Origin of the sequence: Mycobacterium sp. RTGN5 (assembly GCF_033804465.1) — a bacterium.
In the GTDB taxonomy this organism is placed as follows: Bacteria; Actinomycetota; Actinomycetes; order Mycobacteriales; family Mycobacteriaceae; genus Mycobacterium.
Window position 1 is genome coordinate 2,152,387 of sequence record NZ_JAPZLA010000001.1, and the last position, 55,056, is coordinate 2,207,442.

Sequence of the window (55,056 nt, forward strand, 5' to 3'; positions counted from 1 at the left end):
CACCGCGCCCGACGCCGCCGACTCCGACGCCGCCGGCCCCGGTGACCCCGTCGTCGTCGCGGCCGCCGGCCTGGCCGAAGCGCAGACCAAGCATTTCGACGTCGTCATCGTCGACACCGCCGGCCGCCTCGGTATCGACGACGTGCTGATGGCTCAGGCCGCCGCGATCCGCGACGCCGTGCATCCCGACGAAACCCTGTTCGTCCTCGACGCGATGATCGGCCAGGACGCGGTGGCCACCGCCGAGGCCTTCGGTGCCGGTGTCGGGTTCACCGGTGTCGTGCTGACCAAGCTCGACGGCGACGCCCGCGGTGGTGCGGCGCTGTCGGTCCGCGAGGTCACCGGCGTGCCGATCCTGTTCGCGTCGACCGGTGAGAAGCTCGAGGACTTCGACGTCTTCCACCCCGACCGGATGGCCAGCCGCATCCTCGGCATGGGCGACGTGCTCAGCCTGATCGAGCAGGCCGAGCAGGTCTTCGACCAGGAGAAGGCCGAGGAAGCCGCGGCCAAGATCGGCTCGGGCGAGCTGACGCTGGAGGACTTCCTCGAGCAGATGCTGATGATTCGCAAGATGGGCCCGATCGGCAACCTGCTGGGCATGCTGCCCGGTGCCGGCCAGATGAAGGACGCGCTGGCCACCGTCGATGACAAGCAGCTCGACCGGCTGCAGGCGATCATCCGCGGGATGACCCCCCAGGAGCGGGCCGACCCGAAGATCATCAACGCCTCGCGGCGGCTGCGCATCGCCAACGGCTCGGGTGTCGCGGTCTCGGAGGTCAACCAGCTCGTCGACCGTTTCTTCGAAGCACGCAAGATGATGTCGCAGATGGCCGGTGCGATGGGCATGCCGTTCGGGCGGCGGTCGTCGAAGAAGAACGCCAAGAACTCGAAGAACTCGAAGAAGGGCAAGAAGAGCGGGCGGGGGCCGACGCCGCCGAAGCGCAATCCACTGTTGGCCGGCGGCATGCCCGGTGGTTTCCCCGACCTGTCCGGAATGCCCGAGGGGCTCAACGAGCTGCCGCCGGGGTTGGCCGACTTCGATTTGTCCAAGCTGAAGTTCCCGGGCAAGAACTAAGCCGTTGGGCGCCTTGCACGTTCGCGGCCGCGGCTTGCCGGACGGCGAGTTCGTCGAGTGGTGGATCGTCGACGGCGTCCTGCGCGCCGACCCCGTCGCCGGTGCCGATACGGTCTTTGACGGCGGCTGGATCCTGCCCGGTCTTGTCGACGCGCACTGCCATGTCGGGCTCGGGGAGCGCGGCGAGATCCCGCTGGATGATGCAATCGCCCAGGCCGAGGTGGAGCGTGGGGTCGGCGCACTACTGCTGCGGGACTGCGGCTCGCCGACTGACATCCGCAGCCTCGACAATCACCACGATCTTCCCCAAATCATCAGGGCGGGAAAGCATTTGGCCCGCCCCAAGCGTTACTCGCACGGCTTCGCCATCGAACTCGAGGACGAGTGGCAGCTACCCGAGGCGCTGGCCGCGCAGGCCCGGATCGGCGACGGCTGGGTCAAACTCGTCGGCGACTGGATCGACCGGTCGGTGGGGGACCTGGCGCCACTGTGGTCCGATGACGTCCTGCGGGCCGCGATCGCGGCCGTGCACGACGAAGGCGCCCGCGTCACGGCCCACGTGTTCAGTGAGGATGCGTTACCCGGGCTCATTTCAGCCGGCATCGACTGCATCGAGCACGGCACCGGCCTGACCGACGACACGATCGCGATGATGGTCGAGCACGGCACCGCCCTGGTGCCCACCCTGATCAACATCGAGAACTTTCCCGGATTCGCCGATGCCGCAGGCAAATACCCGACCTACGCCGCTCACATGCGCGCCCTCTATGCCACTTGCTATCCACGGATGGCCGCCGCCCGCGAGGCTGGTGTGCCGATCTATGCCGGCAGCGACGCCGGCAGCACGATCGCGCACGGCCGTATCGCCGACGAAGTCGACGCCCTCACGCGCATCGGGATGAGCCCGACCGACGCGCTCGGGGCGGCGTGCTGGGATGCGCGACGGTGGCTGGGCCGGCCCGTCCTCGACGACGGCGCCCCGGCGGATCTGGTGTGTTTCACCGAAGACCCGCGCGGCGGCGCCGACGTGCTGTCCAACCCCGACCTGGTGATCCTGCGCGGCCGGGCGTACTAGGCCTGGCGAGATTAATCGCGCAGACCTGGTTTTTTAGCGCGCGCTGGCGGGTAGGCCGCAGTAACGTTCTCCGAAACCCCCCGGGAGATGTTGGCACTGATCAGCTAGGGAGAGACCGTGAAGATCGCGAAACTGGCCGGAGTGGCCGCCACTGTTGTCACACTCGGCCTTGCTGGCGTCAACGCCGCACCGGCGTGGGCGACCGACAGCGTGAGGGTGTTCGGCCAGCAGGAAACGTTGAACGGGCCCAACGGCCTGCCCTACATCGGCTACGCCGTCGGCAAGCTCGCGCCCAGTTCGGACCCGGTGCCACACAATGGCACGTTGTACGCGGCCAAGCTGGTGGTCGACGGGTTCGGTGGCGGTTACCCAGCATCGATCGAGCGATTCGGTGCCCGGGCTGAGTCTGGCTCTTTCTACCCATCCATCTGGGGCGCGTCGAACGCCGGAAAGCTCTACTTCGACGTTGTTGGTGACATCCCGAACAGCGTCGTCTACACCGACGGCGGCCGCGACATCCTGGCCTGGGTACCGGGCGATCCCGGTACCGCAGCGCCGGTCGTCGTGCCGCCGGATTCCGACGCGAATTTCCAGGTGCTGCCGGACACCCAGGCCGCCGGCGGTGCCTCGACGCCGCCGGGCAGCGACTCGTCTATCGTGGCCACCCCGAACGACCTGGCCCCCGCGCCCTATCAAATCACTGAGGGTGACGCTGCGCAGCCGGGGTTCAATTCGGGCGGCGGCGGCGGGCACCGCTAACTGCGGTTTCAACGAAGTCGGGTCATTGGCTGTAGTGGCTGAATCCCCAGTCGAGTAACTGCGCCGCCTGGCCCCACAGATCGTCGCTGCCGTACATCTGCACCACGATCAACCGTCGGCCGTTGCGCTGGGCCATACCGACATACGTTTCCTGGGCGAGGTCGGTGTATCCGCTCTTGCCGCCGATGAAGCCGGGGTAGCTGCGCAACAGGTGGTCCTGATTCTTGATCTCCTTGTACCCCGAGCGGTCGGGGAACTGCGCCGACGGCTGGTGGACGATCTGTGCGAACAGCGGGTAGCGCAACGCCTCTCGGTAGATCACCGCCAGGTCATGCGGTGTCGTCACCGATTCCCAGCCCGGCCCGTCCAACCCCGACGGTGATCCGGCCTTGGTGCTGCGGGCGGCGAGTTGATAGGCCTTGGTGTTCATCTTCTGCACCGCAACCTGCGGGCCGCCGAGCATGTCGGCCAGCAGGTTGGCGGCGTCGTTGCCCGACACCATCAGCAGGCCGTCGAGCAGTTGTCGCACGGTATAGACCTGGCCCGGAACCAAACCGACGCACGAGCATTCGACTTGGGTGTGCGCCGCGGTCGCGCGGACTGCGGCGTTGGGCGCCAACTGGTCGAGCACGACCATCGCCAGCAACGGTTTGATGGTGCTCGCCGGAGCGTGGGCGCTATACGGTTCGCGTCCGCCGAGGATCTGGCCGGTGTCCAGGTCGGCGACCAGCCAGGCCTGCGCGGGACCGTCGGGCGGAGCCGTCACCGCCCCGGCCGGTTGGGGAGCGGGCTGCGCGGCGGCCGGCGCCACCAGGACCAGGGACATGACGATGCTCAGCAGCGCGATGAACGGGCGGGCCGGCATGGGTGCCGAGGCTAACCAGCGCGCACGTCGGCGACGACGCGATCGAATCTCGAAAGCGTTGCGATAGCGGACCGGCGGGCTGGGGGCACCCCCCGCCGAAGGCAAGGGGGAGAGCGAAGCGACTCGGGGAATGGCTCAGCAGGGTTTAGAGCGCCGCGATGCTCTCCGAGGGATTCTGGGCGAAGCCCCAGTCCAGTAGCGCCGCCGCCTGATCCCAGTAGGTGGGGCCGCCTTCGTGGATCAGCCCGTACATCATCGCGATCACCAACCGGCGGCCGTTGCGGTCGGCAGCGCCGACGAACGTCTTACGGGCGGCATCGGTGAACCCGGTCTTGCCGCCGATAGCCCCCGGGTAGCGCGCCAGCAGCTCATCCTGATTGACCAGCGGCTTGTCCCCGGCGTCGGTCGGAAACATGGCCGCCGGCTGCGCGGTGATCTGCGCGAACACCGGGTTGGCCATCGCGGCCCGGAAGATCGCGGCCAGGTCGTGCGGGGTGGTCCACCCCGACCCGCCGGGTCCGTCCAGTCCCGACGGTGTGGTCGCGTGCGTGTTGGCTGCGCCGATGGCGACTGCCTTGGCGTTCATCTTGTCAACCGCGGCGTCGACGCCGCCGAGCATGTCGGCCAGGGTGTTGGCGGCGTCGTTTCCCGACACCAGCAAGAGTCCGTCGAGCAACTGGCGTGCGGTGTAGACGCGACCGGGTCGTACACCCGCGCAGTTGCATTCGACGAGGGTGTCGTTGTTATTGGCGACCACGGTGGCATTCAGGTCGGGCAGCTCGTCGAGCACGGTCAGGGCGAGCAGCGTCTTGATGGTGCTGGCCGGCGGGTGGGCGGCGTACATGTCGCGGCCCGCCAGCACCTGGCCGGTGTCCATGTCGGCAACGATCCACGCCGGCGCGGGGCCGTCCGGGATCGGTACCGAGCCCGGCGGCTGGTCGGTGTCGGCGGTGGCGACACCTGCGGTCGAGGCCAGCAGGCTCAGCGCCGTGATCGCGCTCGCGAGAAGTCTGCGCATGGCCTCCGAGCCTAACCGCTGCGATTTCGGCGCGCTAACCGCCGCTGAGCGAACGAAAGCGCGCCGAAATCGCTCAGAACTCAGTAGACGTCGCGCAGGTACCGATGGGCCTTGATCAGTTCGTTGACGTAGCCGTGCGCGGCGGCCGCGTCCATGCCGCCGGCCTCGGCGACGATCTCGTGCAGAGTCCGGTCGACGTCCTTGGCCATCCGGTCGGCATCGCCGCACACATAGAGATAGGCACCGTCCTGAAGCCAGCCAAAGAGGTCGGCGGCGTTGTCTTTCATCTGGTGCTGGACGTAGGTCTTCGGCCCGTCGGCCTCGCGCGAGAACGCCAGGTCCAGCCGGGTCAGCGCGCCGGACTCGACGAATCCCGACAGCTCGTCACCGTAGAGGAAATCGGTGGCGCGGCGACGGTCGCCGAAGAACAGCCAGGCTCTGCCCGGGGCCGCGGTGGCCTGGCGCTCGTGCAGGAACGCGCGGAACGGTGCGATACCGGTCCCCGGCCCGATCATGATGATCGGCACATTGGGGGCGGGTAGACGGAAGTTGTGGTTGGGGCGCAGGTGGATTCGCACCGATTGGCCACTGGCGGCTTGGTCGGCGAGGAAGGTCGAGGCCACACCGCCACGGGCGCGCTCGCGGCAGTGGTAGCGCACGGTCGCGACCGTCAGATGCAGCTGACCGGGATGCACGAGCGGGCTGGAGGCGATCGAATAGTCGCGAAACTGTAAGGGCCGCAACGCTTCCAGCACCTCGTCGGCCGCCAGCTCGGCGAGGTCCAGCAGGTCAAGGACGTCGCGGCCGTACAACCATGACGACACCACTGCCGGGTCGGAGGAGTTCAGCGCGGCCGCGGTCTCGGCGTTATCGGTGCGGGCAGCGACCAGCGCCTGCAATGCCCGTGATGGGGCGCATATCTCGAGCTCGTTGGCGAGCAGTTCGACCAGTGGCACGTCCGCACCGGCGGCGACATAGGTGTCGTCGACGCCCAGCTTCGCCACTAAGGCTTCGACCAGTCCGGGGGCGTTGACGGGGTGGACGGCCACCGAATCGCCGGCGTCGTAGGTGATCCCGGAATCGCCGAGATCCAGTTCGATGTGGCGTACTTCCTTGTCGGATTCCGTCGCCGTCAACAGGCGGTTCACCACGGCCGTCGCCGCGTAGGGGTGCGCGTCCGTCCACACGGTGGCGTTGCGGGTCGTTGCCGGCCGCGGTGCCACCGGCGCCGCCGCGGTATGCCCAGGCGCGGCGGTGCTGGCTTCTTCGAGCAGCTTGGCGATGTCGGCAATCCAGTCGCGCGCGTCGCCCTCGCGGTAGCAATCGAATTCGACGCGGTCGGCCAGCGGGTGTGCGCCCAGCTCGGCCAACCGGGCGTCGAAGATCCGGCCGGCGTTGCAGTACAGCTCGTAGGAGGTGTCGCCAAGGGCCAGCACGGCATAGCGGAGATGGTCCAAACGGGCCCCGGATGCGGACAGTTCCTCCCAGAAGACCGTGCCGTTGTCGGGCACCTCGCCCTCACCGAACGTCGAGGCCACCACGATGAAGTGGCTCGCCGCCGCCACGTCGTCGAGCGGGATGTCGTTGAGTTCGGTCTCGGTGGCGTCGATTCCGACGGCTTTGACGGCGTCGGCCAGCTGCATGGCGATGTACTCGGCGGTGCCCATGTCACTGGCGTAGCCAATGATCAGCGAGAATTCGGGGCGCTCCGACACTCATCCTCCGCTCGATAGTCAATTTTGGTTAGGGTTACCTTAGTAGAGTTGTCCCGCTGGCGTGGACCTCCCCACCGGCGCCCGCCCGGACCGTGTTGAATCACACGAATGCTGAGTCTTGAAGAGATTTCGGATCGGTTGGAGATCCAGCAGCTGCTGGTGGACTACTCCACGGCAATCGACAGTCGCCGGTTCGACGACCTGGATCGCGTCTTCACTCCCGACGCCCACATCGACTACACCGAGCTGGGCGGAATCGCCGGCACCTTTCCCGACGTCAAAGCCTGGCTAGCCGAGGTATTGCCCAACTTTCCGGCGTACTTCCACATGGTCGGCAACTTCGACATCCGGATCGACGGCGACACCGCGAGCTCCCGAACCGTCCTGTTCAATCCGATGGAGCTCGGGGGCGACAAGGGACAGGTCATGTTCTGCGGGCTCTGGTACGACGACGAGTTCATCCGGACCGCCGACGGCTGGCGGATGACGAGGCGCGTCGAAGCCAAGTGCATCCAGAAGGTGGTCTGAGCAGCGCGGTGGCGGGTTTGCGCGATTAACACCTGACTGGCGCACTCTGGCACAATGGGCGGCTGTCCGGCCCGCGGCTTCCTTTCGGGGATGCGCCGGGGCCCGGTCACGCACGCGAGGCAAAACCGGATCCGGCAGTCGCCGGCATCGCTGAATTGCAGCGTGATTACCCGCAGGAGTTAGTTCATGGCTGTCAAGATCAAACTTTCCCGGTTCGGCAAGATCCGGAACCCCCAGTACCGCATCGCTGTCGCCGACGCGCGCAACCGTCGTGATGGGCGCGCGATCGAGGTCATCGGCCGCTACCACCCCAAGGAAGAGCCGAGCCTGATCGAGATCGACTCGGAGCGCGCGCAGTACTGGCTGTCCGTCGGGGCTCAGCCCACCGATCCCGTTCTCGCGCTGCTGAAGATCACCGGTGACTGGCAGAAGTTCAAGGGCCTGCCCGGTGCCGAGGGCACCCTGAAGGTCAAGGCGCCCAAGACCAGCAAGCTCGACCTGTTCAACGCCGCACTCGCTGAGGCCGATGGCGCGCCGTCCGGTGAAGCCGCTCAGCCGAAGAAGAAGAAGGCTCCGGCCAAGAAGGCCGAAGCTGCTGAAGCCGCACCGGCCGCTGAAGCCGCCGAGCCGGCCGCCGAAACCACTGAGGCTGCCGAGCCGGCCGCCGAAACCACTGAGGCCGCCGCAGAATGAGCTCGGTCGTCGTTGACGCCGTAGAGCATCTGGTCCGCGGGATCGTCGACAATCCCGACGACGTTCGCGTCGACATGGTCACCAACCGGCGGGGACGCACGGTTGAGGTCCATGTCCACCCCGAGGACCTCGGCAAGGTGATCGGCCGGGGCGGTCGCACCGCGACCGCGTTGCGCACCTTGGTCGCCGGTATCGGTGGCCGGGGGATCCGCGTCGACGTGGTGGACACCGACCAGTAAGCGACGGACTCGTGGAGCTCGTCGTCGGGCGCGTGGCCAAGGCGCACGGAATCACCGGCGAATTGGTGGTCGACGTCCGCACGGACGATCCCGACGAGCGCTTCACTCCCGGTAATCGGTTGCACCTCAAGCCCTCCCGCGGGGGCGCCGGTCAGGATGTCGTCCTCGAGACGGTACGTCCGCATGGCGCCCGCCTGCTGGTCCGGCTGCCTGGGGTCTCCGATCGCAACGCCGCCGACGCGTTGCGTGGCCACCTGTTCGTCGTCGACACCGCCGATCTGCCCGAGATCGAGGATCCCGACGAGTTCTACGACCATCAGCTCGAAGGGCTGGCCGTCCGCACCGTCGACGGCCAGGCCCTCGGCTCGATCACCGAAGTGCTGCACACCGCGGGCGGGGAGCTGCTGGCGGTCCGCAGTCCGGACGGCGCCGAACTGCTGGTGCCGTTCGTCGGCGCGATCGTGACCTCGGTGTCCCTGGCGGACGGAGTCGTCGAAATCGATCCTCCCGACGGGCTTTTGGATCTGGACGGCCTAGATTGAGATGCGCATTGACGTCGTCACGATCTTTCCCGACTATCTAGCCCCGCTGCGACAATCCTTGCCCGGCAAGGCCATCGAGTCGGGGATCCTCGATGTCGAGGTGCACGACTTGCGCCGCTGGACCCACGACGTGCACCACTCCGTCGATGACTCGCCCTATGGGGGTGGTCCCGGCATGGTGATGAAGGCCCCGGTCTGGGGTGAGGCGCTCGACGAGATCAGCACCCAGGCAACACTTCTGGTGATCCCGACGCCGGCGGGCCGGCTGTTCACCCAAAACGACGCCCAACGTTGGACAGGGGAGTCGCACCTGGTGTTCGCTTGCGGCCGTTACGAAGGCATCGACCAGCGCGTCGCCGAGGATGCACGCCGGCGGATGCGGGTCGAAGAGGTGTCCATCGGTGATTACGTGTTGGCTGGTGGTGAGGTGGCGGCGCTGGTGATGATCGAGGCGGTCGTTCGGCTGCTTCCCAACGTGATGGGCAATCCGCTGTCGCACCAGGACGATTCGCACTCGCCGGAGAAGGACGGCCTGTTAGAGGGCCCGAGTTACACCCGTCCGCCCAGCTGGCGTGAATTGGCAGTGCCTGAGGTTCTGCTCTCCGGTGACCACGGCAAGGTCGCGGCCTGGCGGCACGAGCAGGCTCTCGAGCGCACCCGGGAGCGCCGGCCGGACCTGTTGGAGGGCTGAGTGCCCGGCGCGCTGCGGGTTACCCGTCGCCGCTGAGGGGTATGAAGGGATGCGTGACTCGTCCAACCACCGGCGCTCCGCCAGAACCGGCGGCCCCCGCGCAGGTGACGGGCAGGCAACGCAATCTGGTCTTCCTGGCCGTCGTGCTTGGCATGCTGCTGGCGGCCCTGGATCAGACGATTGTCGCCACCGCATTGCCCACTGTCGTCGCCGATCTCGGCGGGGCCGGGCACCAATCCTGGGTCGTGACCAGTTATCTGCTGGCGTCGACGATCGTGACGGCGGTGGTCGGCAAGCTCGGTGACACCTTCGGCCGCAAGATCGTGTTTCAGGCGGCGATTCTGTTCTTCCTGGCCGGCTCGGTGCTGTGCGGGCTGGCCGAGTCAATGAGCATGCTGGTGGGTGCGCGGGCTCTGCAGGGCATCGGTGGTGGCGCGATCACGGTTACCGCCGTCGCAGTCATCGGCGAGGTGATTCCCCTGCGGGAACGCGGCCGCTACCAAGGAGCACTGGGCGCGGTCTTCGGCGTCACCACCGTGGTGGGGCCGCTGCTGGGTGGGCTGTTCACCGACCACCTCGGCTGGCGCTGGGCGTTCTGGATCAACGTGCCGGTCGCCCTGGTCGTGCTCGCGGTTGCGGCGTGGGCGATCCCGAAGCTGGGCCGCACCGCTCGGCCGGCCATCGACTATCCGGGCATCGTCTTGATCGGGCTCGGTGCGGCCGGGCTCACCCTGGCCACCAGCTGGGGTGGCACCACCTATCCGTGGGGCTCGGTGACCATCATCGGGCTCTTCGTCGGATCGGTCGCCGCACTCGTGGCTTTCGTCGTCGTCGAAACCCGGGCGGCCGAGCCGATCCTGCCGATCCGGCTATTCAAAGACCCGGTGTTCACGGTCTGCTGCGTGCTGTCGTTCGTCGTCGGATTCGCGATGCTCGGCGCGTTGACGTTCCTGCCGACCTATATGCAGTTCGTCGACGGGGTATCGGCGACGGTGTCCGGGCTGCACACGCTGCCAATGGTGGTGGGTCTGCTGGCGACGTCGTTGACCAGCGGTGTCATCGTGGGACGCACCGGGCGCTACAAGATTTTCCCGGTCGCGGGAACCGCGACCATGGCCGTCGGCTTCGTCCTGCTGTCAACGATGGATGCCCACACCTCGGTGCTGGTGCAGTCCCTGTACCTGCTGATCCTGGGTGCCGGTATCGGCCTGAGCATGCAGGTGCTGGTGCTGACCGTGCAGAACACCGTCGACTTCACCGACCTCGGCGTCGCCACCTCGGGCGTCACGTTCTTCCGCACGATTGGCAGCTCCTTCGGGGCGGCGATCTTCGGCTCGCTGTTCAGCAACTTCCTGGCCGACCGGCTGCCCGCCGCGCTGGCCGCCAGCGGCGCCTCGCCTGCGGTGGCGCAATCGCCGCAGGCGTTGCATCGCCTGTCCCACGAGGTCGCCGCGCCGATCGTCGACGCCTACGCCGACTCGTTGAGCAAGGTGTTTCTGTTCGCGGCGCCCGTCGCGGTCGTCGGCTTCGTCGTCGCGCTGTTCCTCAAGCAGGTTCCGCTGCGCGACGCCGCGGCCATGGGAAGCACCGACCTCGGTGAAGGTTTCGGCATGCCGACCACAGAGCCCTCCGAGAAGGTGCTGGAGGTGGCCGTCAGCCGGCTCATGCGGGAAACCCGCGGCATGCACCTGCCGGCACTGGCCCGGTCCGGGGGCAGTCATCTCGACACCCCGCGGATGTGGGCGCTGATGCAGATCTACCGGCATGCGCAGGTGTCCGGCCCGGTGGCGGTGGCTGACATCGCCGGGCATCACCGGGTGCCGGTGGAGATCCTGGAACCGACCTTCGACCGGCTGGTCGCATCGGGCTATGCCCAGCGCGGTGGCGATCAGCTGTGGCTGACCCCCTCGGGTGCCGCCGAAGTGAATTACGTTCGCAACCAGATCGCGAACTGGATCACCGACACACTCACCCGTTCACCGGCGTTCGAGGGACGACCGGACCGCATGCAGGTGCAGGGTGTGATGGAACGCATCGCCCGCAGTGTGCTGGCAGAAGAGGATGGCACTGAGCAGGCCACCCGGCCGTTGGTGTTGGGTCCGCGACGTGAGGCGGCCACGCCGACCGCGGCTACGACGCGATTGCACACCGGCGCGGCACTGGCCGCTCGCAATGAACCGGCGGCAGGCAATGAACCGACTCGGCCCTTCCGGCCCCGCGCCGAATTCCGTCAGCCGCCGCCAGGACCGCCGCGACGCTAGCGGGTCAGATCCGCCCGCCGGGGAACATCGTCTTCACGGCTTGGGTCATGGTCGCGCGCGCAGTGGTGTCGTCGACCGGTTGCAGTGAGGCCATGGCCATCACGAAGCGATGGTCGGCGCCGATCACCCCGGTGGTCATGTGCAGCCAGTTGCCGCCGTTCCAGCAGCACATCCAACCTTGTTTGACCGCAACGGGTTCGGCGAACAGAGCGTCGGGGATGCCGAACCGCTGCGGGTATCCGTCGACGCCGGTGGCCGTCGACTTCGACAGGTCGCCCAGGATGAGGGCGGCCTGATCGGCGGGAAGCCCGCCGGCGCCGTCGAGCAGCAGATCGTAGTAGCGCACCAGATCACCGGTGGTGCTCATGGTGTTCCACCAGTTGCCGTCGTAGGGCGCGCTGGTAGATCCCAATCCGTAGCGTGCGGTCACTCGGCTGATGATCGAGCTGCCGCCGCCCTCGCCCCAGAACACCTCGGCCGCGCTGTCGTCGGACGATCGCAGCATCACGTCGAAGGACTGTCGCTCGTCGGGGGTCATCTGGCGCTGGCCCTTGGCCACCTGCAGCAGCAGGTCGTCGGCGATGAACAGTTTGCTCACCGATGCGATCGGGAAGGGTGCGCCGTCGCCGCCGGAGACCGTCCGGCCGGTGGTGCGGTCGAGCACCGTGAAGCTGATGTCGGCGCCATCCTGTGCGGCCTCCGACGCGGCCGCCCTGGCCCGGGCATCGAGACCGGCCGTCGCATCGGGCGGGGCATCGGCCAGTGGACCCAGCGCGGGAGCTTGCGGGATGGCATTCGGGTCGGCCGACAGCAGGTTCACCGGCCGCGCGGACCTGTCATTGGGCCCAGCACTGACTTCGGCGGATGATGCGGCTACCAGCACGCCGATCAGAGCCGTCGCAGTGCCGGTGACCAGCATCGACAGATGCCGTCGCATGTCCATCTCCTCGAGGGCCTAGGGGAACGCCGTACCGTGGGGTGCCGCGTTGCCGCCCGACCGTAATTCAGATTAACCGTACCTGTTCTACACCGCGCGGTTAGCCAGCCAAAACATTCTGTGACCTCGGCGGGTCGCGCGATTTCACTGCTCGCAATGCATCTGGCACAATTGAGCAGTTGCCGCGCGGGCTGGACCAATTTTTCCGCCTGCTGCGCCAAACACCACGTGCCCGATCCATCGGCCCGTCGACCGCCAGCGCGTTTGCGCAGGCAGTTGGCTGCGCCGCGAACCGCAAGGAAGTGTCACCGATGAACACGCTGGACTTCGTCGACCAGGCGTCGCTGCGCGACGACATCCCGACCTTCAGCCCCGGGGACACCGTCAATGTCCACGTGAAGGTCATCGAGGGCAACAAGCAGCGCATCCAGGTCTTCAAGGGTGTCGTCCTGCGCCGTTCCGGCGGGGGCATCCGTGAGACCTTCACCGTGCGCAAGGAAAGCTACGGCGTCGGCGTCGAGCGGACCTTCCCGGTGCATTCGCCCAACATCGACCACATCGAGGTCGTCACCCGTGGTGACGTGCGTCGCGCCAAGCTGTACTACCTGCGCGAGCTGCGGGGCAAGAAGGCCAAGATCAAGGAGAAGCGCTGAGCTTCGACATGTGGCTTGAGCGAAGCCAGTCAGCTCGTCTGACTACGCTAACCACGTGACCGACAACACCGGCTCGGACGACTCCACACCGGAATCCGCCACTGCGACGGACGCTCCGGACGACACCACTGCTGACGAGGCCCCCGAGAAGAAGCGTTCTGCGCTCAAAGAGGGCGCGATCCTCGTCGCGATCGCGGTGGTCCTCTATTACGTGATGCTCACGTTCATCGCGCGTCCGTACCTGATTCCGTCGGAATCGATGGAGCCCACCCTTCATGGCTGCTCGGGATGCGTCGGCGACCGGATCATGGTCGACAAGGTCACCTACCGGTTCGGCGTACCGCGTCCTGGTGACGTCATCGTCTTCAAGGGCCCGCCGAACTGGAACGTGGGATACAAGTCCATCCGCTCGGACAACGCCGCGGTCCGGTACGTGGAGAACGCGTTGTCGGTGGTCGGATTCGTGCCGCCGGACGAGAACGATTTGGTGAAGCGCGTCATCGCGGTCGGTGGCCAGACCGTGCAGTGCCGCGCCGACACCGGACTGACCGTCGACGACAAGCCGCTCAAGGAGCCGTACCTCAACGCGCAGACCATGAACGCCGACCCGCTGGTCTACCCGTGCCTGGGCAATGAGTTCGGCCCGGTGAAGGTGCCCGACGATCGGCTGTGGGTGATGGGCGACAACCGCACCCATTCGGCGGACTCGCGTGCGCATTGCACCAGCACGCCCGAGGAGGCCCAGAAGGGCATCCTGTGCACCGGTGATCCGATGGCAGGCACCGTGCCGGTGAGCAACGTCATCGGGAAGGCGCGGTTCATCGCTTGGCCACCGTCTCGCTGGGGTGGTGTGTCCTCGGTCAACCCGCAGCAGGGTTGATCGTGCCCGCGATGACGTGGCCGCCGCGGACGGTGATCCGCAAATCGTCGGGACTGCGCACACTCGAATCCGCTTTGTATCGCAGTGGTTTGGGGCCGGTGGCCGGGGTTGACGAGGTGGGCCGAGGGGCCTGCGCCGGCCCGTTGGTGGTGGCGGCCTGTGTGCTCAGCCCGAATCGCCTCGAGAGCTTGGCGGCCCTGGATGATTCCAAGAAGTTGACCGAGAAGACGCGCGAGGAACTGTTTCCGTTGATCCGCCGCTACGCGCTGGCCTATCACGTGGTGTTCATCACCGCGCCCGAGGTCGACCGCAGGGGCGTGCACGTCGCCAATATCGAGGGCATGCGACGGGCGGTGGCGGGGTTGTCGTTGCGGCCGGGGTATGTGCTGTCCGACGGTTTCCGCGTTCCGGGTCTACCGATGCCGTCGCTGCCGGTGATCGGTGGGGACGCGGCGGCGGCCTGCATTGCGGCGGCCAGTGTGCTGGCCAAGGTCAGCCGTGACCGGCTGATGGTGGCGATGGACAAAGACCACCCGGGCTATGGGTTCGCCGAGCACAAGGGCTACAGCACGCCGGCGCACAGCGCGGCACTGACAACCCTCGGCCCCTGCCGCCAGCACCGGTTTTCCTACATCAATGTCCGGCGGGTGGCGGGTATCGGTGGTACCGAGATGGTGGTCGAATGCCCACCCCCGCAGCGTGACGACCAGGCGTGAGTCAAGATGGAGAGACGCCCCGATGAGACGACAAGAGGACCGCTGAGCCGATGAGTGCCGAAGATCTCGAAAAGTACGAGACCGAGATGGAGCTCTCGCTGTACCGCGAATACAAGGACATCGTGGGGCAGTTCAGCTACGTCGTGGAAACCGAGCGTCGCTTCTACCTGGCCAACAGCGTGGAACTGGTGCCCAGGAACACCGACGGCGAGGTCTACTTCGAGCTCCGGCTCAACGATGCATGGGTGTGGGATATGTATCGCCCGGCCCGCTTCGTCAAACAGGTCCGGGTGATCACCTTCAAGGACGTCAACATCGAAGAGGTCGAGAAGCCCGAGCTGCGGCTGCCCGAGTAGGTCAGCGCAACGACGCGTCGATGGCGTCGGCGGACAGGATCTCTTCCAGCACCAGCGCCGCGCTGCCGATATTGCCTGCCTTGTCGCCGTAGGTGGACGGGACGACCTGCAGATGACGGGTGGCCAGCGCAGTTGCGTTGCCGTACAACGTTTCTCGCAGCCCGGCTACGAAGAAGTCATAGGCCCCCGACATGTCACCGCCGACCACCAGGACCTCGGGGTTCAGCAGGTTCACCGCGGCGGCGATCACCTCGCCGACGTGACGGCCGCTTTCGCGCAGCAGCCGGCGTACCTCGCCGTCGCCGTGGTTGGCCAGTTCGACGACGTCGCGGATGTGGCTGACCTCGCGGCCCTGTTCCTGCAGCGTGCGCACCAGCGCCCAGCCGCCCGCGATCGCCTCCAGGCAGCCGGTGTCGCCGCAGCGGCACGGGATGCCCGCGGCGGCCGCGGTCTTGTTGTGGCCGAATTCGCCCGCCGCGCCGAGCGCACCGCGCTGCAGCACACCGCCGGCCACGATTCCGGCGCCCAGCCCGGTGGACGCCTTGATCAGCAGCAGATTGTCGTGGACCTTGAGGGGGCTGCGGCGTTCGGAGAGAGCTAGGACGTTGGTGTCGTTGTCGAGCACGATCGGCGCCGAGGTCAGCTTGCGGAAGTAGGGCTCCAGCGGAACGCCGTCCCAGCCGCTCATCACCGGGGAGGCCAGGCTGCAGCCGCGCTGCTGGTCGACGGTGCCGGGCAGCGACACCCCCACGCCGAGGACGTCGCGGGCATGGTGGCCGGTGTCGTCGAGCAGCACCTCGAGGCGTTTGACCAGATCGGGCATCAGGTCGTCGGGGCCGATGCGGATCTCGGAGTCCATATCGGTCAGGGCGTGGATGTCGCCGGCGAGGTTGCACACCGCCAGTCGGGTGCGGCTGCGGCCGATGGCCGCCGACAGCACCACGCCGGCCTCGGCGTTGAACCGCACCAGCGCCGGTGGCCGGCCGCCGGTCGAGGGACCTTCGTCGCCTTCGGAGACCAGTCCGCGGCGGGCCAATGCGGAAATCCGGCTCCCCACGGCGGTCCTGGACAGGCCCGTCAGGTTGCGAATATCGGCGCGAGTGGTGGTCACGCCGTCGCGAATCAGCGCAAAAACGTCCCCAGCGGAAGCGGGAGCAGCAGAACGCCTGGTGACGGGCATCTTGTCATTGAACCAAGATCTATGCCTCACAGAAAGCAATAGAGACGCCTATCACTTTTGATCTTTTTAGACATAAGTCGGTTGGAAGCGCGGCCGAAGTGGCGCTAGGGTCGGGACAGGAATCGAGCGCTGCACCGCGGCAGCTACCGCCACCGCACAGAAAGTCGATACCTCCTGTGACTGTCACTTCCCGACCCGCCGGCCCGGTGGTGTCTCCCGCGCTGTGCCCGGCCAGGGCACGTCTGGGCATCCTGGCCCTGGCGCTGGGCGGATTCGGCATCGGAACCAACGAGTTCGTCTCGATGGGTCTGCTGCCCGAGATCGCCGGCGGACTGCACATCTCCGAGCCGACCGCGGGCCACGTCATCTCCGCCTACGCACTCGGCGTGGTGATCGGCGCCCCTGTCATCGCCGCCGTGACCGCCAAGTTCAACCGCAAGATCGTGCTCATGTGCCTGATGGCGTTGTTCGCCGTCGGCAACGTGGCCACCGTGCTGGCGCCGAGTTATCCGATCCTGATCGGGGCACGTTTTCTGGCCGGCTTGCCACACGGAGCCTTTTTCGGTGTCGCGGCACTGGTGGCCGCCCAACTGTTGGGGCCCGACCAGCGGGCCAAGGCCGTCGCGCAGGTGATGACCGGGCTGACGGTGGCGACGGTGGTCGGCGTGCCGCTGGCGTCGTGGCTGGGGCAATTCTTCGGCTGGCGCAGCGCGTTCGCGTTGGTCGTGATCATCGGACTGGTGACGTTGGCTGCCATCTGGATGTGGTTGCCCGACCTGGCTGCGACCCGCAACACCAGTACCCGCACCGAGCTGGGGGCGCTGCGCCGTCCGCAGGTGTGGCTGGCGCTGGTGATCGGCATGGTCGGCTTCGGCGGCATGTTCGCCGTCTACACCTATATCGCGACCACGCTGACCGACGTCGCGGGAGTACCGCGAGCCTGGGTTCCGTTGGGATTGATGGTCTTTGGTATCGGCATGGTGGTCGGCAACTTCGCCGGCGGCCGGATGGCCGACCGGTCCGTGATCCGCGGGCTGTATGTGTCGATGGCGGCGTTGGCGGTGGTGCTGGCGATTTTCGTTGCGGCTGCGCACAATCCGTATACCGCCATGCTGCTGCTGTTCGGCATCGGCGCGAGCGGGGCGGCCATCGCCCCTGCGCTGCAGACCCGGCTGATGGATGTCGCCGCCGAGGCTCAAACGCTGGCGGCCGCGCTGAACCACTCGGCGCTGAACATCGCCAACGCGTCTGGGGCGTGGATCGGTGGGCTGGTGATCGCGGCGGGGTATGGCTACACCGCGCCGGCCGCCGCGGGTGCCGCGCTGGCCGTCATCGGACTTGTGGTGCTCACCGTCTCGGTGGCACTGCAGCGTCGTACATCGGTGGGTGTCGCATGATCGCGGCGGTGATGGCGTTTCTGCGGCGACACCGCGAGCCCGTGCATGTCGAGCTGTATTTACCTGCGCGGCAACGAGTGACGATCGCGATGGGTGAACGTCCTGTCCGGAGAGAGGCGAGTTGATGACCGATCATGTGATCTTCCGCTACGACCCTGACCATCGGCCCGAGATCAGCTTCCGGGGCGTGCCCAGCGGGTGCGCCGGGGGAGCCGGCACGTTGGCCGAGGCCCGCGCGGCGTACCGGACGTGCCTGTCCGCCCGGCTACATGTGGACCGGCGAGCGCTGCCCGCTGTTGTCGAACACATCGAGGGCCTGGTGTCTGGGATGTGGGTGCGCACCAGAGTCGGTGCGGTGCATCGGGATAAGTCCAGCGATCGAATGCTTCTGCAGATCCTGCTGGCGGAGCAAACCGGACTGCGCGAGGAAGTCGAGCGGCTGACGGAGGCGGGGTCCGAGCCCGTCGTCGTGCTCGCCGAGCCCGACCAGGTGATCGAGACGCTGCTTGTTCAGATGTCGGCGCGGGATGCGCTGTTGGTCGCCCATTCCGACGACAACGGCTCGGTTGGGTGGAGTGTGCTGTTCGGGTCGGAATCGTCTGGTGGACAGGATGTTCCGCATGTCCACGATGACGTCGAGCTGCGGGCGTCGCCGGTGGCGACGTTCACGCAGGCGTGTGCGAACGTCGGTCGGGTGGTGCGGCGCCGACCCGCTGCCCACATGGCGTCATGACCGCGTTGCTCGAATCCCTGGTTGGCGTTTCGGCCCAGGGGAACACTGTGGGCGACGGCGTCCGCGAAGGGAGGACCATGCGTACGACACCGCAGTGCTGGCTGACCGACATGGACGGTGTGCTGGTGCGTGAGGAGCATGCCTTACCCGGCGCGGCAGACTTCTTGGCGCGCTTGATCGACAAGCAACGTCGATTCCTGGTGCTGACCAACAACTCGATCTACACCCCACGGGATTTGGCGGCACGGCTGGCGCGTTCGGGCCTCGACGTGCCCGAAGAGGCCATCTGGACCTCGGCGCTGGCCACCGCGGCGTTCCTGGACGATCAGCTGCCGCGCGGGTCGGCTTATGTCATCGGCGAGGCTGGGCTGACCACCGCGCTGCACGAGGCGGGCTACACGCTGACCGACACGGATCCGGATTTTGTGGTGCTCGGTGAGACACGGACGTACTCGTTCGAGGCGATTACCAAGGCCGTGCGGCTGATCGGCAAGGGCGCCCGGTTCATCGCCACCAACCCGGATGTCACCGGGCCGTCAGCCGAGGGGCCGCTGCCCGCGACCGGGTCGGTGGCCGCGATGATCACCAAGGCCACCGGGCGTGAGCCGTACTTCGTCGGCAAGCCCAACCCGATGATGTTCCGCAGCGCGTTGAATCGGATCGAAGCGCATTCGGAGAGCACGGTGATGGTCGGCGACCGAATGGACACCGACGTCGTCGCCGGTATCGAGGCGGGGCTGGAGACGATCCTGGTGCTGACCGGTTCGACGACGCTCGACGATGTCGAGCGTTATCCGTTCCGGCCGGCTCGAGTGCTGCCGTCGATCGCCGAGGCGATCGAGCTGATCTGAGGCCGTGGTCTCGCCTCCACCTGTACCCTCTCTGTTAGCTGCAATGGGCGATAATCGCCAAACGCTGGTGCGACACATTGTGAAGGGTCCGGGGAAGATGGTTGCTGCGATGCTCTGGGTGCGGGTAGGGGTGGCCGGCGCCGCCGTCTGCGCATTGGTGGCGGGATGTTCGTCGCCGCAACCGCAGGCGCAAACGGAGACCCAGGTGCAGCCGACGACGGCGAACGCTGTCGCGCCGTCCACGCCCGCCAAAGTCGACCAGCTGACGGGCAATGAGAACGCCGTCACCTTCGACTTCATCTATCCAGACGGAGATCCACACTGGACCGATGAGGCCAAAGCGTCACTGCTTGACGCCGCCAATGCTCTCGTCGCTGACTTCGTGCCTCCGAAACCCGTCACCATCACCTACAAGCTCGCGGACGACAACAACCCCGACAACCTCGCGCAGGCGACCAGCGCGCTGGTCGATCAAGAAACACCGGGCTACTTCCGGACGGTGGTGCAGCAGAAGCTGATTACCGGCGAGGACGCCAACGGCGACCAGCCCGACGGAGACATCGACATCAACTGGAAGGCCGACTGGGCGTTGGGCGACGACGTCACTCCGGACCAGGCCGACTTCAAGGCGGTGATCATGCACGAGATGGGGCACACGCTGGGTTTCGACACCAACATCCAGGGCCCGGGATCGGCCCCGGTGACAAACCACCCGATATTCGACAAATTCGTCGTGAATGCCGAGGGGGAGAAGGTGATCAACGACGACTTCACCTTCAACACCGCTTTCGAGCCCAATCTGACCGGCGGCAACGGCGGACTGTTCTTCGGTGGACCACATGCTATGGCCGCCTACGACGGCAAGCCGGTGCCTCTCTTCACGGACCCGGTATGGAGCGTCTCCAACGTGACGCATTTGGACGGCCGCACTTTCACCGGCGAGAACAAAAAGATCATGAATTCCGGCAATGAACTCGGCGACGGGCCGGAGGTGCACGAGCTTAGTCCGGTCGAGCTGGGCATCTTCGAAGATCTCGGCTACACGGTGGTGCAGCACTAGGTGTGGTCGGCTCAGCACTGCGAAATATGTTACAGCGCAATGTCATACGTACACTTTCGATAATTCGTGAAGGCTCGGGGGAAACATGGTCTGGTTGCGGGTAGGGGCAGCGAGTGCGGCGGTCTGCGCAGTGGTGGCGGGATGTTCTTCGACGCAAACGCAAACGGAGACCCAGGCGCAGCCAACGACAGCGGCCGCGGACAGTGTCGCGCCGTCAACGCCGGCCAAGGTCTCCAACCTCACGGGCAACGAGAACGCCATCACCTTCAACTTCATCTACCCGGATGGGGACGCGCACTGGACCGATGAGGCCAAAGCCTCACTGAACGACGCCGCCAACGCCCTCGGCGCGTACCTCGTCGCTCCCAAACCCGTCACCCTCACCTACAAGATCGCCGAAGACAACGAGCCGGGCCACCTGGCGCAGGCCTCCAGCGAGCGGCTCGATGAGGAGGCACCCGGCTACTTCCGCACAGTGGTTCAGCAGAAGCTCATCACCGGCGAGGACGCCAATGGCGACAAGCCCGACGGCGATATCGACGTGAATTGGAACAACAACTGGGGGCTCGGCGACGCCGTGGCCGAGGGGGACGACGACGCCGGCACCTCGCGCCAGGACGACTTCAAGGCGACGATCATGCACGAGTTGGTGCACACGCTGGGTTTCGACACCAACATCCAGGGCCCGGGTTCGGCGCCGGTGAAAAACCGCCCGACGTTCGACGAGTTCGTCGTGAACGCCGACGGGACGAAGGTGATCAACGACGACTTGACGTTCAACACCGCCTTCGACCCCAACCTGACCGGCGGTGACGGCGGACTGTACTTCGGTGGGCCGCATGCCATGGCCGCCTACGACGGTAAGCCGGTCCCGCTGTCCACGGATCCGCAGTGGAGCGTCAGTAACGTGACCCATCTGGACGGCCGCACCTTCACGGGCCCGACCAAAAAAATGATGAACCCAGGCGACGATGGCGACGGCGCGGAAGTGCGGGAGCTCAGTCCGGTCGAGCTCGGGATCCTCGAAGATCTCGGCTACACGGTGGCGCCGCACTAGTTCGGAGTCGGAGACCGCCACGGCCGCTACGGCTTCGGCAGGTCCAATGTCGCCAGACGCGCGGGGTCGGCGATCGACGTGATGGCTGTCAGCCGTCCGTTTGTCACCGTGCACACCATGATGCCGAGCGGTGTGCCCTTGGTGCTCCACGCGGCGATGCCCGGCTTCCCGTTGACCAGAACACGGCGGGCGGTCACCTTCGCGCGTCCGCCGCGTCGCACCACGTCGATCACTTCGGCGGCCCCGACGGTGACGGTGACTCCGCGTGCGGTGTGCTGTTCCCACCTGAGGTCGGGCGCCAGCACCTCGAGCAAGGCCTCGAAGTCACCGTCGCGGGCGGCCCGCAGGAACGCGTCGACGACGGCACGCTGCTCGTGAAGGGCTGACGGCGTCGTCGGCGCCGCGCGTACTTTGCGCCGCGCGCGGCTTGCGGCCATCTTCGCCGCGTCCGCCGATTTGCCGACGATTCCGGCGATGTCGGTGAAGGGAACGGCGAACATGTCGTGCAGAACGAATGCCAGCCGTTCTTCGGGTCCGAGTGAACCCAGCACAGACAACAACGCGATGCCGACCAGATCTGCCAGCACAGCGGAATCTTCGGGCGCATCAACGTCGTCGACCACGACGAGTTCGGGCGCATCATCGCCGAACGGGACCTCGGCCCTAGCGGCGCGAGCACGCAACATGTCGATGCAGATACGACCGACCACCGTGGTGAGCCAGCCGGCGGGGTTGTCGATCGATGCCGGGTCCTGCCGAGAAAATCGCAGCCACGTCTCCTGCACAGCGTCCTCGGCGTCGGCGTAGGAACCGAGGATCCGGTGCGCAATCGTCAGCAGGCGTCCTCGCTGGGACTCGAATTGCGGCTCGATGCTGGCCTCATGGCTCATGTTGTTACCTCGCGTCGGTGGAACCCGTCATCACCAATGACGAGTCCGCACGGACTGAGGTAACCACAGAAAGCGGGAACATGAACGCAGTGCTATGGGTCGTTGCCGGAGTACTTGCCGCCGCATTCGCCGTCGGCGGTGCTAGCCAGGTCCTACTGAGTAAAGCCCGTTATCGGGCGCTCTCGGCGAGCCAGCATTGGGTCGACGACTTCAGCCCGGCTCATATCAAAGCGATAGGAACGATCAAACTCATCGGCGCGGCGGGGCTGGTGCTTCCCGCGTTTTTCAACGTTGCGCCGATACTGGTCCCGCTGGCGGCAACCGGGCTGATGTTGTTCATGGCCGGTGCGGCCACGACTCGCTTCCGCCGCAGCGAATGGGGCCTGATGCTCGGTGATGTTGTGTTCATCTGTGCATTCGCCTTTGTGGCGTGGGGCCGCTTCGACGTCCTCGGGGGATGAGCGCGGATCTGGGGATAACTCAGCGTGTTTCGGAGTTTTCCGGCTGATCGACGTTCGCAGGTGTCGGTTGGTTGGTCGACGCTGCTCCCATGACGACGTTGACGCGCAACCAGCTCGGTGCGCTGGGGGAGCAGTTGGCGGTCGAGCACCTGACCTCCCTGGGTTTGCGGATCGTGGCCCGCAACTGGCGGTGCCGGTATGGCGAGCTGGATGTGATCGCCGCCGGCCCTGACCGCACAGTGGTCTTCGTTGAGGTCAAGACCCGCACCGGTGACGGGTTCGGTGGCTGGGAGTACGCGGTCACACCGGTCAAAGTGCGTCGCATACGCCGGCTGGCCGGGATCTGGCTGGCCGGACAGGATCAGAGTTGGGCGGCGATTCGGATCGACGTGATCGGGATTCGTATTGGCCGCCAGCGCACCCCGGAGATCACCCACCTGCGCGGGGTCGGCTGATGGCGCTGGGGCGGGCTTACTCGGTCGCGGTACGCGGCTTGGACGGCGAGATCGTCGAGATCGAAGCGCACATCTCCTCAGGCCTGCCGGGTGTGTTCCTGGTCGGCCTGCCCGACGCCGCATTGCGCGAGTCCCGCGACCGGGTGCGCGCGGCAATCACCAACTGCGGCAACGACTGGCCGCAGTCACGGCTCGTACTGGCCTTGTCACCGGCCACCCTGCCCAAGATTGGTTCGCTGTACGACATTGCGATCGCCGCGGCGGTGTTGTCGGCCAGCAGTAAGAACCCGTGGGATCGGCTGGAGAAGTCGGTGTTGCTGGGGGAGCTGGCGCTTGACGGACGCGTCCGCCCGGTGCGGGGCGTACTGCCTGCGGTGCTGGCCGCCAAACGACAGGGCTGGCCGACCGTGGTCGTACCGGTTGCCAACCTTGCCGAAGCCAGTCTTGTCGATGGTATCGAAGTGCTTGGGGTGCAGACACTTCAGCAGCTGCATGGCTGGCTCAAAGGTGCGGCCGTGCTCGATGAACGCGTCGATGCAGCTCCACGGCCGGTCGAGTCCGGCGCCGATCTCGCTGATGTGGTGGGGCAGACCCATGCCCGGTTCGCCGTCGAGGTCGCCGCTGCCGGGGCGCATCATCTGATGCTCACCGGGCCGCCCGGGGTCGGAAAAACCATGCTGGCCCAACGGCTTCCGGGACTATTGCCCGAGCTCACCGAGAGTGAGGCGCTCGAAGTGACCGCGATCCACTCGGTGGTCGGGTTGCTCACGGAGAGCACCCCGCTGATCACCTGCCCGCCCTTCATCGCGCCGCATCATTCGTCGAGTGTGGCGGCGTTGGTCGGCGGCGGCTCGGGCCTGGCCCGCCCCGGTGCGGTCAGCCGCGCGCACCGCGGCGTGCTCTTTCTCGACGAGTGCGCCGAAATCCGGGTCAGTGTTCTGGAGTCACTGCGAACGCCGTTGGAGGACGGCGAGATTCGCCTCGCCCGCCGCGATGGCGTGGCGTGTTATCCGGCGCGGTTCCAGCTGGTGCTGGCCGCGAATCCGTGTGCCTGTGCACAGGCTGACCCGCGCGACTGCATCTGCTCGTCGGTGCAGAAGCGCCGCTATCTGGGCAAGTTGTCCGGTCCGTTGATGGACCGCGTCGATCTACGGGTCGAGATGCATATGGTGCGGGCCGGTGCCTTCACCCCGGACGCCGCGGAAAGCACCGCAGCCGTGCGTGATCGGGTTGCCCAGGCCCGCGCGGCGGCCGCCGATCGCTGGCGTCGGTACGGCTTCACCACCAATGCCGAGGTGACCGGTGCGGTGTTGCGCCGAAAATTTCGGCTCGACGCCACCGCAATGGCGCCGCTGAAGACGGCACTGGAACGCGGGGTGTTGAGCATCCGAGGTGTCGACCGGTCATTGCGCGTGGCGTGGACTTTGGCGGATTTGGCTGGACGCACGATGCCGAGTGTCGACGACGTGGCGGTGGCGTTGAGCTTCCGTCAGGGGGAGGTCAAGCCGTGAGCGGCGACGTCAGAACCTTGGCCTGGGCGTATCTGTCCCGGGTGGCCGAACCGCCGTGCGACGAGATCGCTGCGCTGGTTGCCGAAGTCGGGCCGGTGCAGGCCTCGTATCGGGTGGCCGCGGGTGAGCTGAGTCCTGCGTTGAGGGAGCGCACCGCTGCGCGGCGCGATATCCATGCGGCAGAAGCGGATCTGGACCTGCTCGAGCGCCGTGGAGGCCGGTTGATCACTCCCGACGATGATGAATGGCCGGTGCTTGCCTTTGCGGCGTTCGGTGGATCGGCCGTGCGGGACAAGCCGAACGGTCGGCCACCTCTGGCGCTGTGGGCGATCGGTCCGGCCCGCCTCGACGAGATCGCCGAACGGTCCGCGGCGATCGTCGGAACTCGCGCTGCGTCCGGCTATGGCGAGCATGTCGCGGCGGACCTGGCGGCCGGGCTGGCCGAGCGTGAGGTTGCCGTCGTCTCGGGTGGGGCGTACGGGATCGACGGCGCGGCGCACCGTGCGGCGCTGTCGGTCGAGGGTGAGACGGTGGCTGTCCTCGCAGGCGGCATCGATGTCTTGTACCCAGCGGGACACTCGTCGCTGTTGCATCGGATCAGCACCTCGGGCCTGCTGCTCACGGAATATCCACCGGGCGTGCGCCCGGCGCGGCACCGTTTCTTGACCCGCAATCGGCTGGTGGCGGCGTTGGGGACGGCCACCGTGGTGGTCGAGGCGGGGGTGCGCAGCGGGGCTGCGAACACGGCCGCGTGGGCGCGGGCGTTGGGCCGGGTGGTGTGCGCGGTGCCCGGTCCGGTGACCTCGGCGTCGTCGACCGGATGCCACATCCTGTTGCGCAACGGGGCGGAGTTGGTGACCCGCGCCGAGGAGGTCGTCGAATTGGTCGGACGGGCAGGCGAATTCGCGGACGAGGAGCCGCGGCCGACCGGACCGCTCGACGGCCTGAGCGAGGCCGAGAAGCAGGTCTACGAGGCGCTGCCGGGGCGTGGCACGCTCAGCGCCGACGAGATCGCGGTGGCATCGGGTCTGCCACCGACCGGAGTCCTCGGGCCGCTGGCGATGCTGGAGATCGCCGGCCTTGCCCGCCGCGAGGACGGCTGTTGGAAGCTGGTCCGCAAGCCGGCCTGACCGGCGTAGCCAGCCCGAACACAAGGTCGGAACGTATAGTCGATTCGGTTGGCTAAACGATTTTCGTCGGGAGGCGATGTGGCGGGTCGACCACTACACACATTTCAGGTCGTCAGTACCGAGCAGCTCGCACCGCACATGGTGCGCGTCGTCCTCGGTGGCACTGGCTTCGAAACCTTCAAGCCCGTTGAGTTCACCGACTCCTACGTCAAGTTCGTGTTTTTGCGCGACGACGTCGATGTCGCGAAGCTGAAGCGGCCGCTGACCCTGGACAGTTTCAAGAAGCTGCCTGCCGAGCTGCAGCCCACCGTGCGCACCTACACGGTGCGCCGGGTCGATCCCGAGGCTCGGCAGATCACCGTCGACTTCGTGGTGCACGGCGACCACGGTGTCGCTGGACCGTGGGCGGCGGCGGCCAAAGCGGGCGACACCATCTACCTGATGGGCCCCAGCGGGGCATACTCACCCGACCCGGGCGCCGACTGGCATCTGTTGGCCGGTGACGAAGCCGGCCTTCCTGCGATCAGTGCGGCGCTGGAAGCCTTGCCGCCCAATGCGATCGGGAAGGTCTTCATTGAGGTCGCCGGACCTGACGACCAGATCGAGCTGACTGCACCGGAATCCGTCGCGATCAATTGGATTTATCGCGGCGGCCGCGCCGATCTGGTCGGCGATGAGCGGGCCGGCGACAACGCCCCGCTGGTCGAGGCCGTCACCACCACTCTCTGGCTGCCCGGACAGGTCCAGGTCTTCATCCACGGGGAAGCCCAGGCGGTCATGCACAACCTGCGGCCCTACATTCGCAAGGAGCGCGGTGTCGACGCCAAATGGGCGTCCATCTCCGGCTATTGGCGGCGCGGCCGGACCGAAGAAACCTTCCGGCAGTGGAAGAAGGAATTGGCCGACGCTGAAGGCGGCAAGGACTAGCGACCACAACGGAATGGTCACGACGTCCGGACACGCCCGCCGCGAGCGGGTGAGACGGCCACAGTGATGCAACCGTAGGGGAGTGGACCCCGGCGACTACGCGGCGATCCTCGACGACTACGCCGAGCATCTGGCGCTGGAGCGCGCCCGCTCCGAGCACACCACCCGGGCCTATCTCACCGACCTACGCTCGCTGTTCGCCTTCGTCGACGAGCGTGCCCCCGGCGGCGGGCTGACCGGGCTGACCCTGCCGATCCTGCGGTCGTGGCTGGCCGCGCAATCGGCAGGCGGCGCGGCCCGTACGACGCTGGCCCGTCGTACCTCGGCGGTCAAGACATTCACCGCCTGGGCCACCCGCCGCGGTCTGCTGACCGAGGACCCCGCGGTCCGCCTGCAGCTGCCCAAGGCTCGCCGCACGCTGCCCGCGGTGCTGCGCCAGGACCAGGCGCTGGCCGCCATGGCCGCCGCCGACCTCGGCGCCGAGCAGGGCGACCCGCTGGCGCTGCGCGACCGGCTGATTGTGGAGCTGCTCTACGCCACCGGCATCCGCGTCAGTGAGCTGTGCGGGCTCGATGTCGACGACGTCGACACCAGCCGGCGACTGCTGCGTGTGCTGGGCAAGGGCAACAAACAGCGCACCGTCCCGTTCGGGGCGCCTGCGCTTTCCGCGCTGACGGCGTGGCTGACCGACGGCAGACCCGAACTGGTCAACAACGACTCCGGCCCCGCACTGCTGCTCGGCCCCAGGGGCCGGCGGCTTGACCCGCGCCAGGCCCGCACCGTCGTGCATCAGACGATGTCAGCGGTCGACGGCGCACCCGACATCGGTCCGCACGGCCTGCGGCACAGCGCCGCGACCCATCTCCTCGAAGGTGGGGCTGACCTGCGCATCGTCCAGGAAATCCTGGGCCATTCCTCGCTGGCCACCACGCAGCTCTACACCCACGTGACCGTCGCGCGCCTGCGGGCCGTGCACGACCAGGCCCACCCGCGCGCCTGAAAACTTAAGTGCCGCAGAAGGTTTGGAAACACTGTCCGAACTCGTCGGGAGCGGGCTCGGCGTAGCGCTCGAACCCCGGCCGTTCGCCGTAGGGAGAGCTGAGCACCGTGAGTAGCCGGTCGAACGGCTCCATGTCGCCGGCCGCGCCGGCGACCAGCGCCTCCTCGACCAGGTGATTGCGCGGAATGTAGACGGGGTTGACCCGCTGCATCGCCGCCATACCCGGGCCAAGGCTGCGCCACCGGCTGGCCCACTCTTCGAACGCCGGCTCGACGACGTCACTCGCGAGACGGCGGAAGAAGGAGGTGTAGTCGGCGCGCTCAGTCTCGAGCAGCTCCAACAGTTCGTCGACGAGTTGCCGGACAACCGCGTCCTCGACCGCGTCACCGAGCCCGAGTTTCCTGCGCATGCCCCTCGACCACGCCGCCGTGTACAGCTGCGGAAATTCCTGCAGCGCGGCCGTGGCCAGCGCGACCCCGTGCTCCTGGTCTTCGGCGATCAGCGGCAGCAGTGCTTCGGCCAGGCGAGTGAGATTCCATAGGGCGATCGCCGGCTGGTTGCCGTAGGCGTAACGGCCCTGTGAGTCGATCGAGCTGAACACCGTCTTCGGGTCGAAGGCGTCCATGAACGCGCACGGGCCGTAGTCGATCGTCTCGCCCGAGATCGTCATGTTGTCGGTGTTCATCACGCCGTGAATGAAACCGACCAGCATCCACTTCGCCATGAGTTCCGCCTGCGCGGCGATCACCGATTCGAGCAACCCAAGATACGGATTGTCAGCGCCGGCGACGGTGGGGTAGTGCCTGCTGATCGCATGATCGGCGAGCCGGCGCAGCACCGCGAGATCGTCTGCGGCCGCGACGTATTGGAAGCTGCCGACGCGCAGATGACTGGCCGCGACGCGGGCGAGGACGGCGCCGTCCAGTGTGGTCTCGCGATGGACGGTGCGCCCGGTGGCGACGACGGACAGCGAGCGCGTGGTCGGAATGCCGAGCGCGTGCATCGCTTCGCTGATGAGGTATTCGCGCAGCATCGGGCCGACGGCCGCCAGACCGTCTCCGCCGCGAGCGAACGGAGTGCGCCCCGATCCCTTCAGATGCAGATCGCGTAACTGCTGCGTGGTGTCCACGAGCTCCCCGAGCAGCAGAGCGCGACCGTCGCCGAGGCGTGGCACCCAGCCGCCGAACTGGTGGCCGGCATATCCCTGCGCAATCGGTTGAGCGTCCGCGGGCAATCGGGTCCCGACAAGAAGACCGATTCCGTCGGGGCTTCGCAGCCAGGCGGGATCAAGCCCCAGTTCGACGGCCAGCGACTCGTTGAGCGCAAGCAGTCGCGGCTCGGGCGCGGACTCGGCCTGCCAAGCCAGCGCGATTTCGGGCAGCTCGGTGGCGAATCGGTGGCCGAGGACGACGGTCGTGTCGGGAGCGATGCTCATCGATATCCAGCCTACGTACGCCCGCCCGCGGGGCCAGGTCAACCGCGCGACTGATGTGTGAATTTGGGTTCGGTAGGCGATGCGAGCCAGGTGTACTTCCCACATGTACAAGATCGCGATGATCACGGTGGCCGCCGCGTTGACGACGGGGGTCCTGGCGCCGAAAGCCCACGCGGAGGTTTCCAGCTTCCAGTTTCTGTCGGCATCCAGCAACGTCGGCTGCCAGCTCGGTAGTACACCGGAGGGGTCGGCCTATGCGTGGTGCAAGGCGAACGAGCACAGTTGGGTCGCTCCGCAATCTGACGTCTGCCCCCGCGCCAACGTTCCCGGCGCGATCGGCGAACCGGGAGGCGAGAATCTTCAGCTCGCCGAGGGCCAAGCGCCCTGCTTCGGGTTCGTGATGAGCCAACTCTTCTTCACCGGCCAATACGCGCCACCGACCATCGCCTACGGCGAGCAGCGATCGATGGGCAGCATCACCTGCTCGGTCGAGCCCGCAGGAGTGACCTGTGTCGACAGCAAGACCTTCAGGTCCTTCACCGTGTCGCGAGACTCCTACCAGCTCGGCTAGACACGCACGCTCGCGCTAACGGCCGAGTCCCGCCAGCGGCTTGAGCCGGATCGGCGTCGACGCCAGCAGCCCCAGCGGGTCGACGTAATCGGCCCGCGATGCCGGACCCCACATCGCACCCCAGTGCAGGCACGCCGCGGCCGGGCAGCCCGCGTGACCAGGCATCAGCCGGCCCAGCACCGTCGAGGAGTCCACGAGCTGGCCCGCCCGCACCGAAGCCTCGACCGGCTCGTAGCTGGTGTGCAGCCCGCCGGGATGGGCGAGCGACACCACCGGCCGCCCGGCCAGCGTGCCGGCGAACACCACCGTCGCCGGTCCGGCGGCGTACACCGGCTGCCCCGGCACCCCGGCCAGGTCCACCCCGCGATGCCCGCGTTGCCAGTCCGGTGACGGCGCGTCAAACGCCCTGGTCATCGTCGGTGGTGGCCGCAGCGGCCACACCAGTCGTCCCGTTTCGGCCCGGCCGACCCCGGCGCAGAGCAGCACGGCCGCCGCAACCATCGCGATGACGCGCATCACCCCAGCTCAGCCGCCCAGGCGCAGATCCGAAAGGCCCAAAAGCCGGTCCTGTGCACCGGCCCGGCGCTGTGGACAAAGCACCCGTTGCGGCGGTGTAAACTTTGACCCGCAACTCGCGCGAGCGGGTTGACTTCGCGCGTCTGTTCGCAAGTTCGCCACGTCGACTTGCATCACGCATACCGGTTGGTCCCGTCCGCGGGTCGGTATGCCTCAGGCGCCAGGGCATGGCTTCACCCGAAGCCGGGCGACAACTGACACAAAGGAATATGAGCCAACCATGGCTGTCGTAACAATGAAGCAGCTGCTTGACAGCGGCACCCACTTCGGGCATCAGACCCGTCGCTGGAACCCCAAGATGAAGCGGTTCATCTTCACCGACCGCAATGGCATCTACATCATCGACTTGCAGCAGACGCTGACCTACATCGATCAGGCGTACGAGTTCGTCAAAGAGACCGTCGCCCACGGCGGCAGCATCATGTTCGTCGGCACCAAGAAGCAGGCGCAGGAGTCCATCGCCGAAGAGGCGACCCGCGTCGGCATGCCGTACGTGAACCAGCGCTGGCTGGGCGGCATGCTCACCAACTTCTCCACCGTGCACAAGCGCCTGCAGCGCCTCAAGGAACTTGAGGGTATGGAGCAGACCGGTGGCTTCGAGGGTCGCACCAAGAAGGAAATCCTGATGCTGACCCGGGAGAAGAACAAGCTCGAGCGCAGCCTCGGCGGTATCCGGGACATGGCCAAGGTTCCGTCGGCGATCTGGGTCGTCGACACCAACAAGGAGCACCTCGCGGTCTCCGAGGCCATCAAGCTGGGCATCCCGGTCATCGCGATCCTGGACACCAACTGCGATCCCGATCAGGTGAACTACCCGATCCCGGGTAACGACGACGCGATCCGCTCGGCAGCCCTGCTGACCAAGGTCATCGCCTCCGCAGTGGCCGAGGGTCTGAAGGCTCGCTCGGGCGCCGGTTCGGGCGACAAGCCCGAAGGTGCGGCCGAACCGCTGGCCGAGTGGGAGCAGGAGCTCCTGGCCAGTGCAACCGCGACGGCCCCCAGTGACGCTGGGCCGGCCGCCACTGAAACCACCACTGACGCTTCTTAAGTCATAGGAAGGGCCACATGGCTAACTACACCGCTGCCGACGTCAAGCGGCTTCGGGAGCTCACCGGTGCGGGCATGCTCGCCTGCAAGAACGCCCTGGCCGACAACGACGGCGATTACGACAAGGCCGTCGAGGCGCTTCGCATCAAGGGCGCCAAGGACGTCGGCAAGCGCGCTGAGCGCGCCACCGCCGAGGGCCTGGTCGCCGCCAAGGGCGGTGCCCTGATCGAGCTCAACTCCGAGACCGACTTCGTCGCCAAGAATGCCGAGTTCCAACAGCTGGCTAACGACGTAGTGGATGCAGCCGCTGCGGCGAAGGCCGCCGATGTGGAGGCCCTCAAGGCCGCCAAGATCGGTGACAAGACCGTCGAGCAGGCGATCGCGGAGCTGTCGGCAAAGATCGGCGAGAAGCTCGAGCTGCGTCGCGCGGCGTACTTCGACGGCAACGTCGAGGCCTACCTGCACAAGCGCGCTGCTGACCTGCCGCCCGCGGTGGGTGTGCTGGTCGAGTTCACCGGTGACGCCGCGAAAGCTAAGGACGCCGCACACTCGGTGGCCTTGCAGATCGCCGCGCTGAAGGCCAAGTACCTGACGCGTGACGACGTCCCCGAGGACATCGTGGCCAACGAACGCCACATCGCCGAGGAGACGGCCAAGGCCGAGGGCAAGCCCGAGCAGGCGCTGCCCAAGATCATCGAGGGCCGGGTCACCGGTTTCTACAAGGATGTCGTGCTGCTCGAGCAGCCGTCGGTGTCCGACAGCAAGAAGAGCGTCAAGGCGCTCCTCGACGAGGCCGGCGTGACAGTGACCCGGTTCGCCCGGTTCGAGGTCGGTCAGGCCTGACAAAGCTTGGGTGGCACATCACGCCGCCCACTGGAAAACCCCGCGTCATTTCCGGCGATCCCGGAGACGCGGGGTTTTGCCATCTCCGGACAAAGCCGAACGCGGTGGCGTTACGCGTGTGACACTTGTGCCATGTTCATCAGGGTGTTTATCGTTCCCGTCGCTGGTGCGGCGTTGCTGATGGGGAGCACCGCTATTAGCTCTGCGGACCCGGGCGTCAGCTGTCCGCCGCAGAATCAATCCCAGATCAATGTCGTCGACGGTCCCATTTCGTGCGGCGACGCGTATGCCACCGCCAGTCAATACCTGGCCGAAGGTGACAAGTACCAGCAGATCGGGCCCTTCACCTGCTACACCGGCAATGCCATGACGCTGCCCGTTGTCTTGAGCTGCACCTCCGACACGTCGGAATTCGCGGTATCGAACGTGGCACCGCCGCAGTAGTCGGGAAGCATCCCCGCCCATCCGCGGTTGGATGAGCCATGCGCATCGGAGTCACCTTCCCCCAAACTGAACTCGGCGGCGACGCCGGCGCGGTCCGCGCCTACGGTCAGCGGGTCGAGGAATTGGGGTTCACCCACATCCTGGCCTACGACCACGTGCTGGGCGCCGATCCCGAGGTGCACCAAGGCTGGGCGGGCCCGTATGACGTCCGCACCACTTTCCACGAACCGCTGGTGATGTTCGGCTACCTCGCGGCCGTCACGACGGCGCTGGAACTGGTGACCGGCGTCATCATCCTTCCGCAGCGCCAGACCGCCCTGGTCGCCAAGCAGGCCGCCGAGGTGGACCTGCTCAGCGGCGGACGGCTGCGACTCGGAGTTGGGTTGGGCTGGAACGCCGTTGAGTACGAGGCGCTCGGTGAGGACTTCTCCAACCGTGGGCGCCGATCCGAGGAGCAGGTCGACGTGATGCGCCGGCTCTGGACCGAACCCAGCGTCACCGTCGAGGGGCGCTATCACACGGTCACCGGTGCGGGCCTGGCGCCGTTGCCGATTCAGCGACCCATCCCGGTGTGGTTCGGCGCAGCGTCCGAGCGCGCCTACGAGCGGGCGGGACGCCTTGGCGACGGCTGGTTCCCGATGGTGCCCCCCGGACACGGGCTCGAAGAGGCGCGCGCGGCGGTGGAGCGCGCCGCAGTGGCCGCCGGGCGCGACCCCGCGGCGCTGGGCATGGAGGGCCGGGTCGACTGGTCCGGCGGCCGGGTGGGTCAGGATCTGGAAACCTGGGCAGCTGCCGGTGCCACACACGTCTCGATCAACACGATGGGCGCCGGTTTGGGTGGGGTCGACGGCCACCTGGCGGCGTTGGAAGCGGTGGCAGCCGACCTTCCCCAGTAGGCCGGACCGTTATTGAACACGTGTCTGCTAGCGTCGGGCGAATGCAGCATGTGCACGCCTTCGGTGACGACGCGCTTGGTGACCTCGATGCCGTAGGCCTGGTCGACGCGCTCCGCACCGGCAAGGTGTCGCGTCCCGAGCTCGTCGAGGCCGCCATTGCCCGCACCGAGAAGGTCAACCCGATTCTCAACGGCCTGGCGCACGCGACCTTCGAGCGCGCGCTGGCCCGCGCGTACGCGGGTGGCCGCGGGTATTTCGACGGGGTGCCGACGTTCATCAAGGACAACGTCGAAGTCGAGGGGATGCCGACGATGCAGGGCACCGACGCGTGGGAGCCCCGAGCGCAACCCGCGAACGGCGACTTCGCCAGTTTCTTCCTTTCCACCGGGCTGGTGCCGCTGGGCAAGACGCAGCTTTCGGAATTCGGGTTCAGCGCCTCGGCTGAGCATCCCCGCCTTGGCCCGGTGCGCAATCCGTGGGACACCGACTTCACCGCCGCGGCGTCGTCGTCAGGGTCGGCCGCGTTCGTCGCCGCCGGCGTCGTGCCCATCGCCCATGCCAACGACGGCGGCGGTTCCATCCGGATCCCCGCCGCGTGCAACGGCCTTGTCGGCCTCAAACCCTCCCGCGGCCGGCTGCCACAGGACAAGCTGTACCGCCAGATGCCGGTGCGCATCGTCAGCGACGGGGTGCTGACCCGCACAGTGCGCGATACCGCCGCGTTCTACCGAGAAGCCGAACGGATCCGGCGCAACCGCAAGCTGGAACCGATCGGCGCCGTCACCGGCCCGGGCACCGCCCGGTTGCGCATCGCGGTGATTACTCAATCGGTCAATCGGGAAGCCGCACCCAGCGTCCGCGATCTCACCCTGCAGACCGCCGAACTGCTTGCGGGCCTTGGCCATAGCATCGAATACCTTGACCAGCCTCCGGTGCCGCGCTATTTCTTGGACGACTTCCTGTTGTACTGGGCACTGCTGGCGATGCAGCTCGTTCGTACCGGGCGCAAGACATTCGGTGAGAGTTTCGACAAGTCCAAGCTGGACAATCTGACCCTGGGGCTCGACCGGCACGCCAGCCGCAACCTGCACAAGTTGCCGATCGCCATCACGCGGCTGCGCCGGCTGCGGCGGGTCACCGCCCGGCTCTACCAGACCTACGACGTGCTGCTGATGCCCACGCTGGCCGAGGAGACGCCCCGCATCGGGCACCTGGATCCCACCGCGGACTATCAGCAGATCATGGATCGCCTGATCGACTGGGTGGCGTTCACGCCGCTGCAGAACGCGACGGGAGAACCGGCAATCTCGTTGCCGCTGGCCCAATCCGCATCGGGCATGCCGGTCGGCATGATGTTTTCCGGGCCGATGGGCCACGAGCGCAGGCTGCTGGAGCTGGCCTACGAACTCGAGGCGGCCACGCCGTGGCCGCACCTGTAGAGCGGACACGTTGATTTAACAGCGCGCCGGTTCACTTAACCCGGCCGACATCAGCGGCTGCGGTCCGCGAAACAGGGCGACCCGAATATTGTCGTTGTGGAAACCTCTGCCTCCACAGTGATTTCGCGGCCATCGATGCTCGCCACCTCATCCGGGAACAACACCATTGTGTGTCTTCTCCGGTTTGCCTGGGCGAACATCCGCCGCAGGCCCGAGCGGTTTGTGCTGTCTGTTCTCGGCATCGCACTGGCCCTCACCTGTGTGACGGTGGTGCGCACCATCTCGTCGAGCTTCGCCATCACCGGCGCGGACTCGGTGACCGACGTGCTGGGTGGTGCCCAGCTGTGGGCGGTTCCCGCCGCGGGCGTGCACTACGACAGCGCTGTGCAGGCCCTCGTTGCCGACGGGCCGGCGCCTGCGATCGCGGCCTCTGAGGGGTGGCGGGCGATCAAGACGCTCTCCGGGACCACCGACATCAACGGAACTCCGGTGTCACTGCGGGGTAGTGACGAAACCCCGGACGGCCGAGCGGTTTTGGGCTCCGAGGTGGCGCAGCGACTGGGCAAGCACGACGGCGACCGCATCGCCGTCGGCGGCCAGGATCTTCAGGTGACGGTCAGTGCCGGCGGCCAGTCGGTGACGGTCGCGGAACCTCTTGCCCGCACCATCGTTGGTGACAACGGCTGGTGGACGATCAACGCACCGGCCGGTCAGGAGAAGAGCCGCAGCCTCGGCACCACCTTCGGCGGCGCGGTCGGTCTGCCGTCGACCTCCGACCCGTCCATCACGCCGGATCCCGCCGAAGCCGGACTGATCTATGACACGGTGGGCGGCAACGGGCCACTGACATTCGACCAGAAGTACTCGGCCCTGTTCTCCGGCAAGGTCACCAGCTCCACCCTCGGGATCATCTCGATCATCGGCCTGGTGCTGGGATTCATCATCGCGGTGTCGTCGTTTCTGGCCGCGGTGCAGGAGCGCCGGCGGGAATTCGGCATCATGTCCAGCATCGGCCTGGCCGACGAGGTGCTCTATTTCTTCCTGGTGGAGAGCGCCGTCGTCTTCGTGGCGGCCTACGTGCTGGGTGTGCTCACTGCGGGAATCGCTGTGTGGCTGGTCATTCCGGGCATCGCCACCCCGATCGCCTGGCTGCAGGCCGCCGGCATGGTCGCGGGTTTCCTGCCGGCGATGTCGATCGTCGGTGCGCTGATACCCGTGCACCGCTTGCTGCAGAACCGTCCGGTCGACCTGCTCGGAGGCCGCTGATGATCAAGTTCGGACTGTCCTACGGCTGGCTGGCCGCGCGGCGGCGGGTCGGGGAGATGGTGCTGCCGATCGTCACCACCGCGACCGGCGCGTTCCTGGTCGTCATCGTCTTCGGGATGTCGGCGGGCATCCAGGCCCAGTCGGCGTCGCTGGGCCACGCCGCCGAAATCGGCCGGGCGGTCATCCTGATCGCGATCACCGTGCTGCTGGTCGGCGTCGTCGAGGTGGCGGTCGCGACCACCCGCACGATCGCGCACCGCACCCGCGAACTCGGTGTGCTCGGCGCCACCGGTGTGCCGCGCCGATCCGTAATCGCCGCGCTGCTAGTCGAACCCGCGGTCGCCGCCGTCCTCGGCGCCTTGGTCGGTGTGGTGCTTGCGGTCATCGCCGCCATCGCGCTTGGCGCGCTGGGCCTCGTGCCCACCGGGGTGTCGCCGGGCGGCATCGGCTTCGGTGCGTCGATCGCCGTCGCGGTGAGCATCCTCGCCGCCCTGGCTACCAGCGTCGTGCCCACCTGGACCGCGGCGTCGCGTCCCCCCATTCGCTCCCTGTCGACCGGAGGTTAGACATGACCGCAGTCGAAGACGCCAGCCCGGACCTCGCACCGGCACCCGAGCCGTCGCCGGTGATCGAGATCAGCGACGTGTGGAAACTGCACAAGCTCGGCGACGAAGTGGTCAAGGCCCTCATCGCCGCCGAATTGACCGTCATGCCGGGTGAATTCGTCTGCCTGATGGGTCCAAGCGGTAGTGGCAAGTCGACACTGCTGAACATCATCGGCGGTCTGGACCGGCCGACCAAAGGCTCAGTGATGATCGCCGGCCGCGACACCGCCAAACTGACCGAAAGCCAGTTCGCTTCCCTGCGCCACGACACGATCGGGTTCATCTTCCAGAGCTACAACCTGATCCCGTTCCTGTCGGCGGTCGAAAATGTCGAACTGCCACTGATGTTCGAGCCCTACGACCGGAAGTCACTGCGTAAGCGGGCGCTCGAACTGCTCGACCTCGTCGGCCTCAGCCACCGGGTGCACCACCAGCCGACCAAGATGTCCGGCGGTGAGCAGCAGCGCACCGCGATCGCGCGGTCGCTGATCAGCAGCCCGACGCTGGTCCTGGCCGACGAACCGACTGCAAATCTGGACCACCGCACGGGGGAGACGGTGGTGCGCATGCTGCGCGACCTGTGCTCGACGATGGGCGTCACGGTCGTCGCGAGCACCCATGATCCCACGGTGGCCGACGAAGCGAGCCGTGTAGTCCGGATGCGAGACGGACACATCATCAACTGATCCAACGGGATTGGAAGTAACACATGACGCAAGAACTCGAGGCGCCAGCGCCGGCTCGGCGCGACAAGCTTCTGACCACAGAGCTCGTCCCCGAGCAGGTGCTGCCGAAGGTGATGACGACCTTCGGCCTCACGGCCACCTATGTCTTCATCATCTGCTGGATCACCGGCTCGTCGATCATGGCGGCCGGTGGCTGGACCGCGATCCCGATGTGGATTCTCGGCATCCTCACCTTCTTGATCCCCGCGGGCATGGCGGTCGCCGAACTTGGCAACCTGTGGCCCGGTGAAGGTGGTGTGTACATCTGGGCCACCCGGACCATGGGCGAGACATGGGGATTCATCGGCGGCTACCTGTCCTGGATCCCGGTGGTGCTCAACTCGGCCTCGTCGCCGGCGATCATCCTGCAGTTCCTGCTGCTCGCCTTCCACGCCGAGCTCGGACTGACCCTGTCCATCATCCTGCAGGTGGTGCTGCTGTGGGCCGTGGTCGGCTTGGCCCTCGCCAGACTGGCGGCCAACCAGCGCATCATGAGTGGCGTCTTCATCGTGTACGGAGTTTTGACCGCCGTCATCTTCGTCTCGGGCATCATCTATGCGATCCGCAACGGGTCGGCCCAGGAGTTCACCGCGCATGCCGCGCTGGTGCCCGACTTCGCCGGCGCCGGTTTCTTGTACGGCACCGTGCTGCTCTACCTGGTCGGTGTCGAGACGCCGTACAACATGGGCGCGGAGTTCCTTTCGGTGCGCAAGAGCGGGCCGAAGATGGTGGTGTACGGGTCGATTGCGCTGATCCTGATTTACCTGTTGACCACGCTGGGCACCATCATGGTGCTGCCGGCCGACCAGGTAAATCCGGTAACCGGGGTCATCGGCATGCTCGGCACCGCCGCGCCCAAGGGCGTGATGGAAGTGGCGGCTGTCGTGTTGGCCTGCATCGTGTTCGTGGCGTTGATGAGCTACCAGGTCACCTACTCGCGACTGGTCTTCGTCTCCGGTCTGGAGCGTCACCTGCCGCGGGTCTTCACCCACCTCAACCCGCGCACCCGCAACCCGGTGACGGCGATCCTCATCCAGGGTGTGCTGTCGTCGCTGATCATCGTGGGCCTGTACTCCCAGAGCAGCATGGCCAACGTCACTGTGTTCCTGCAGGGCGGTCTGTCCATCGCCTGGTTGATCTCCGGGTTCTTCTTCCTGGTCCCGGTCATCATCGCCCGCAAGAAATACGCCGATCGCTATGCGGCAGAGAAGTTCTGGCGGATCCCCGGCGGCACGGTGGGCGTGTGGATCGTCGTCGTCATCGGCTCGGTGGGCACCATCGGTGGTATCTACTACTCGTTCGCCAAGTCGTGGATCGCGGATGTTCCCGACAGCACCTGGATGACGTGGACCGGCAGCATCGCGATGGGCATGTTCGCCCTTGGCGTGGTCGTCTACATCTTCGGCCGCCGTTCGGCCCACAAGATGACCCAAGAGGACGCACTGGCGCACCTGGCCGTGCTGGATCTCAAGAAGTCCGAAGCACCTAGCCCTGAGGCGGTTTAGCCCGATATGACCATGGACAGCACCGTGCTGAGCACGGCGATGACCGACGACCGTGCCTGTTACCCGCTCGACCCGTTGACCGGGGCCGAGATCGAGACCGCCGCGGCCGTCGTCAAGGACTCTGAATATGCCAGTCCGACACTGAGATTCGTGATGATCCAGCTCGCGGAACCAGATAAGAACGCGCAGCTCACCTTCGAAGCGATGTCCGACGTGCCGCGGCGGGCGTTCATCACGATGTACGACGCGGCGGTCAAGCTGGTCTACGAGTCGGTCGTTGACATCGGTGCCCGGGTGGTGGAGTCGTGGACGGCGATCCCTGGCCGCTTCCCGTCGTATCTGGTCGAGCACATGACCGGGGTGGAGGAGGTGGTGCGCGCCGACCCCCGGTGGCAGGACGCGATGCTCAAGCGCGGCATCACCGATTTCCACCTGGCGATGATCGACCCCTGGCCGGCCGGCTATTACGGCGCCCAGGACCACTACGAGAACTCGCCACTGATCTGTCGGCCGCTGACGTTCATGCGCGCCGCGGCATCCGAACACGGCTACGCGCGTCCGGTGGAAGGTGTGATCGTGACGTTCGACCTCGACACCATGACCGTGCTCGAGGTGGAGGACCACGGGGTGGTGCCGCTACCGCCGAAGGCCGGCAACTACTCGGCGGAGTTCATGTTCGACGAGGACAACCGGCCGGCGTTCACCGAGTTCCGCGACGACGTCAAGACCATCGACATTACCCAGCCCGATGGGCCGAGCTTCACCGTCGACGGCTGGCGCGTGCAGTGGCAAAAGTGGTCGTTGCGACTGGGTTTCAACCCACGGGAGGGCATCACCATCCACGAGGTGACCTACACCGACCGCGGCGAAACGCGGCCGATCCTGTACCGGGGTTCGCTCTCGGAAATGGTGGTGCCCTACGGCGACACCTCGCCGACCCACTGGAACAAGAACGTGTTCGACATGGGCGAAGTGGGGATGGGGTTCTCGGCCAATCCACTCACGCTGGGGTGCGACTGTCTCGGTGAGATCAAATACTTCGACGGCACGGTCAACGATTCCGACGGCAATGCGGTGACGATTCCGAACGCCATCTGCATGCATGAGGAAGACTACGGAATCTCCTGGAAGCACACGGATTTCCGCACCAATGAGGTCGAGGTCCGGCGTTCGCGCCGGCTGGTCGTCTCGATGATCTGCACCGTCGGCAACTACGAGTACGGCTTCTTCTGGTACTTCTACAACGACGCGTCGATCGAGGTCGAGGTCAAGCTTTCCGGCGTACTCACCACCGGTGCGGTCGAAGCAGGGGAGTCGCCGCGCTGGGGCAAGCTGGTCGCGCCAGGCATCTACGGCCCGAATCACCAGCACTTCTTCAACTTCCGCCTCGACATGAGCGTGGACGGCGCGAAAAACAGTGTGTACGAGGTGGATTCGATTCCGGAACCCGATCCGGAGCTGAATCCACACAAGAACGCCTGGATCACCAGGGACACCTTGGTGGCATCGGAAGCCGACGGTGCCAGGGACTGGAACTGGAACACCGGCCGGTACTGGAAGGTGACCAACCCGGCCAAGAAGAACGAACTCGGCAGCCCGGTTGCCTACAAGCTGGTGCCGCGCGAGATCGTTCCGGTGATGGTGCAGGAAGGGTCCTACATCTACGACCGAGCGAAGTTCGTCCAGCACAACCTGTGGGTGACGAAGTACGAGTCGAACGAGAGGTTCGCCGCCGGCGACTACATGTACCAGTCGGCGGATGCCCAGGGCCTGCCGGAGTTCATCGCGGACGACGCACCGCTGGAGGACACCGATGTGGTGCTTTGGTACACCCTGGGCGCTCACCACATCGTCCGGCCGGAGGACTGGCCGGTGATGCCGTGCGCGTATGTGGGCTTCCACCTGAAGCCGATCGGGTTCTTCGACGGCAACCCGGCGCTGGATCTGCCGCCGTCACCGCCGAAGGGGTGCCACAGCCATCACTAGCTAGCGCCGAGGGCGGCGAGGATTTTGCGGAATTCTCGCCGCTGTTCGGCGCTCAGGCCCGCCATCAACCGTTGCTCGGAGGCCCGCACCCCGGCGTCGGTGGTCGCCAGTAACTCGACGCCGGCGCGGGTCAGCTTCGCAGGCAGCGAGCGTCCCGAGTCCACGCTGGCCGGGCGGCTCACCAGTGCGCGTTCCTCGAGGCTGCGCAGCACCATGTTCATCGCCTGCGGCGAGACCCCGGTGTCGCGGGCCAGCTCGGCATTGGAGCGGTCGGGGAACTTGGACAGAATCCGCATGCAGATGTACTGCGGGAACGACAGGCCCACCGGTTCGAGCGCGGTGGCCGTCACTTCGGCGCGCAGTGCCGAAGCCACCCGATGCAGCAGGTAGCCCAGCGGCTCGTCATGGGCTCCAGTCATGTCAATGATATTGACATATATCAACTCAGTTGATATTCGTGGAGGTATGAGCACACCTGAAGATCTCTTTGATTCGGCATACCAGCGCGCGGCTCCGGAGTTCGAGGGCTTCCGGCCGCCGTGGAGCATCGACGAGCCGCAGCCTGAAATCGCCGCACTCATCGAGGCGGGCAAGTTCCACGGCGACGTCCTCGACGCCGGCTGCGGGGAGGCGGCGGTCTCGCTGTTCCTCGCCGAGCGTGGCGTCACCACCGTCGGGCTGGACCTGTCGCCGACGGCGATCGAGCTGGCGCGCGCCGAGGCCGCCAAGCGCGGCGTGACCAATGCGACCTTCGAGGTCGCCAACATCAGCGACTTCGGTGGCTACGACGGCCGGTTCGGCACCATAGTCGACTCGACGCTGTTCCATTCGATGCCGGTGGAGCTCCGCGACGGCTACCAGCGGTCGATCGTGCGGGCGGCCGCGCCGGGCGCGTCGTACTTCGTGCTGGTCTTCGACGCGGGCGCGATGCCGGCCAACGGGCCCGCGCATCCGGTGACTGCCGACGAATTGCGTGCTGCGGTCGAGCCGTACTGGGTGATCGACGAGATCCGCCCCGCGCGCATCCATGCCAACGTGCCCGAGGGCATGGCGACGATGGTCGAGTTCGCCGGCGGCGATCTGCGGGACGAGGCAGGCGGCCGCAAATCGATGCCGGCGTGGCTGTTGTCGGCGCACCTTGGCTGATCAGCGGCGTGTCGTAGGCTGACGGCGTGGAACTACTACGCCATGTAGTCGTCTTGGTGCACATCGTCGGGTTCGCCGTCACCTTCGGCGCGTGGGTGGCCGAGGCAGCGGCGCGGCGATTCCGGACCACGCGGACCATGGACTACGGCCTGCTGGTCTCATTGCTCACCGGATTCGCGCTGGCGGCACCGTGGCCGGCGGGAATTGTCTTGAACTACCCCAAAATTGGGGTCAAGCTAGCGCTGCTGGTCGTGATCGGTGGCCTGCTGGGCATGGGCAATGCGCGGCAACGGCGCACCGGTGAGCCCGTCCCGCGTCCGGTGTTCGTCGCGGTCGGGGTGTTGTCGCTGGCGGCGGCGGCGATCGCCGTGCTCTGGTGACCCGCACCAGCGATAACCCGGGAAATCGCAGGCTTCGCCGATAAGGCAGGATGGAAGTGCCGTCCCGAATGTCGCCGGGATGGCACTCTCATGCCAGGAGCCCGACTATTTCGGAGGAGTCTGATGGGGGAGACGGCGACGCATTCGCAGGAACTGCGGCCGCATTTCAACAGGGTGGTGCTCAAGCTCGGCGGGGAGATGTTCGGCGGTGGGTCGGTCGGGCTGGATCCCGACGTCGTCGCCTTGGTCGCCCGCCAGATCGCCGAAGTGGTGCGCAGCGGTGCGCAGGTCGCGGTCGTGATCGGTGGCGGAAACTTTTTCCGCGGCGCCCAGCTGCAGCAGCGCGGGATGGAACGCACCCGGTCGGACTACATGGGAATGCTCGGCACCGTGATGAATAGCCTTGCGCTGCAAGATTTTCTGGAGAAGGAAGGCATCGTCACCCGGGTGCAGACCGCAATCACCATGGGTCAGGTCGCCGAGCCCTACATCCCGTTGCGCGCGGTGCGCCACCTGGAGAAGGGTCGCGTGGTGATCTTCGGCGCAGGCATGGGGCTGCCGTATTTCTCCACCGACACCACCGCCGCGCAGCGCGCCCTGGAGATTCGCGCCGACATTGTGCTGATGGCCAAGGCGGTCGACGGGGTCTTCACCGCCGACCCGCGGACGGACCCGAACGCGGAGATGCTCACCGAGATCAGCCACCGCGAGGTGATCGACCGCGGCCTTCAGGTTGCCGACGCCACCGCGTTCAGTTTGTGTATGGACAACGGCATGCCGATCCTGGTCTTCAACCTGCTGACCGACGGGAATATCGCCCGGGCGGTCGCAGGTGAGAAGATCGGAACTCTGGTCAGCTGAGGAAGGCGCACATGATTGAAGAGGCTCTCTTCGATGCCGAAGAGAAAATGGAGAAGGCCGTCGCGGTCGCCCGTGATGACCTCTCGTCCATCCGGACCGGACGGGCCAACCCCGGCATGTTCGCGCGTGTCGTCGTCGACTACTACGGCTCACCGACTCCGATCACGCAGCTGTCGAGTGTGAACGTTCCCGAGGCGCGGATGGTCGTCATCAAGCCCTATGAGGCCTCGCAGTTGCGCGCGATCGAGGACGCCATCCGCAACTCCGACATGGGCGTCAACCCCACCAACGACGGCAACATCATCAGGGTGTCGATCCCGCAGCTGACCGAGGAACGTCGCCGGGATCTGGTCAAGCAGGCCAAATCCAAGGGCGAGGACGCCAAGGTGTCGGTGCGCAACATCCGGCGTCGCGCGATGGAAGAACTGCACCGCATCCGTAAGGACGGCGAGGCCGGCGAGGACGAGGTCGGCCGCGCGGAGAAGGATTTGGACAAGGCCACTGCGACCTACGTCGGCCAGGTCGACGAATTGGTCAAGCACAAAGAAGGCGAGCTGCTGGAGGTCTGATGACCGCTCAGCAACCATTGCCTGTGGCAGACACCGAATCCGGCGCACCCGGTCCCGCGCCGGAGAAGAAGACCTCTCGCGCCGGCCGCGATCTGCCCGCTGCCATCGCCGTCGGTGCAGCGCTGGGCGCCATGGCGATCGGCAGCCTGCTGTTCGCGCCGAAGTGGTGGCTCCCGCTGCTGGCCATCGCCATCGCCATCGCCACCCACGAGGTGGTGCGCCGGCTGCGCGAACACGGGTACGTGATGCCCGTCGTGCCGCTGCTGGTCGGCGGCCAGGCGATGATCTGGCTGGCGTGGCCCTGGGGCGTCCCCGGGACGCTGGGCGCCTACGGCGGCACGATCGTGGTCGCCATGGTGTGGCGCCTGCTCGGCCAAGGCCTGCGCGAACAGCCGGTCAACTATCTGCGTGATATCGCCGCCACCGTCCTGCTGGCCACCTGGGTGCCGTTGTTCGCGAGTTTCACCGCGCTGCTGATCTTCCAGGACAACGGCGGTGCCCGGGTCTTCACCGTGATCGCCACCGTCGTGTTCGCCGATATCGGCGGCTACACCGCAGGCGTGCTGTTCGGCAAGCACCTGCTCGTGCCGGCGATCAGCCCGAAGAAATCCTGGGAGGGCCTCGGTGGCTCACTGCTGTTCGGCATCGCCGCGGCGGTGTTGTCGGTGACCTTCCTGCTGGGCAAGCCGGCCTGGGTCGGCGTGCCGCTCGGGTTGATGCTGGTGGTCACCGGCGTGCTTGGCGACCTGGTCGAGTCCCAGGTCAAGCGCGACCTGGGCATCAAGGACATGGGAACGCTGCTTCCGGGCCACGGCGGGATCATGGACCGCATCGACGCGATGCTGCCCGCGGCGGTCGCTGGTTGGATCGTGCTGACGCTGCTGGCCTGATCCTGGCCCGCCGTGCGGGATACTGGACCTAATGAAACAAGAGCTGGTCTTCGAGGCGCCCCGGCGTGCGATGCCGCCGCGCCATCTCGCCGACCTCGACGCCGAGGGTCGCGCGGCCGCGGTCGCCGAGCTCGGGCTGCCGGCGTTTCGCGCCAAGCAGCTGGCCCAGCAGTACTACGGGCGGCTGCTGGCCGACCCCCAACAGATGACCGATCTGCCGGCCGCGGTGCGCGACACCGTCGCCGACGCGCTGTTCCCGAAGCTGCTGTCGGTGGCCAAAGAGATCGAATGCGACGCGGGGGAGACCCGAAAGACGTTGTGGCGCGCCCACGATGGCACCACGTTCGAGTCGGTGCTGATGCGCTACCCGAACCGCAACACGGTGTGCATCTCGTCGCAGGCCGGCTGCGGGATGGCGTGCCCGTTCTGCGCGACCGGCCAGGGTGGGCTGACCCGCAACCTGAGCACCGCCGAGATCCTTGAGCAGGTGCGGGCGGCGGCGGTGACGTCGCGCGACGAGTTCGGTGAGCGGCTCTCCAACGTGGTGTTCATGGGGATGGGCGAGCCGCTGGCCAATTACGGGCGGACGCTGGCGACGGTGCAACGCATCATCGCCGCGCCGCCGGAGGGCTTTGGCATCTCGGCCCGGTCGGTGACGGTGTCGACCGTCGGACTGGCACCGGCGATCCGCAAGCTCGCCGACGAGCATCTGGGCGTGACGCTGGCGGTGTCGTTGCACACGCCCGACGACGAACTGCGCGACACCCTGGTGCCGGTGAACAACCGCTGGAAGGTCAGCGAGGTTCTCGACGCGGCCCGCTACTACGCCGCTGCGACCGGCCGGCGGGTGTCGATCGAGTACGCGCTGATCCGCGACGTCAACGACCAGCCGTGGCGAGCCGACCTGCTGGGCAAGAAGCTGCACAAGGCGCTCGGACCGCTGGTCCACGTCAACCTGATCCCGCTCAACCCGACGCCGGGCAGTGAATGGGATGCCAGCCCGAAGCCGGCCGAACGCGAGTTCGTCCGCCGGGTCAAGGCCCAGGGGGTGTCGTGCACGGTGCGGGATACCCGCGGACGTGAGATTGCGGCGGCCTGCGGTCAGCTCGCCGCAGAAGGCTAACCCTCGCCCAAACCGACGATTCGCAGCGTAAGTGCGAGTAGATCGCGACAGAACGTCGATCTCGACGCAGAAAGAACTAGCGGATCCAGCCGCGGCGACGACCCCACCAGTCGCGCACGGTGGCCGCGAAGACCAGCACCGCGAACACGATCAGCACGTAGTCCTCGACGTGGCCGACGTGGTTGCCCTTCAGCATCGCCAACAGGAAGAGGGTGATGAAGATGCCGACACCGTGCCAGGTGCGCGGGGTGATCTTGCTCCAACCCCAGGCGGCCGAGGGTACGTCGCCGGGGTCGACTTCTGTGTAGCGCTCCACCTCGGTGCTGACCATTGCGGCTCCTGTCGGACTCAGATCGGCAATCGCCGTAATTCTGGCACACGCACCCGGCGCGAGCTCAGCCGATCTCGCCGTAGCGCCGCAACGCGTCGGCGCGCTCGGCTGCGTGATCGACGATCGGCTCCGGATAACCGGCGGGCCGGCCCCCTGTGAGCTTGTGGACGTCGGCGCCGGCCAGTTCGGGGTCGGCGAGCTCGGGTACCCAGCGCCGCACGTAATCGCCCGCGGGATCGAACTTCTGGCCCTGTGCGGTCGGGTTGAACACCCGGAAGTACGGCGCCGCGTCGGTCCCCGACCCGGCACACCACTGCCAGCCGTGCTGGTTACTGGCCATATCGCCGTCCACCAGCTGCTCGAGAAACCACCGGGCTCCCCATTGCCACGGCAGATGCAGATCCTTGACCAGGAACGACGCCACGATCATCCGCACCCGGTTGTGCATGAAGCCGGAGTCGCGCAGCTGTCGCATCCCGGCGTCGACGATCGGATAGCCGGTGCGGCCGCGCTTCCAGGCCTCGAACAACGCGTCGGCCCCCGCGCCGGTGTCGACGTCGATGGCGTCGAACTTGCGGTTCCAGTTCGACCACGCGCTGTGCGGCCACTGGTGCAGCACCGCGGCGTAGAAGTCGCGGAACGCCAGCTCCCGCAGATAGGCCCCCGGACCGTTGGCCTTGAAGTTCAGATCGGCGGCCATCGTCCGGGGATGGATTGTGCCGAACTTCAGATGTGCCGACATGCGGCTGATGCCCGGCTTGTCCGGGCGGTTGCGGTCCTCGGCGTAGTCGGCCAGGCCGGAGTCGACGAACTCCGCCCACCGATCCCGGGCGGCGGCCTCACCGGCCTCGAGGTCCAGGTTGGCGCCCGGGTCGGGGGCGTCCACCCGGAACTTCGACGACAATCCGGCCGGGTCGATCCAGCTCACCGCCGTCGTCGCCGACGGTGCGGGTGAGCGCCAGCCCATTTCGCGCCACCTCGCCAGATACGGCGTGAACACCTTGTAGGGGGTCCCGTCGTCCTTGGTGACACGGCCGGGTGAGACGAGATACGGCGATCCGGTGGCCCGCAGCTCCGCACCCGCGTCGGCCAGCGCGGCGGCGACCGCCTCGTCGCGCCGCACCCCGAACGGGCTGAAGTCGGCCGAGACATGGACCTCGGTGGCGCCGGTCTCCTTACACAACAAGGGAATTCGTTGTTCGGGCCGCCCGCGGGTGATCAGCAGCCTGCCACCGAGGGCCTCGGAGAGCTCGCGCAGCGAATCGCCGAGGAACTGCAGCCGGCGCGGACCCGACGATGTCTCCAGCCGCGGATCCAGCACGAAGCAGCCGAGCACCTCGGCCCCGTCGGCGGCCTCCACCAGCGACGGCAGATCGTGCAGGCGCAGATCGCGACGAAACCACAGCAGGGTGGACGGCATGTTTCTATGCTGCCCTGCCTGGGCATCGGATACCCAGACGAAAAGAGGCTCCCGTGGCTACCGAGCATCACGCAGGACTGCAGAAGACGCTACGACTGCACTCGGTCGTGCTCTTCGGTCTGGCCTACATGGCGCCGATCATCGTGCTGGGCATCTTCGGCGTGATCGCCGAGAAGTCGAACGGCGGCAGTGCCGGCTCCTATCTGCTGGCCACCGTGGCGATGTTGTTCACCGCATTGAGCTACGGCCTGATGGCGCGCCACTTCCCGGTGGCCGGCTCGGCCTATACCTACGTGCGCAAGGCCCTGGACGCTCGGCTGGGATTTGTTGTGGGCTGGGCGATCCTGCTCGACTATCTGTTCCTGCCCCTGGTGATCTGGCTGATCGGCGGTGCCTATCTGTCCGGGCAGTTTCCCGGGGTGCCGTCCTGGGTGTGGATCGTCGCGTTCATCGTGATCACCTCCGCGCTCAACATCATCGGGCTCAAGGTCGCCGACCGCACCAACTTCGTGTTGATGACCTTCCAGCTGCTGATCCTGGCGCTGTTCGTCGTGTTCACGATCGTGCACTTGGTGTCTGACTCCCAAACCCTGGTGTCCACAACACCTTTCACCGGCGCCGGCGGATTCGGGGCGATCGCGGCCGGTGCCGCCGTCGCCGCGTATTCGTTCCTCGGCTTCGATGCGGTCAGCACCCTGACCGAGGAGACTCACGACGCGCCGCGGACCATCCCACGGGCGATTGTCATCGTCGCGCTGGTCGGTGGCGCCATCTTCGTGATCGTCTCGTACTTCGTCACGCTCGTGTCGCCTGGCGGTTCGTTCGAGAACTCCGATTCACTGGCCAACGACATCGCCAAGACCATCGGCGGCAGTGTGTTCGGGGCGGTGTTCCTGGCGGGGCTGATCCTCGGCCAGTTCACCTCGGGTCTGGCGGCTCAAGCCGCTGTCGCCAGGCTGCTCTACGCGATGGGCCGCGACGGGGTGCTGCCGCGGCGCGGTTTCGCGCTGATCATCGAGCGGTTCCACACCCCGGCGTTCAACATCGTCCTGGCCGGCATCATCGGTCTTGGCGCAATTTTCCTCGACGTCGCCACATCGACCTCGTTCATCAACTTCGGCGCGTTCACCGCGTTCACCCTGGTCAACGCTGCTGTCATCGGTTATTTCGTCCGGCACCGCGCCGATTCGCTGAATCCCTGGCGCTATGTCGTGCTGCCCGCGGCCGGCGTCATCATCGATATCTATCTGCTGACCCAACTCGACTCGCGGGCGCTGATTCTGGGCTTGAGTTGGCTGGGGCTGGGCATCATCTACCTGCTGGTCCTCACCAGGGGATTGACCCGCAAGCCGCCGGAGCTCTCCGCGATTGACGAACCCGGCTGAAATTAGCGGCACAATTGATGGGTGACCCCCGCCAACCGACTCCGGATCCTGATCCTGGGCAGCACCGGTTCCATCGGAACCCAGGCGCTGGAGGTCATCGCCGAGAACCCGGACCGCTTCGAAGTCGTCGGGCTGGCCGCCGGTGGCGCAAACGCCGACCTGCTGGCCCGCCAGCGTGCCGAGACCGGTGTGACCAATATCGCCGTCGCCGACCCGGGGGCCGCCGAGCGGCTCGGTGAGGTCACCTACAGCGGGCCCGACGGCGTCACCCGGCTGGTCGAGAACACGCAGGCCGACGTCGTGCTCAACGCCCTTGTCGGTGCGCTGGGGCTGCAACCCACCCTGGCCGCGCTGGCCAGCGGTGCCAGGCTGGCGCTGGCCAACAAGGAATCGCTGGTCGCCGGGGGACCGCTGGTGCTCAAGGCCGCTCGTCCCGGCCAGATCGTGCCTGTCGACTCCGAACACTCCGCGCTGGCCCAATGCCTGCGCTCCGGCAGCGCCGACGAGGTCGCCAAGCTGGTGCTCACCGCCTCCGGCGGGCCGTTCCGCGGCTGGTCGGCGGCCCAGCTCGAGCCCGTCACTCCCGAACAGGCCGGTGCCCACCCCACCTGGAGCATGGGCCCGATGAACACGCTGAACTCGGCGTCGCTGGTCAACAAGGGTCTGGAACTGATCGAGACGCACCTGCTGTTCGGCGTTGCGTACGACCGCATCGAGGTCGTGGTGCACCCGCAGTCGATCGTGCACTCGATGGTGACGTTCACCGACGGCTCCACGATCGCCCAGGCCAGCCCACCCGACATGAAGCTGCCGATCTCGCTGGCCCTTGGCTGGCCGGACCGGGTGCCGACGGCGGCCACGGCCTGCGACTTCACCAAAGCCTCCACCTGGGAGTTCGAGCCGCTGGACGCCTCGGTTTTCCCCGCCGTCGACCTGGCCCGGCACGCCGGACGGACCGGCGGCTGCCTGACCGCGGTCTACAACGCCGCCAATGAAGAAGCCGCCGCGGCCTTCCTCGACGGCAAGATCGGGTTCCCGGCGATCGTGCGAACAATTGCTGACGTCCTGCACGCCGCCGACCAGTGGGCCGCCGAACCCGCTACCGTGGAAGAAGTACTTGACGCGCAGCTATGGGCACGGGAACGGGCCCGTGCGGCCGTCACACAGGAGGTCGCTTCAATCCGATGATGTTCGTTATCGGCATTGCGCTGTTCGCACTCTGCATCCTCATCTCCGTGGCACTGCACGAGTGCGGCCACATGTGGGTGGCCCGCGCCACCGGAATGAAGGTGCGCCGCTACTTCGTGGGCTTCGGCCCCACCCTGTGGTCGACCCACCGGCCCAACAAGCTCGGCACCACCGAGTACGGCGTCAAAGCCGTCCCGCTGGGTGGCTTCTGCGATATCGCGGGCATGACCTCGGTGGAGGAACTTGCCCCCGACGAGCGCCCGTACGCGATGTACAAGCAGGACACCTGGAAGCGAGTCGCGGTGCTGTTCGCCGGACCGGCAATGAACTTCATCATCGGCCTGGTGCTGGTTTACGGGATCGCCGTCATCTGGGGCCTGCCCAACCTGCATGCCCCGACCAGCGCCGTCGTCGGCGAAACACAGTGTGTCGCATCGGAAGTCACCAAGGGCAAGCTCGGTGACTGCACTGGCCCCGGCCCGGCCGCACTGGCCGGCATCAAGCCCGGCGACGTCGTCGTCAAGGTCGGCAACTCGCAGGTGAAGAACTTCGACGAGATGGTCACCGCCGTGCGCGGCGCTGCCGGCCCGACGCCGTTCGTCGTGCAGCGCACCGAAAACGGCGCCACCCGCGAATTCACGACCACCGTCGACGTCACCCCCACCCAGCGCTACGCGGCCAAGGAAAAGGGCAGCGAGCCCGTCCCCACCAGCGTCGGCGCCGTCGGTGTCGGGGCCGCCATGTTCCCGCCCACCCAGTACAACCTGCTGACCGCGGTGCCTGCCACCTTCAGCTTCAGCGGTGACCTGGCCGTCGAACTCGGCAAGTCGCTGGCCAAGATCCCGACCAAGGTCGGCGCGCTGGTTCACTCGATCGGCGGCGGCGAGCGCGACCCCGAAACGCCGATCAGCGTGGTGGGAGCCAGCATCATCGGCGGCGACACCGTCGACCACGGGTTGTGGGTGGCGTTCTGGTTCTTCCTGGCCCAGCTCAACTTTGTGCTCGGTGCGATCAACCTGGTGCCGCTGCTGCCCTTCGACGGCGGCCACATCGCGATCGCCCTGTTCGAAAAGCTCCGCAACGTTCTCCGATCGGCGCGCGGCAAGGTCGCCGCGGCGCCGGTGAACTACCTCAAGCTGATGCCCGCCACCTACGTGATCCTCGTCGTGGTGGTCGGCTACATGCTGTTGACCGTCACAGCCGACCTGGTCAACCCAATCCGACTGTTCCAGTAGTCGGCCCGCATCGTGGAGATGAAATCGTGGAGATGAACCAGTGACTTCCATAGGCCTGGGCATGCCGGCCCCGCCGGCGCCGGTATTGGCGCCCCGGCGAAAGACTCGTCAGCTCATGGTGCGCGACGTCGGCGTCGGCAGTGACTCCCCGATCTCGGTGCAGTCGATGTGCACCACCAAGACTCACGACGTCAACACCACCCTGCAGCAGATCGCCGAGCTGACCGCCGCCGGCTGCGACATCGTCCGGGTGGCCTGCCCGCGTCAGGAAGATGCCGATGCGCTGGCCGAAATCGTCCAGCACAGCAACCTTCCGGTGATCGCCGACATCCATTTCCAGCCCAAATACATCTTCGCCGCGATCGACGCCGGCTGCGCGGCTGTGCGAGTGAACCCCGGCAACATCAAGGAATTCGACGGCCGGGTCGGCGAGGTCGCCAAGGCGGCGGGCGCGGCGGGGATCCCGATCCGCATCGGCGTCAACGCCGGCTCGCTGGACAAGCGCTTCATGGAGAAGTACGGCAAGGCCACCCCGGAGGCGCTCGTCGAGTCCGCGCTGTGGGAGGCCTCGCTGTTCGAGGAGCACGGCTTCGGCAACATCAAGATCAGCGTCAAGCACAACGACCCCGTCGTGATGGTGGCCGCCTACGAGCTGCTGGCCGAAAAGTCGGACTACCCATTGCATCTCGGCGTGACCGAGGCCGGCCCGGCGTTCCAGGGCACGATCAAGTCGGCCGTCGCGTTCGGGGCGCTGCTGTCCCGCGGGATCGGTGACACCATCCGGGTGTCGCTGTCTGCCCCGCCCGTCGAAGAAGTCAAGGTCGGCAACCAGATCCTGGAGTCGCTGAACCTGCGGCCGCGTGGGCTCGAGATCGTGTCGTGCCCGTCCTGCGGGCGCGCCCAGGTCGACGTCTATGCCTTGGCCAACGCGGTGTCCGCGGGGCTCGACGGGCTCGACGTGCCGCTGCGAGTGGCGGTGATGGGATGTGTCGTCAACGGTCCGGGCGAGGCCCGCGAGGCCGACCTCGGGGTGGCGTCGGGCAACGGCAAGGGCCAGATCTTCGTCAAGGGTGAAGTCATCAAGACGGTGCCCGAGGCGATGATTGTCGAGACGTTGATCGAAGAGGCGATGAGACTTGCCGACGGGCAACGCGGCACGGACGCATCTGCCAGCGGTTCACCGGTGGTCACCGTAAGCTGATGGCGTAAACCCGCAGGGGTTTTTGCAACCCGCAGAAAGAATCCGCCATGTCGGCTCCGCCACTGTTTCGTCTGGCCGACGAACGACGGGTCTCAGTCGTGCGCGATGCCGCGGCGGTGGGCCGGGTATTGGCCGACGATCCGGTCGGATCCTGCATGGTGGCCGCGCGGGTGGCCGATCACGGTGTCGAGCCGCAGGCCATCGGGGGAGAGCTCTGGACGCGACGTCGCGCCGAGGAATCGCTGTGCTACACCGGGGCCAATCTGATCCCGTTGCGCGGTGCGCAGGCTGACTTGCATGCGTTCGCCGATAAGGCGATGAGCACCGCGCGACGCTGTTCGTCACTGGTCGGCCGGGCCGATCTGGTGCTGCCGATGTGGGACCGCCTGGAGCAGGCCTGGGGTCCGGCCCGCGATGTGCGCGATCACCAACCACTGATGGCGCTCGGTGTGCCACCGGTGTCCCGGGTCGACCCGGCGGTGCGCCGGGTACGGGTCGACGAGCTGGACGCGTATCTGGTGGCGGCCATCGACATGTTCATCGGCGAGGTCGGGATCGATCCGCGGATCGGTGACGGCGGTCGGGGATACCGGCGCCGGGTCGCCAGCCTGATCGCGACGGGTCGCGCCTATGCCCGCTTCGAGCACGGCCAGGTGGTGTTCAAGGCCGAGGTGGGTTCGCAGTCGCCGGCGGTCGGTCAGATCCAGGGGGTCTGGGTGCATCCCGAGTGGCGCGGACGCGGGCTGGGCACGGCGGGCACCGCGGCCGTCGCCGCCGCGGTGGTCGACAGCGGGCGGATCGCGAGCCTCTATGTCAACAGCTTCAACACGGTCGCGCGGGCGGCTTACGCGACGGTCGGCTTCGCCGAGGTCGGGATGTTCGCGACCGTCTTGCTCGACTGACCCCGAGTTAATTTGCTCGATCCGAGGCGAGCCCCCGCGCTCTCGGCTTAATATCGCTCAAAATTCGCGGTGTTGGGTCGGGGGGTCCAAATGCGGTGGTCTCGTACTTCACGTCGGTTCGGATTCGGTGCGTTGATGGCGCTGGGGTTTGGCGTCTCGATCACCACGGGGTGCGCCGTCGCGGCTGCGGACAGTTCGCCGGCCTCATCGCCGGCCTCCTCGCCTTCCACGTCCAGCTCCGCCCACGCGCGGCAATCCGTTGGCGCACCTGCGACTTCGCACGCGAAAAAGGTGACGGCAGGCAGGCGGTCCGCGCCATCGGTGGCAGCCAAGACGTCGACCAAGGCAACCGCCACCAAAAGCGCATCGGCACAGGGCAATCCGCTGGCGTTCCTGAATTCCATTGCCCGACAGGTGCAGGTCACCTTCTTCAACCGGACACCGACCGTCTCGTACGACGCGTCGAAGAACGTCGTCAACGACAACGGCACGATCACCGGACAGGTCATCGGCAACGACGCCGACGGTGACACCCTCACGTACACAACGAGTAATCCGGTCAAGGGTGGAACCGTGGTGATCGACAGCAGCGGCAATTTCACCTTCACGCCGGGGCCGGATTTCGTCGCCAGCACCGGCGACCTGTTCACCGCCACCGTCAGTGATGCCGCCAGCGGATTGCACTTTCATGGGCTGATGGGCCTGCTGGTTCCCGGGTGGGGGTCGACTGCCCGGGTCAGCGCCAAGGTTCTCGGAACGCCCACGCCGCCTGTCGATTCGGGAGGCGTCGGAACCTGGGGTAAGCCGACGCGATCGGCATACTTCACCGACTCGTCGGTGCTGTCGGACTGGTGGGTGTACTCCGGCAAGACCCAGCACGGGAATCGCACACCGAACGCGATTTCGTTCGCCGATGGCGTCATGACTATCACCGGTGACGCCGACGGCAACGACGCGGGAATCGCGTGGGGGCCGGGCCAGAAGTATGGCGCGTGGGAGGTCCGGCTCAAGGTGCCGCCGGGTGCGCCCAACTACGATCCCGTGCTGCTGCTGTGGCCGGATGCCGAGAACTGGCCCACCGGCGGCGAGATCGACTTCATGGAGATCTGGGGCGACGGGGCCCGGCAGGCCGTGAATTCGGTCTTGCACTACTCGTCGACCAACCAACAGGCCGGCGCGACGATGGCGGTGGACGCCACGCAATGGCATACCTACGCGGTGAGTTGGACGCCGACTCAGATCACCACCTACGTCGACGGCACGCCGATCTTCACCACCTCCGATGCCGCGACGTTCCCGCCGGGCCCCATGCACCTGGCGATCCAGCTGGACATGCTGGGCGCCGATATCGGCGCGGGCGCTCAGATGCAGGTCGCGTGGGTGAAGGAGTACTCGCTGGCGTCGGTCATCTGACGGCTGCGACCGCCGAACG

At 66.8% G+C, this 55,056-nt stretch carries 59 protein-coding genes (1 of these 59 only partly in view); 47 read left to right on the forward strand and 12 right to left on the reverse strand.

What is annotated here, in order from left to right:
- From ffh to SLQ31_RS10485, 3 genes are all read left to right on the forward strand, one after another.
- Positions 1-1,075 carry the 3' portion of a signal recognition particle protein gene (gene ffh, locus SLQ31_RS10475; protein ID WP_319432043.1) on the forward strand. Its footprint begins 491 nt before the window's first position, so only the last 1,075 of its 1,566 coding nucleotides appear in the window; the start codon falls outside the window, past its left edge; the stop codon is at positions 1,073-1,075.
- 4 nt (positions 1,076-1,079) lie between these two features.
- A complete protein-coding gene (locus tag SLQ31_RS10480) occupies positions 1,080-2,150 on the forward strand; it encodes an amidohydrolase family protein (protein ID WP_319432044.1) in 1,071 nt (356 codons plus the stop codon).
- 117 nt (positions 2,151-2,267) lie between these two features.
- Positions 2,268-2,909 carry a DUF1942 domain-containing protein gene (locus SLQ31_RS10485; RefSeq protein WP_319432046.1) on the forward strand — a complete coding sequence of 214 codons (642 nt, stop codon included), beginning with the start codon at positions 2,268-2,270 and terminating at the stop codon, positions 2,907-2,909.
- A 22-nt stretch (positions 2,910-2,931) separates the two neighbouring features.
- Here SLQ31_RS10485 and SLQ31_RS10490 read toward each other — a convergent pair whose 3' ends face one another.
- The 3 genes from SLQ31_RS10490 to SLQ31_RS10500 all read right to left on the reverse strand — a co-directional run bounded on the left by SLQ31_RS10490 (position 2,932) and on the right by SLQ31_RS10500 (position 6,507).
- On the reverse strand, positions 2,932-3,774 hold the full coding sequence (locus tag SLQ31_RS10490; protein WP_319432048.1) for a D-alanyl-D-alanine carboxypeptidase family protein: 843 nt from the start codon (positions 3,772-3,774) through the stop codon (positions 2,932-2,934).
- 145 nt (positions 3,775-3,919) lie between these two features.
- Positions 3,920-4,792: a D-alanyl-D-alanine carboxypeptidase family protein gene (locus tag SLQ31_RS10495; RefSeq protein WP_319432050.1), complete on the reverse strand. Its 873-nt coding sequence runs from the start codon at positions 4,790-4,792 to the stop codon at positions 3,920-3,922.
- An 80-nt stretch (positions 4,793-4,872) separates the two neighbouring features.
- Positions 4,873-6,507: a sulfite reductase flavoprotein subunit alpha gene (locus tag SLQ31_RS10500; protein ID WP_319432052.1), complete on the reverse strand. Its 1,635-nt coding sequence runs from the start codon at positions 6,505-6,507 to the stop codon at positions 4,873-4,875.
- A 108-nt stretch (positions 6,508-6,615) separates the two neighbouring features.
- Here SLQ31_RS10500 and SLQ31_RS10505 point away from each other — a divergent pair, with 108 nt between their 5' ends.
- From SLQ31_RS10505 to SLQ31_RS10530, 6 genes are all read left to right on the forward strand, one after another.
- Positions 6,616-7,035 (forward strand): nuclear transport factor 2 family protein, encoded by a 420-nt coding sequence (locus SLQ31_RS10505; protein WP_319432054.1) that lies wholly within the window; start codon positions 6,616-6,618, stop codon positions 7,033-7,035.
- A 186-nt stretch (positions 7,036-7,221) separates the two neighbouring features.
- A complete protein-coding gene (gene rpsP / locus SLQ31_RS10510) occupies positions 7,222-7,728 on the forward strand; it encodes a 30S ribosomal protein S16 (protein ID WP_319432056.1) in 507 nt (168 codons plus the stop codon).
- Positions 7,725-7,967, forward strand: a complete 243-nt coding sequence (locus SLQ31_RS10515) for an RNA-binding protein (RefSeq protein WP_005148848.1) — start codon at positions 7,725-7,727, stop codon at positions 7,965-7,967. Before rpsP ends, SLQ31_RS10515 begins: the two co-directional genes overlap by 4 nt.
- Positions 7,968-7,978: 11 nt before the next feature.
- Entirely contained in the window at positions 7,979-8,509 is a 531-nt protein-coding gene (gene rimM / locus SLQ31_RS10520) for a ribosome maturation factor RimM (RefSeq protein WP_319432064.1), read from the forward strand.
- A 1-nt stretch (position 8,510) separates the two neighbouring features.
- Entirely contained in the window at positions 8,511-9,200 is a 690-nt protein-coding gene (trmD, locus tag SLQ31_RS10525) for a tRNA (guanosine(37)-N1)-methyltransferase TrmD (protein WP_319432066.1), read from the forward strand.
- Between the two features lie 53 nt (positions 9,201-9,253).
- Entirely contained in the window at positions 9,254-11,461 is a 2,208-nt protein-coding gene (locus SLQ31_RS10530; protein WP_413641707.1) for an MDR family MFS transporter, read from the forward strand.
- A 4-nt stretch (positions 11,462-11,465) separates the two neighbouring features.
- Here the strand turns inward: SLQ31_RS10530 and SLQ31_RS10535 are convergent, their stop codons facing one another.
- Positions 11,466-12,398, reverse strand: coding sequence for a hypothetical protein (locus SLQ31_RS10535; RefSeq protein WP_319432070.1), 933 nt, complete (start codon positions 12,396-12,398; stop codon positions 11,466-11,468).
- Positions 12,399-12,709: 311 nt separating this feature from the next.
- On the opposite strand from SLQ31_RS10535, the gene rplS reads away from it, so the two are divergent.
- From rplS to SLQ31_RS10555, 4 genes are read left to right on the forward strand one after another with little or no spacing between them, the layout of a single operon-like run.
- A complete protein-coding gene (gene rplS / locus SLQ31_RS10540) occupies positions 12,710-13,051 on the forward strand; it encodes a 50S ribosomal protein L19 (RefSeq protein WP_319432071.1) in 342 nt (113 codons plus the stop codon).
- Between the two features lie 55 nt (positions 13,052-13,106).
- On the forward strand, positions 13,107-13,931 hold the full coding sequence (gene lepB / locus SLQ31_RS10545; RefSeq protein ID WP_319432072.1) for a signal peptidase I: 825 nt from the start codon (positions 13,107-13,109) through the stop codon (positions 13,929-13,931).
- A gap of 11 nt (positions 13,932-13,942) precedes the next feature.
- Positions 13,943-14,647: a ribonuclease HII gene (locus SLQ31_RS10550; RefSeq protein WP_319432074.1), complete on the forward strand. Its 705-nt coding sequence runs from the start codon at positions 13,943-13,945 to the stop codon at positions 14,645-14,647.
- A gap of 50 nt (positions 14,648-14,697) precedes the next feature.
- On the forward strand, positions 14,698-15,003 hold the full coding sequence (locus tag SLQ31_RS10555) for a DUF2469 domain-containing protein (protein ID WP_149437885.1): 306 nt from the start codon (positions 14,698-14,700) through the stop codon (positions 15,001-15,003).
- Position 15,004: 1 nt separating this feature from the next.
- Here the strand turns inward: SLQ31_RS10555 and SLQ31_RS10560 are convergent, their stop codons facing one another.
- Positions 15,005-16,183 carry an ROK family protein gene (locus SLQ31_RS10560; RefSeq protein WP_319432077.1) on the reverse strand — a complete coding sequence of 393 codons (1,179 nt, stop codon included), beginning with the start codon at positions 16,181-16,183 and terminating at the stop codon, positions 15,005-15,007.
- 176 nt (positions 16,184-16,359) lie between these two features.
- Between SLQ31_RS10560 and SLQ31_RS10565 the strand changes: the two genes are divergently transcribed.
- From SLQ31_RS10565 to SLQ31_RS10585, 5 genes are all read left to right on the forward strand, one after another.
- A complete protein-coding gene (locus SLQ31_RS10565; protein WP_413641709.1) occupies positions 16,360-17,580 on the forward strand; it encodes an MFS transporter in 1,221 nt (406 codons plus the stop codon).
- A 124-nt stretch (positions 17,581-17,704) separates the two neighbouring features.
- On the forward strand, positions 17,705-18,313 hold the full coding sequence (locus SLQ31_RS10570; RefSeq protein ID WP_319432079.1) for a hypothetical protein: 609 nt from the start codon (positions 17,705-17,707) through the stop codon (positions 18,311-18,313).
- A gap of 77 nt (positions 18,314-18,390) precedes the next feature.
- Entirely contained in the window at positions 18,391-19,164 is a 774-nt protein-coding gene (locus tag SLQ31_RS10575) for an HAD-IIA family hydrolase (RefSeq protein WP_319432081.1), read from the forward strand.
- 97 nt (positions 19,165-19,261) lie between these two features.
- Positions 19,262-20,224, forward strand: coding sequence for a matrixin family metalloprotease (locus tag SLQ31_RS10580; RefSeq protein ID WP_319432083.1), 963 nt, complete (start codon positions 19,262-19,264; stop codon positions 20,222-20,224).
- A 94-nt stretch (positions 20,225-20,318) separates the two neighbouring features.
- Positions 20,319-21,281: a hypothetical protein gene (locus SLQ31_RS10585; protein ID WP_319432085.1), complete on the forward strand. Its 963-nt coding sequence runs from the start codon at positions 20,319-20,321 to the stop codon at positions 21,279-21,281.
- Positions 21,282-21,307: 26 nt separating this feature from the next.
- On the opposite strand, the gene SLQ31_RS10590 is transcribed toward SLQ31_RS10585, so the two are convergent.
- Positions 21,308-22,171, reverse strand: a complete 864-nt coding sequence (locus tag SLQ31_RS10590) for a sigma-70 family RNA polymerase sigma factor (protein WP_319432087.1) — start codon at positions 22,169-22,171, stop codon at positions 21,308-21,310.
- An 80-nt stretch (positions 22,172-22,251) separates the two neighbouring features.
- Here SLQ31_RS10590 and SLQ31_RS10595 point away from each other — a divergent pair, with 80 nt between their 5' ends.
- The 6 genes from SLQ31_RS10595 (at position 22,252) to SLQ31_RS10620 (ending at position 27,655) form a co-directional block, all read left to right on the forward strand.
- Entirely contained in the window at positions 22,252-22,632 is a 381-nt protein-coding gene (locus SLQ31_RS10595) for a DoxX family protein (RefSeq protein ID WP_319432089.1), read from the forward strand.
- Positions 22,633-22,721: 89 nt separating this feature from the next.
- Entirely contained in the window at positions 22,722-23,087 is a 366-nt protein-coding gene (locus tag SLQ31_RS10600; RefSeq protein ID WP_319432091.1) for a YraN family protein, read from the forward strand.
- Positions 23,087-24,598, forward strand: coding sequence for a YifB family Mg chelatase-like AAA ATPase (locus SLQ31_RS10605; RefSeq protein ID WP_319432093.1), 1,512 nt, complete (start codon positions 23,087-23,089; stop codon positions 24,596-24,598). The genes SLQ31_RS10600 and SLQ31_RS10605 overlap by 1 nt, the downstream gene beginning before the upstream one ends.
- Positions 24,595-25,728: a DNA-processing protein DprA gene (gene dprA / locus SLQ31_RS10610; RefSeq protein WP_319432095.1), complete on the forward strand. Its 1,134-nt coding sequence runs from the start codon at positions 24,595-24,597 to the stop codon at positions 25,726-25,728. Before SLQ31_RS10605 ends, dprA begins: the two co-directional genes overlap by 4 nt.
- Before the next feature lie 78 nt (positions 25,729-25,806).
- Entirely contained in the window at positions 25,807-26,655 is an 849-nt protein-coding gene (locus SLQ31_RS10615; RefSeq protein ID WP_319432097.1) for a siderophore-interacting protein, read from the forward strand.
- Between the two features lie 82 nt (positions 26,656-26,737).
- Complete coding sequence (locus SLQ31_RS10620; RefSeq protein WP_319432098.1) at positions 26,738-27,655, forward strand: tyrosine recombinase XerC; 918 nt, start codon at positions 26,738-26,740, stop codon at positions 27,653-27,655.
- A gap of 4 nt (positions 27,656-27,659) precedes the next feature.
- On the opposite strand, the gene SLQ31_RS10625 is transcribed toward SLQ31_RS10620, so the two are convergent.
- Positions 27,660-29,090, reverse strand: coding sequence for a protein adenylyltransferase SelO (locus SLQ31_RS10625; RefSeq protein ID WP_319432101.1), 1,431 nt, complete (start codon positions 29,088-29,090; stop codon positions 27,660-27,662).
- 103 nt (positions 29,091-29,193) lie between these two features.
- Here SLQ31_RS10625 and SLQ31_RS10630 point away from each other — a divergent pair, with 103 nt between their 5' ends.
- Positions 29,194-29,661, forward strand: coding sequence for a hypothetical protein (locus SLQ31_RS10630; RefSeq protein WP_319432103.1), 468 nt, complete (start codon positions 29,194-29,196; stop codon positions 29,659-29,661).
- A 15-nt stretch (positions 29,662-29,676) separates the two neighbouring features.
- Here SLQ31_RS10630 and SLQ31_RS10635 read toward each other — a convergent pair whose 3' ends face one another.
- Positions 29,677-30,162: a M23 family metallopeptidase gene (locus SLQ31_RS10635; RefSeq protein WP_413641950.1), complete on the reverse strand. Its 486-nt coding sequence runs from the start codon at positions 30,160-30,162 to the stop codon at positions 29,677-29,679.
- A gap of 295 nt (positions 30,163-30,457) precedes the next feature.
- Between SLQ31_RS10635 and rpsB the strand changes: the two genes are divergently transcribed.
- From rpsB to SLQ31_RS10685, 10 genes are all read left to right on the forward strand, one after another.
- A complete protein-coding gene (gene rpsB, locus SLQ31_RS10640) occupies positions 30,458-31,285 on the forward strand; it encodes a 30S ribosomal protein S2 (protein WP_319432105.1) in 828 nt (275 codons plus the stop codon).
- A 17-nt stretch (positions 31,286-31,302) separates the two neighbouring features.
- A complete protein-coding gene (tsf, locus tag SLQ31_RS10645) occupies positions 31,303-32,127 on the forward strand; it encodes a translation elongation factor Ts (protein WP_319432107.1) in 825 nt (274 codons plus the stop codon).
- Between the two features lie 132 nt (positions 32,128-32,259).
- Complete coding sequence (locus SLQ31_RS10650) at positions 32,260-32,571, forward strand: hypothetical protein (protein ID WP_319432109.1); 312 nt, start codon at positions 32,260-32,262, stop codon at positions 32,569-32,571.
- A 38-nt stretch (positions 32,572-32,609) separates the two neighbouring features.
- On the forward strand, positions 32,610-33,467 hold the full coding sequence (locus SLQ31_RS10655; RefSeq protein WP_319432110.1) for an LLM class F420-dependent oxidoreductase: 858 nt from the start codon (positions 32,610-32,612) through the stop codon (positions 33,465-33,467).
- Between the two features lie 41 nt (positions 33,468-33,508).
- Complete coding sequence (locus SLQ31_RS10660; protein WP_319432112.1) at positions 33,509-34,906, forward strand: amidase; 1,398 nt, start codon at positions 33,509-33,511, stop codon at positions 34,904-34,906.
- A gap of 135 nt (positions 34,907-35,041) precedes the next feature.
- Positions 35,042-36,172 carry an ABC transporter permease gene (locus SLQ31_RS10665; RefSeq protein ID WP_319432114.1) on the forward strand — a complete coding sequence of 377 codons (1,131 nt, stop codon included), beginning with the start codon at positions 35,042-35,044 and terminating at the stop codon, positions 36,170-36,172.
- Complete coding sequence (locus tag SLQ31_RS10670) at positions 36,172-36,738, forward strand: ABC transporter permease (protein WP_319432116.1); 567 nt, start codon at positions 36,172-36,174, stop codon at positions 36,736-36,738. Before SLQ31_RS10665 ends, SLQ31_RS10670 begins: the two co-directional genes overlap by 1 nt.
- Before the next feature lie 2 nt (positions 36,739-36,740).
- Positions 36,741-37,463 (forward strand): ABC transporter ATP-binding protein, encoded by a 723-nt coding sequence (locus SLQ31_RS10675; protein ID WP_319432118.1) that lies wholly within the window; start codon positions 36,741-36,743, stop codon positions 37,461-37,463.
- A gap of 23 nt (positions 37,464-37,486) precedes the next feature.
- The gene (locus SLQ31_RS10680; protein ID WP_319432120.1) at positions 37,487-39,007 is read left to right on the forward strand and encodes an APC family permease; all 1,521 of its coding nucleotides are present in this window, start codon (positions 37,487-37,489) and stop codon (positions 39,005-39,007) included.
- A 6-nt stretch (positions 39,008-39,013) separates the two neighbouring features.
- On the forward strand, positions 39,014-40,993 hold the full coding sequence (locus SLQ31_RS10685; RefSeq protein WP_319432122.1) for a primary-amine oxidase: 1,980 nt from the start codon (positions 39,014-39,016) through the stop codon (positions 40,991-40,993).
- Here SLQ31_RS10685 and SLQ31_RS10690 read toward each other — a convergent pair.
- Positions 40,990-41,412, reverse strand: a complete 423-nt coding sequence (locus SLQ31_RS10690; RefSeq protein ID WP_319432124.1) for a MarR family winged helix-turn-helix transcriptional regulator — start codon at positions 41,410-41,412, stop codon at positions 40,990-40,992. The two genes, SLQ31_RS10685 and SLQ31_RS10690, sit on opposite strands and share 4 nt — an antisense overlap.
- A 46-nt stretch (positions 41,413-41,458) precedes the next feature.
- On the opposite strand from SLQ31_RS10690, the gene SLQ31_RS10695 reads away from it, so the two are divergent.
- The 6 genes from SLQ31_RS10695 (at position 41,459) to rlmN (ending at position 45,962) form a co-directional block, all read left to right on the forward strand.
- Complete coding sequence (locus tag SLQ31_RS10695; protein WP_319432126.1) at positions 41,459-42,139, forward strand: class I SAM-dependent methyltransferase; 681 nt, start codon at positions 41,459-41,461, stop codon at positions 42,137-42,139.
- Between the two features lie 26 nt (positions 42,140-42,165).
- Complete coding sequence (locus SLQ31_RS10700) at positions 42,166-42,519, forward strand: Fe-S protein (protein WP_319432128.1); 354 nt, start codon at positions 42,166-42,168, stop codon at positions 42,517-42,519.
- 123 nt (positions 42,520-42,642) lie between these two features.
- Positions 42,643-43,380 carry a UMP kinase gene (gene pyrH, locus SLQ31_RS10705; protein ID WP_319432130.1) on the forward strand — a complete coding sequence of 246 codons (738 nt, stop codon included), beginning with the start codon at positions 42,643-42,645 and terminating at the stop codon, positions 43,378-43,380.
- Between the two features lie 11 nt (positions 43,381-43,391).
- Positions 43,392-43,949 carry a ribosome recycling factor gene (frr, locus tag SLQ31_RS10710; protein ID WP_319432132.1) on the forward strand — a complete coding sequence of 186 codons (558 nt, stop codon included), beginning with the start codon at positions 43,392-43,394 and terminating at the stop codon, positions 43,947-43,949.
- Positions 43,949-44,839: a phosphatidate cytidylyltransferase gene (locus SLQ31_RS10715; RefSeq protein WP_319432133.1), complete on the forward strand. Its 891-nt coding sequence runs from the start codon at positions 43,949-43,951 to the stop codon at positions 44,837-44,839. The genes frr and SLQ31_RS10715 overlap by 1 nt, the downstream gene beginning before the upstream one ends.
- Positions 44,840-44,870: 31 nt before the next feature.
- Positions 44,871-45,962 (forward strand): 23S rRNA (adenine(2503)-C(2))-methyltransferase RlmN, encoded by a 1,092-nt coding sequence (rlmN, locus tag SLQ31_RS10720; RefSeq protein ID WP_319432135.1) that lies wholly within the window; start codon positions 44,871-44,873, stop codon positions 45,960-45,962.
- 76 nt (positions 45,963-46,038) lie between these two features.
- On the opposite strand, the gene SLQ31_RS10725 is transcribed toward rlmN, so the two are convergent.
- Both SLQ31_RS10725 and SLQ31_RS10730 read right to left on the reverse strand, forming a co-directional pair.
- Positions 46,039-46,293, reverse strand: a complete 255-nt coding sequence (locus tag SLQ31_RS10725; protein ID WP_319432137.1) for a DUF2631 domain-containing protein — start codon at positions 46,291-46,293, stop codon at positions 46,039-46,041.
- A gap of 64 nt (positions 46,294-46,357) precedes the next feature.
- Positions 46,358-47,713, reverse strand: a complete 1,356-nt coding sequence (locus SLQ31_RS10730; protein ID WP_319432139.1) for a deoxyribodipyrimidine photo-lyase — start codon at positions 47,711-47,713, stop codon at positions 46,358-46,360.
- 53 nt (positions 47,714-47,766) lie between these two features.
- Here SLQ31_RS10730 and SLQ31_RS10735 point away from each other — a divergent pair, with 53 nt between their 5' ends.
- The 5 genes from SLQ31_RS10735 to SLQ31_RS10755 all read left to right on the forward strand — a co-directional run bounded on the left by SLQ31_RS10735 (position 47,767) and on the right by SLQ31_RS10755 (position 53,624).
- Positions 47,767-49,098, forward strand: a complete 1,332-nt coding sequence (locus tag SLQ31_RS10735) for an APC family permease (RefSeq protein WP_319432141.1) — start codon at positions 47,767-47,769, stop codon at positions 49,096-49,098.
- A 21-nt stretch (positions 49,099-49,119) separates the two neighbouring features.
- The gene (gene dxr / locus SLQ31_RS10740) at positions 49,120-50,286 is read left to right on the forward strand and encodes a 1-deoxy-D-xylulose-5-phosphate reductoisomerase (RefSeq protein ID WP_319432143.1); all 1,167 of its coding nucleotides are present in this window, start codon (positions 49,120-49,122) and stop codon (positions 50,284-50,286) included.
- The gene (locus SLQ31_RS10745) at positions 50,283-51,521 is read left to right on the forward strand and encodes a M50 family metallopeptidase (RefSeq protein ID WP_319432145.1); all 1,239 of its coding nucleotides are present in this window, start codon (positions 50,283-50,285) and stop codon (positions 51,519-51,521) included. Before dxr ends, SLQ31_RS10745 begins: the two co-directional genes overlap by 4 nt.
- Before the next feature lie 61 nt (positions 51,522-51,582).
- On the forward strand, positions 51,583-52,722 hold the full coding sequence (gene ispG / locus SLQ31_RS10750) for a flavodoxin-dependent (E)-4-hydroxy-3-methylbut-2-enyl-diphosphate synthase (protein WP_319433025.1): 1,140 nt from the start codon (positions 51,583-51,585) through the stop codon (positions 52,720-52,722).
- Positions 52,723-52,769: 47 nt separating this feature from the next.
- Entirely contained in the window at positions 52,770-53,624 is an 855-nt protein-coding gene (locus SLQ31_RS10755) for a GNAT family N-acetyltransferase (RefSeq protein ID WP_319432147.1), read from the forward strand.
- A 47-nt stretch (positions 53,625-53,671) separates the two neighbouring features.
- Here the strand turns inward: SLQ31_RS10755 and SLQ31_RS10760 are convergent, their stop codons facing one another.
- A complete protein-coding gene (locus SLQ31_RS10760) occupies positions 53,672-53,956 on the reverse strand; it encodes a hypothetical protein (RefSeq protein ID WP_319432148.1) in 285 nt (94 codons plus the stop codon).
- Here SLQ31_RS10760 and SLQ31_RS10765 point away from each other — a divergent pair.
- Positions 53,946-55,037, forward strand: a complete 1,092-nt coding sequence (locus tag SLQ31_RS10765) for a family 16 glycosylhydrolase (protein WP_319432150.1) — start codon at positions 53,946-53,948, stop codon at positions 55,035-55,037. The genes SLQ31_RS10760 and SLQ31_RS10765 overlap by 11 nt on opposite strands.
- Positions 55,038-55,056 lie beyond the last annotated feature (19 nt).

What these genes read in the sequence shown, in the direction of transcription:
- SLQ31_RS10490 (WP_319432048.1), bottom strand. Translation starts at nt 3,774, where the DNA reads ATGCCGGCCCGCCCGTTCATCGCGCTGCTGAGCATCGTCATGTCCCTG.
- SLQ31_RS10495 (WP_319432050.1), bottom strand. Translation starts at nt 4,792, where the DNA reads ATGCGCAGACTTCTCGCGAGCGCGATCACGGCGCTGAGCCTGCTGGCC.
- SLQ31_RS10505 (WP_319432054.1), top strand. Translation starts at nt 6,616, where the DNA reads ATGCTGAGTCTTGAAGAGATTTCGGATCGGTTGGAGATCCAGCAGCTG.
- rpsP (WP_319432056.1), top strand. Translation starts at nt 7,222, where the DNA reads ATGGCTGTCAAGATCAAACTTTCCCGGTTCGGCAAGATCCGGAACCCC.
- SLQ31_RS10515 (WP_005148848.1), top strand. Translation starts at nt 7,725, where the DNA reads ATGAGCTCGGTCGTCGTTGACGCCGTAGAGCATCTGGTCCGCGGGATC.
- trmD (WP_319432066.1), top strand. Translation starts at nt 8,511, where the DNA reads ATGCGCATTGACGTCGTCACGATCTTTCCCGACTATCTAGCCCCGCTG.
- SLQ31_RS10535 (WP_319432070.1), bottom strand. Translation starts at nt 12,398, where the DNA reads ATGCGACGGCATCTGTCGATGCTGGTCACCGGCACTGCGACGGCTCTG.
- rplS (WP_319432071.1), top strand. Translation starts at nt 12,710, where the DNA reads ATGAACACGCTGGACTTCGTCGACCAGGCGTCGCTGCGCGACGACATC.
- SLQ31_RS10550 (WP_319432074.1), top strand. Translation starts at nt 13,943, where the DNA reads ATGACGTGGCCGCCGCGGACGGTGATCCGCAAATCGTCGGGACTGCGC.
- SLQ31_RS10555 (WP_149437885.1), top strand. Translation starts at nt 14,698, where the DNA reads ATGAGTGCCGAAGATCTCGAAAAGTACGAGACCGAGATGGAGCTCTCG.
- SLQ31_RS10560 (WP_319432077.1), bottom strand. Translation starts at nt 16,183, where the DNA reads ATGCCCGTCACCAGGCGTTCTGCTGCTCCCGCTTCCGCTGGGGACGTT.
- SLQ31_RS10570 (WP_319432079.1), top strand. Translation starts at nt 17,705, where the DNA reads ATGACCGATCATGTGATCTTCCGCTACGACCCTGACCATCGGCCCGAG.
- SLQ31_RS10575 (WP_319432081.1), top strand. Translation starts at nt 18,391, where the DNA reads ATGCGTACGACACCGCAGTGCTGGCTGACCGACATGGACGGTGTGCTG.
- SLQ31_RS10580 (WP_319432083.1), top strand. Translation starts at nt 19,262, where the DNA reads ATGGTTGCTGCGATGCTCTGGGTGCGGGTAGGGGTGGCCGGCGCCGCC.
- SLQ31_RS10590 (WP_319432087.1), bottom strand. Translation starts at nt 22,171, where the DNA reads ATGAGCCATGAGGCCAGCATCGAGCCGCAATTCGAGTCCCAGCGAGGA.
- SLQ31_RS10595 (WP_319432089.1), top strand. Translation starts at nt 22,252, where the DNA reads ATGAACGCAGTGCTATGGGTCGTTGCCGGAGTACTTGCCGCCGCATTC.
- SLQ31_RS10600 (WP_319432091.1), top strand. Translation starts at nt 22,722, where the DNA reads ATGACGACGTTGACGCGCAACCAGCTCGGTGCGCTGGGGGAGCAGTTG.
- SLQ31_RS10605 (WP_319432093.1), top strand. Translation starts at nt 23,087, where the DNA reads ATGGCGCTGGGGCGGGCTTACTCGGTCGCGGTACGCGGCTTGGACGGC.
- SLQ31_RS10625 (WP_319432101.1), bottom strand. Translation starts at nt 29,090, where the DNA reads ATGAGCATCGCTCCCGACACGACCGTCGTCCTCGGCCACCGATTCGCC.
- SLQ31_RS10630 (WP_319432103.1), top strand. Translation starts at nt 29,194, where the DNA reads ATGTACAAGATCGCGATGATCACGGTGGCCGCCGCGTTGACGACGGGG.
- SLQ31_RS10635 (WP_413641950.1), bottom strand. Translation starts at nt 30,162, where the DNA reads ATGGTTGCGGCGGCCGTGCTGCTCTGCGCCGGGGTCGGCCGGGCCGAA.
- rpsB (WP_319432105.1), top strand. Translation starts at nt 30,458, where the DNA reads ATGGCTGTCGTAACAATGAAGCAGCTGCTTGACAGCGGCACCCACTTC.
- tsf (WP_319432107.1), top strand. Translation starts at nt 31,303, where the DNA reads ATGGCTAACTACACCGCTGCCGACGTCAAGCGGCTTCGGGAGCTCACC.
- SLQ31_RS10650 (WP_319432109.1), top strand. Translation starts at nt 32,260, where the DNA reads ATGTTCATCAGGGTGTTTATCGTTCCCGTCGCTGGTGCGGCGTTGCTG.
- SLQ31_RS10655 (WP_319432110.1), top strand. Translation starts at nt 32,610, where the DNA reads ATGCGCATCGGAGTCACCTTCCCCCAAACTGAACTCGGCGGCGACGCC.
- SLQ31_RS10660 (WP_319432112.1), top strand. Translation starts at nt 33,509, where the DNA reads ATGCAGCATGTGCACGCCTTCGGTGACGACGCGCTTGGTGACCTCGAT.
- SLQ31_RS10665 (WP_319432114.1), top strand. Translation starts at nt 35,042, where the DNA reads ATGCTCGCCACCTCATCCGGGAACAACACCATTGTGTGTCTTCTCCGG.
- SLQ31_RS10670 (WP_319432116.1), top strand. Translation starts at nt 36,172, where the DNA reads ATGATCAAGTTCGGACTGTCCTACGGCTGGCTGGCCGCGCGGCGGCGG.
- SLQ31_RS10675 (WP_319432118.1), top strand. Translation starts at nt 36,741, where the DNA reads ATGACCGCAGTCGAAGACGCCAGCCCGGACCTCGCACCGGCACCCGAG.
- SLQ31_RS10680 (WP_319432120.1), top strand. Translation starts at nt 37,487, where the DNA reads ATGACGCAAGAACTCGAGGCGCCAGCGCCGGCTCGGCGCGACAAGCTT.
- SLQ31_RS10685 (WP_319432122.1), top strand. Translation starts at nt 39,014, where the DNA reads ATGACCATGGACAGCACCGTGCTGAGCACGGCGATGACCGACGACCGT.
- SLQ31_RS10690 (WP_319432124.1), bottom strand. Translation starts at nt 41,412, where the DNA reads ATGACTGGAGCCCATGACGAGCCGCTGGGCTACCTGCTGCATCGGGTG.
- SLQ31_RS10695 (WP_319432126.1), top strand. Translation starts at nt 41,459, where the DNA reads ATGAGCACACCTGAAGATCTCTTTGATTCGGCATACCAGCGCGCGGCT.
- pyrH (WP_319432130.1), top strand. Translation starts at nt 42,643, where the DNA reads ATGGGGGAGACGGCGACGCATTCGCAGGAACTGCGGCCGCATTTCAAC.
- frr (WP_319432132.1), top strand. Translation starts at nt 43,392, where the DNA reads ATGATTGAAGAGGCTCTCTTCGATGCCGAAGAGAAAATGGAGAAGGCC.
- SLQ31_RS10715 (WP_319432133.1), top strand. Translation starts at nt 43,949, where the DNA reads ATGACCGCTCAGCAACCATTGCCTGTGGCAGACACCGAATCCGGCGCA.
- rlmN (WP_319432135.1), top strand. Translation starts at nt 44,871, where the DNA reads ATGAAACAAGAGCTGGTCTTCGAGGCGCCCCGGCGTGCGATGCCGCCG.
- SLQ31_RS10725 (WP_319432137.1), bottom strand. Translation starts at nt 46,293, where the DNA reads ATGGTCAGCACCGAGGTGGAGCGCTACACAGAAGTCGACCCCGGCGAC.
- SLQ31_RS10730 (WP_319432139.1), bottom strand. Translation starts at nt 47,713, where the DNA reads ATGCCGTCCACCCTGCTGTGGTTTCGTCGCGATCTGCGCCTGCACGAT.
- SLQ31_RS10745 (WP_319432145.1), top strand. Translation starts at nt 50,283, where the DNA reads ATGATGTTCGTTATCGGCATTGCGCTGTTCGCACTCTGCATCCTCATC.
- ispG (WP_319433025.1), top strand. Translation starts at nt 51,583, where the DNA reads ATGCCGGCCCCGCCGGCGCCGGTATTGGCGCCCCGGCGAAAGACTCGT.
- SLQ31_RS10755 (WP_319432147.1), top strand. Translation starts at nt 52,770, where the DNA reads ATGTCGGCTCCGCCACTGTTTCGTCTGGCCGACGAACGACGGGTCTCA.